Consider the following 56,703-nt stretch of genomic DNA (forward strand, 5'->3'; position numbering starts at 1 on the left):
CACCACCTCTTCCACCAGCGAGCCGCCGCGGCTGGCGGTTGTTGAGGCCACATCGGCCAGCTGGCTGGCCTGACGCGCGCTTTCCGCGTTCAGTTTCACCGTGGCGGTCAGCTGTTCCATGCTGGCTGCCGTCTCTTCCAGCGCAGCCGCCTGCTCTTCGGTACGGGAAGAGAGGTCGTTGTTACCGCTGGAGATTTCCGTCGCGCCGCGCCAGATGTTTTCACTGCCGGAGCGAATCGTGCTGACCGCTTCGCGCAGGCTGTCCTGCATAGCGCTCAGCAGCGGCACCAGTTGCCCCACGCAGTTACGACCGAACGGCTCAATGGGCTGGCTGAGATCGCCCTGGGCAATCTGGCGGAACTGCTGGCGAATGCGAGCCAGCGGTTTGACCAGCATCGCCACCAGGTAACGGTCGGTGAAGAGCAGGATCAGCAGGCCGATAATCGTGGCGACGATAATCACCGTGCGGGTCATGCTTGTCAGACCGTCAACCACCACGCGGGTGCTGTCGAGCGACTTCGCGGCGGCATTGTTGAACTCCTCAGCGGCCGCGCCGAACGCGCGGCTCAGCGGCGGCGTGACGTTGTTGGCCTGCTGGCGATACCCCTCCAGAGCCCCCTGCTTCGCCTGCTGCATTTGCGGCGTTACGCCCTGTTCAAGCAGCGCCTGCCAGGTGCCAATCACCCTGGAAGAGATCTGCTCATCCATCGGGCCTGGGGAGATCGCCTTCATCTCGGCCAGTTTCTTGCCCATGTTATCCAGCGCCTGTTGGGCAGAGGACAGATCCGGCGTGCCGCCTGCGGCTTTGACTTCCATTGCGCGGCTCAGACGGGTCACAAAGCGGAAATATTGATCGTTACCCTGGCTGAGTACCGTCATCTGTTTAACCAGCTGGCGATCGACTTCGTTGCCATCTGAAACGCGAGAAAGGGACCAGGTGCTGTACAAGCCAACACCCGCCCACATTAAACAAAAGATCCCGAGAATCGTCAGCATGACGAAGCGGATCGTGAAATTACGGAGCATATTCATAAGTCTTCCTTGCCGTGAGGGTGAGTTCGCCCAGAGGCGAGTACTACTCTCGTTATCGGCAGGAAAAAGGGAAATTATAACGTTTTGTGATCATTTTTAATTAGCGTGGCTTCACTGGTCACACAGCAGTCGTTAATCATTAGGCCCGAGCTTAGGGATGTCATTTGCGATGTGGTAAGTTCAGATGAAAACGTTGTTTCGAAAAATTCATCAATAAGAAAGGAGACATCATGTCCTGGCACCCTTACCCTGGCCGCTATGAGAGTATGCAATATCGTTATTGCGGTAAAAGTGGCCTGCGCCTGCCCGCGCTGTCGCTGGGACTGTGGCATAGCTTCGGCCACGTCCAGCCTCTTGACGCCCAGCGCGCGCTGCTGCGAAAAGCCTTCGACCTCGGCATCACCCATTTCGATCTCGCCAATAACTATGGCCCGCCGCCGGGCAGCGCGGAGGAGAATTTCGGCCGCCTGCTGCGTGAGGACTTTGCCGCATACCGCGACGAGCTGATTATCTCCACCAAGGCGGGTTACGACATGTGGCCGGGGCCGTACGGTTCGGGCGGTTCACGCAAATATCTGCTCGCCAGCCTCGACCAGAGCCTGCAGCGTCTGGGCGTCGACTACGTGGATATTTTCTACTCCCACCGCGTGGATGAAAACACGCCGATGGAAGAGACAGCCTCCGCGCTGGCCCACGCCGTGCAGAGTGGGAAAGCGCTGTATGTCGGTATTTCCTCCTACTCGACCGATCGCACGCAGAAAATGGCCGAGCTGCTGCGCGAGTGGAAGATCCCGCTGCTGATCCACCAGCCGTCCTATAACCTGCTTAACCGCTGGGTCGATAAGACCGGCTTGCTGGATGCGCTGGAAGCAAACGGTACGGGCTGTATTGCCTTTACCCCGCTGGCGCAGGGGCTGCTGACCGGAAAATACCTGAACGGTATTCCTGAAGGTTCACGCATGCAGCGCGAAGGGAATAAAGCGCGCGGCCTGACGCAGAAGATGCTGACCGACGCCAACCTGAGCAGCCTTCGCCTGCTGAATGAGATGGCGCAGGCGCGCGGACAAACGATGGCGCAGATGGCGCTAAGCTGGCTGCTGAAAGATACGCGCGTGACGTCCGTGCTGATTGGCGCAAGCCGCCCGGAACAGCTGGAAGAGAATGTTCAGGCGCTGGAAAACCTGCGCTTTACGGAGGACGAACTCAAGCGGATTGACCAGCATGTTGCGGATGGGGAGTTGAATCTGTGGCAGGCGTCGTCGGATAAATAGTGCGGTCTGATGCCTTCCCCCCTCACCCTAACCCTCTCCGCAAAGGGGAGAGGGGACTGCTCAGTGCGGCTTTTCTCCCTCTCCCCTTTGGGGAGAGGGAGGGGTGAGGGGTATTAGATGTACTTTACTTCTTACTGATCTTATCCAGATACCCCATCACAAACGCAGACAGCACAAACGTCAGATGGATAATGACGTACCACATCAGTTTGTTATCCGGCACGTTCTTCGCGTCCATAAATACGCGTAGCAGGTGGATAGAAGAGATCGCCACAATCGACGCGGCCACTTTATTCTTCAGCGACGAGGCATCCATTTTGCCCAGCCAGCTGAGCTTCTCTTTACGCTCGTCGATATCGAGCTGGGAGACAAAATTCTCGTAGCCGGAGAACATCACCATCACCAGCAGCCCGCCCACCAGGGTCATATCCACCAGCGACAGCAGTACCAGAATCAAATCCGCTTCGGATATAGAAAAAATGTTCGGCAGAACATGCCAGATTTCCTGAAAGAACTTAATCGTCAGCGCGATAAGTGCCAGCGAGAGGCCAAAATAGACGGGGGCCAGTATCCAGCGAGAGGCGTACATGGCATTTTCAAAAAAGCGTTCCATAAAGTCCTGTTTGCAAAAGAAACCAGCGCCCAGTATATCTCAACGGCGCTGGCTGTTTGCAATAACTCAACGGTACGTCACTCAGACGTTGTCTGGGTTAACCTCGGGACGTGCGTACTCCGGCCAGACAAGCGCCACCAGTTCAGGATAGGCTTCCAGACTGAACTCGCGAAAACACTGGCGCAAATTTAATACGTCCAGATCGGAATAAGAGACCTTCTCGCCGTTAAGGCAGCGCTTTTTAATATTGTCATAATATTTATAGACTGCTGAATTCAGATCGCTACAGCGACGCTGCGCCTCAAACAGTCCGGGCGTATCATTAATTTCCGACATTTTCATGCGCTTAATTGTCGCGTGTAAAAAGTCGATATATTCGTGGTTCACCCGCCAGTACCAGACAGGCGTAACGGAGTTCATCAATACAGAGAAATGGTCTTCCCCTTCCTCTTTTGTCATCAGTTCAGGTTGCGGGGGTTCACTGGTGTCTTTCGACACTTTCGTTTTATTGAACTCCTGCATCAATAAAAGCACACCAGCGGTCAGTAATAGTAATGTGATGACCGTAAAAAAGATGCTGTTCATGGGTAGGCTCCATTTTTTTTGATTTTAAATTTGCCTCATGATATTGTCAACGAATCTCACGCCTTTACCAACCCCACCCTGTTGAAAATAAAGGAAATTAAAAATGCTGCCCGACTATCTCGTCCCGGCTAAGTACCACATTACGCCTGTGGAACAGCAACCGACGGAAGCAGAAAAAGAGGCCAGTTTCACTCAGGGGAAAAGAAAGCTCTCTGATTTCGAGCCCGATATATTAATTGGTGTTTCCCGAACTGGCAAATCCCGAAATATGTTGCTGGAAGAGCACGATCGCCATATAAAAGACCGCTTATTTCGCGCCATAAAAATTGAAGCCTTTGTCCACCTGCTGAATGACCTGCAGGCCGAGGGTGAAATAGATGCCCAGAAACTAAGTCAAATAATGGCCGAGAAAACCGAAGAAATTAATGAAGCGGGCAATGAAATTTGGCTTAATTTAATTACGCGCGAAAAAAACAACCCAATTTTTTATAGCCTGGGGGAAGATTAACGTGAAAGAAGTTAAAAACAACGACGTTTATTTGACTTTAGAAGATAAAAAAAGTGATGAATTTATCTTAAAGCAAAATCTCGACGCGCTGAGAAACACAAAAAATGACGAGATGACGCGTATTACACAAGACCTGGTATCGATCCCGGCGACGCTGGTTCGTCTGAAATGGCAGAATCGCCGTGAAATTTATCCGCTACAGGTCAAAGAAGAAATTTACGGTGCCGTGATGAACGCCGTCATAGAGCAGCGCCCCGAGCTGAAAGAGAAGCTTCTGGGACGTCTTGAGGCCAATTATCAGTATCTGCTTGCCAGAGAAATCGCCACCCTGCGTCTGACGCGCAAGCTGTCCGACGGTGAGTACCGTACCTCAAACGTCACCTGCGTGGCGCTTGATGAGGACGCGCTGGCAACCCCCTCTACCGCACCGACGGATAGCAAAAACGCATAAACCGGCAGGCATAAAAAAAGCCGGCTTTCGCCAGCTTCTTTATCACTTCGAGGCCGCTTTCTCTTCGCCGACCAGTCCAATCTTCAGGTAACCCGCCTGATGCAGCGTGTCCATTACCTTCATCATGGTTTCATAATCAACGGTTTTATCCGCACGGAAGAAGACCGTGGTGTCTTTCTTACCGCCCGTAAGCTGCTCCAGCGCCGGGATGACCGAGTCGGCCGTCACCGGGTCATTCCCGAGGAACATGGATTTATCCGCCTTCACCGACAGGTAGATAGGCTTCTCCGGGCGCGGCTGGGGCTGGCTGGAAGAGGCAGGCAGATTAACCTTCACATCCACCGTCGCCAGCGGCGCGGCCACCATGAAGATAATCAGCAGAACCAGCATGACGTCGATAAACGGCGTCACGTTGATTTCATGCATTTCGCCGTTATCGTCCAGATTTTCGTTTAGACGCATCGCCATACTCTTAACCTGCGCGCAGTTTAGACGCCGCGTGCACCGGCTTAACCGAGCTGGCGTTCAGGTCGAGATCGCGGCTTTGCAGCAGCAGAACCTGCGCGGCAACGTCACCCAGCGTGGCTTTGTAGCTGCCAATCATACGCGCGAAGATGTTGTAGATGACCACCGCCGGAATAGCGGCAACCAGACCGATTGCCGTCGCCAACAGCGCTTCTGCGATACCCGGCGCCACGACCGCCAGGTTGGTGGTTTGGGTCTGCGCGATACCGATAAAGCTGTTCATGATGCCCCAGACCGTTCCGAAAAGACCGATAAACGGTGAGATCGCGCCGATGGTCGCCAGATAACCATTGCCGCGTCCCATGTGTCGGCCAACGGCCGCAACGCGACGCTCCAGGCGGAAACCGGTACGTTCTTTGATGCCTTCGTTATCTTCACTGCCAGCGGAGAGTTCCAGCTCGTTCTGTGCTTCATTCACTAACAGGGTGGTCAGGCTTTTTGCGTGGAAGGATGAGCTCATATCTGCAGCCTGATCCAGAGAGCGGGCTTCTGCCAGCTGCTGCTGTTCCCGCTTAAGGCGGCGCTTCTGAGAAAGCAGCTCGGCGCTCTTGCTGAAGAAGATAGCCCAGGTGACAACGGACGCCAGAATCAGGCCGATCATCACAATCTTAACCACGATGTCAGCATGCTGATACATGCCCCAAACGGAGAGATCCGTCTGCATCAAATTATTACCCACTCTGTATCTCCAGGACGCAAATCACAAAATCTGAGCGTAATAATATCAAAACGTCGTCGAATTGATAGTAGTTCTCATTAGTATTTGCATGGTGCCGTAATTTTCGCTCACTTTCCTTGCGCTTACGCAGTAAAAATTTCTTATGCGAATTTTTGCTAATATTTTCTGCTTATTCGATAAGCCTCGGGGTGCAGTTTTTTCCAATCGTGGTAGTCTGGACGTCCAGACGTATAAAAACAGGGTTAGCGAACATGACAAAGAAGCATCTTGATACCACGCTGGTACAGGCAGGACGCAGCAAAAAATATACGCAGGGATCGGTCAACAGCGTGATTCAACGAGCCTCCTCGCTGGTGTTTGATACCGTTGAGGAGAAAAAAATTGCCACGCGCAACCGCGCGAAAGGCGGGTTGTTTTATGGCCGTCGCGGCACGCTAACCCATTTTTCGCTGCAGGAGGCGATGTGCGAGCTGGAAGGCGGCGCGGGCTGCGCGCTGTTCCCGTGCGGGGCGGCGGCGGTCGCCAACACCATTCTGGCGTTTGTGGAACAGGGCGACCATATCCTGATGACCAACACCGCCTATGAACCCAGCCAGGACTTCTGTACCAAAATCCTCAGCAAGCTCGGCGTAACGACCGGCTGGTTCGACCCGCTGATTGGCGAAGGCATTGCCGAACTTATTCAGCCAAACACGCGCATTGTGTTCCTGGAATCTCCGGGATCGCTCACCATGGAAGTTCACGACGTGCCGGCTATCGTGAAGGCCGTGCGCAGCAAAGCCCCAGAGGCGATCGTGATGATCGACAACACCTGGGCGGCGGGCGTGCTGTTTAAAGCGCTGGAATTCGACATTGATATCTCGATTCAGGCGGCGACGAAATACCTGATTGGCCACTCTGACGGCATGATTGGCACCGCGGTTTCCAACGCGCGCTGCTGGGATCAGCTGCGTGAAAATGCCTACCTGATGGGCCAGATGGTGGATGCAGATACGGCCTACATGACCAGCCGCGGACTCCGCACGCTGGGCGTTCGCCTGCGTCAGCACCATGAAAGCAGCCTGAAGGTGGCCGAATGGCTGGCGCAGCATCCGCAGGTTGAGCGCGTGAATCATCCCGCGCTACCGGGCAGTAAAGGCCACGAATTCTGGCAGCGTGACTTTACGGGCAGCAGCGGTTTGTTCTCATTCGTGCTGAAAAAACGATTGGATAACGACGAGCTGGCGAGCTATCTGGATAATTTTACCCTCTTCAGCATGGCCTACTCCTGGGGCGGTTTTGAATCCCTGATCCTGCCTAATCAGCCGGAACAGGTTGCGGCTCTTCGTCCCGGCGGTGAAGTGGACTTCAGCGGTACCCTGATTCGACTGCATATCGGTTTAGAAAACGTTGACGATCTGATTGCCGATTTAGCAGCAGGGTTCGAGCGTATCGTGTAGAGTGCTGGCTGAAAATGTACTCTCTGGACGCTTTTGTGGACACGGCAATGAGAAAAGTCTGCATGAGTTGCGCCCGGGATCAAACCCGACGGGCGAATAAGGGAGTACAATAGCGCTATATCTGCTGTTCCACAGGAAAGTCCATGGCTGTTATTCAAGATATTATCGCGGCGCTCTGGCAACACGACTTTGCCGCGCTGGCGGATCCTCACGTCGTCGGTATCGTTTACCTCGTGATGTTCGCAACACTGTTTCTGGAAAATGGATTACTGCCAGCCTCGTTTTTACCCGGTGACAGCCTGCTTTTACTTGCCGGGGCATTAATCGGGAAAGGCGTCATGGACTTCACGCCAACGATGGTTATTCTCACCTCTGCAGCCAGCCTGGGCTGCTGGCTGAGCTATCTGCAGGGCCGCTGGCTTGGGAATACCCGCGTCGTAAAAGGCTGGCTGGCGCAGTTACCGCATAAATATCATCAGCGTGCAACCTGCATGTTCGATCGCCACGGCCTGCTGGCCCTGCTGGCGGGGCGGTTCCTCGCGTTTGTTCGCACGCTTCTGCCTACGATGGCGGGCATTTCCGGTCTGTCAAACCGCCGATTCCAGTTCTTCAACTGGCTGAGCGCTCTGCTGTGGGTGGGTGTAGTCACCACGCTCGGCTATGCGCTGAATATGATCCCCTTTGTGAAACACCATGAAGATCAGGTGATGACCTTCCTGATGGTACTGCCGATGTTCCTGCTGGTGGCAGGACTGGTGGGAACCATCGCGGTGGTGATTAAGAAGAAGTACTGCAGCGCGTGATCCCCTCACCCTGACCCTCTCCCCATAGGGGAGAGGAAAAAGCTTAAGCTCCCTGCATGGTTCGGATGCGTGATGCATCTTCTCCCGGCGTGACGCCGAAATAGCGCTTAAACTCCCGACTGAACTGCGACGCGCTTTCGTAACCCACCCGCATTGCCGCCGCGCTGGCCTTCATGCCGTCGTGGATCATCAGCATCCGCGCCTTATGCAGCCGGTAGGTTTTAAGGTACTGCAGCGGCGAGGTGCTGGTCACCGACTTGAAGTTATGATGAAACGCCGAGACGCTCATGTTCGCTTCCGCCGCCAGCTGGTCGACGCTGAGGTTCTCCGTGTACTGGCTTTCAATGCGCTTGAGCACGCGGCTTATCAGGCTGAAGTGGGTCTGTCGGCTCACCAGAGCCAGTAATGCCCCGCCGCCCGGGCCCAGCAGCACATGGTAGAGAATTTCGCGGACGATCTGCTTGCCCAGAATACGCGCGTCCAGCGGCCTTTCCATCACGTCCAGCAGACGTTCAATGGCGCAGAGGATCTCTTCCGACAGCGTCGCCGAGTTAATCCCGCTCGACGCCATAGACGGCTGGAAGAACTCATCTTCGCCAATCTCCATCAGCAGCTCCTGCAGCTGAAGAATATCGACGTTGACGCGAATACCGGCCAGCGGAACGGCCTCTGTCGCGAAGGTTTCACATTCGAAGGGTAAAGGTACCGTCAGGAGCAGATATTCATTGGTGTCGTAGCGGAACACGCGCTCGTTGATATAGCCAATTTTATGGCCCGAGAAGAGAAAAACGATGCCCGGCTGGTACATGACCGGCGTGCGCGTCCCGGGCTGCGTGCCATAAAGCAGGCGAATGTCAGGAAGCAGATCGCTGACACCATTTTCTTTATCTATCAGTCTTTTAATCTGCGCAGTTAGCTGATGGCAGATCGCTTCACGGTTCATATTACGTTACTCCGGGTACGGTTTCCGACGTTGACAGTGTGCGTCGTTTTCCGCGCTTTCTCCAGCGCTCTGTAGAAATGGGCAAGACATCGGCAGGAATGTGCATTGAGAGGATAGCCCCAGACAGACACAATGTGCAGCATCAGGTCGCCCTCTGCGCCACCACGGTTTTTCACCCACTAAAGGGAACGAGCAATGAACAACTTTAATCTTCACACCCCAACCCGCATTCTGTTTGGTAAAGACGCTATCGCCGATCTGCGCGCCCAGATCCCCGCTGACGCCCGCGTACTGATCACCTACGGTGGCGGCAGCGTGAAAAAAACCGGCGTTCTGGATCAGGTTTACAGCGCCCTGAACGGTCTGGACGTGCGAGAGTTCGGCGGCATCGAGCCAAATCCGTCTTACGAAACGCTGATGAACGCGGTGAAAATCGCCCGCGAAGAGAAGATCACCTTCCTGCTGGCCGTCGGCGGCGGCTCCGTGCTGGACGGCACCAAATTCATCGCGGCGGCAGCGCACTACGCTGACGGCATCGATCCGTGGCACATTCTGGAAACTCGCGGCAGCGACATTAAAAGCGCCATCCCGATGGGCTCCGTGCTGACCCTGCCGGCCACCGGCTCTGAATCCAACAAGGGCGCGGTGATCTCCCGCAAAACCACCGGCGACAAACAGGCCTTCATGAACGAACACGTTCAACCTGTGTTCGCGATCCTGGATCCGGTTTACACCTACACCCTGCCTGCGCGTCAGGTGGCGAACGGCGTGGTCGATGCCTTTGTTCACACCGTTGAGCAGTACGTCACGTATCCGGTGAATGCCAAAATTCAGGATCGCTTCGCGGAAGGCATTCTTCTGACGCTCGTCGAAGAAGGTCCGAAAGCGCTGAAAGAGCCGGAAAATTACGACGTGCGTGCCAACGTCATGTGGGCGGCAACGCAGGCGCTGAACGGCCTGATCGGTGCTGGCGTACCGCAGGACTGGGCAACCCACATGCTGGGCCACGAGCTGACGGCGATGCACGGTCTGGATCATGCTCAGACGCTGGCCGTTGTGCTGCCTGCGCTGTGGAATGAAAAACGTGATACCAAACGCGCCAAGCTGCTGCAGTACGCTGAGCGCGTGTGGAACATCACCGAGGGTTCTGACGACGCGCGCATTGATGCCGCCATCGAAGCGACCCGCAGCTTCTTTGAAGGTCTGGGCGTGCCAACGCGTCTGTCCGGCTACGGGCTGGACGGCAGCTCCATCCCTGCCCTGCTGGCGAAACTCGAAGAGCACGGCATGACCCATCTGGGCGAGCACGGCGACATCACCCTGGACGTCAGCCGTCGTATTTACGAGGCGGCACGCTAAGCGTTTTTGTCCCCCCGACTTTCGTTTTTTGACATTTCGTCCAGACTTAATGCACACCCCATCGCCGGAGGAACCCTCCGGCGATGCGCACCTGAAGGAGGAAAAATGGCAAACCAAACCGTAATCAAGCTGCAGGACGGCAACGTGATGCCCCAGCTGGGGCTAGGTGTATGGAAAGCCGGTAACGACGAGGTCGTCTCCGCCATTCATAAAGCCCTGGAAGTCGGCTATCGGTCCATTGATACCGCCGCCGCATATAAAAACGAGGACGGCGTGGGTAAGGCACTGGCCAGCGCCGGCGTCCCCCGCGATGAGTTATTCATCACCACGAAACTGTGGAACGACGATCAAAAACGGCCCCGCGAAGCGCTGGAGGAGAGCCTGGAGAAACTCCAGCTCGATTTCGTCGATCTCTGGCTGATGCACTGGCCGGTTCCGGCTATCGATCACTACGTTGACGCCTGGAAAGGGATGATTGAACTGCAGAAAGAGGGGCTGGTGAAAAGCATCGGCGTCTGTAATTTCCAGGTTCATCACCTGCAGCGGCTGATTGACGAGACTGGCGTTGCGCCAGTGATTAACCAGATCGAGCTGCACCCGCTGATGCAGCAGCGCCAGCTTCATGCCTGGAACGCCACGCATAAAATCCAGACCGAGTCCTGGAGCCCGCTGGCGCAGGGCGGCGAAGGGGTATTCGATCAAAAGATTATCCGTGAGCTGGCGGATAAATACGGTAAAACCCCGGCGCAAATCGTCATTCGCTGGCATCTGGACAACGGCCTGGTGGTCATTCCGAAATCGGTCACGCCGTCGCGCATCGCCGAAAACTTCGACGTCTGGGATTTCCGTCTGGACAAAGAAGAGCTGGGTGAGATTGCGAAGCTGGATAAGGGTAAACGTTTAGGCCCTGACCCTGATCAGTTTGGCGGGTAGTCGCGTAAAAAAGCCGGGTGGCGGCTTCGCCTTACCCGGCCTACGTGTCGACATAAAAACCCCGGCTTGCCGGGGTTTTTTATTTACGCTTTGCGCTTCACGGGCTTCTTCACACTCGAATTACCATTCGAACGCTGATGCACGATTGGCGTATGCTTGGTCAGCGCCGGGCGCGTATTGCGGTTCTGGCGACGCGCTTCGCGCATCTCCTCCAGCGTCGGGGCCGGTACCAGACAGTCGCGGCGCGAGCCGATCAGGTGTTTTTTACCCATCTCTTCCAGCGCCTGACGGATCAGCGGCCAGTTTTTCGGATCGTGGTAACGCAGCAGCGCTTTATGCAGACGACGCTGTTTATCCCCTTTCGGCACCACCACCTCTTCACTCTTGTAGCCAATCTTACTCAGCGGGTTCTTGCCGGTGTAATACATGGTCGTCGAGTTGGCGAGCGGTGACGGATAGAAGTTCTGCACCTGATCCAGACGGAAGCGACGCTGCTTCAGCCACAGCGCCAGGTTCACCATGTCTTCATCGCGCGTGCCCGGGTGGGCGGAGATGAAGTATGGGATCAAATACTGCTCTTTACCCGCCTGCTTTGAATAGGTATCGAACAGCTCTTTAAAGCGATCGTAGCTGCCCATGCCCGGCTTCATCATTTTCGACAGCGGGCCTTCCTCGGTGTGCTCCGGCGCAATCTTCAGATAGCCGCCGACGTGGTGCGTCGCCAGCTCTTTGATGTAGCGCGGATCTTCCACGGCGATGTCGTAACGTACCCCGGACGCGATCAGGATCTTCTTGATGCCCTTCAGGTCGCGCGCGCGGCGGTAGAGGTTGATCGTCGGCTCGTGGTTGGTGTCCATATGCTCGCAAATGCTCGGATAGACGCAGGAGAGGCGACGGCAGGTTTGCTCCGCGCGCGGCGACTTGCAGCGCAGCATGTACATGTTCGCGGTTGGGCCGCCAAGGTCGGAAATCACGCCGGTAAAGCCCGGCACCGAGTCGCGAATAGCTTCGATCTCATTGATGATCGAATCTTCAGAGCGGCTCTGGATAATACGGCCTTCGTGCTCGGTAATGGAGCAGAACGAACAGCCGCCGAAGCAGCCGCGCATGATGTTGATCGAAAAGCGGATCATCTCATACGCCGGGATACGGGCGTTGCCGTACGCCGGGTGCGGAACGCGCTTGTACGGCAGCGCAAAGACGCTGTCCATCTCTTCGGTGGAGAGCGGGATCGCCGGCGGGTTGATCCAGATAAAGCGCTCGCCGTGCTTCTGCATCAGCGCGCGGGCGCAGCCCGGGTTGGTTTCATGGTGCAGAATACGGGACGCGTGTGCGTAAAGCACCTTGTCGGCTTTCACCTTCTCGTAGGAAGGCAGCAGCACGTAGGTCTTTTCCCACGGTTTCGGGCGCGGCGGCTGCACAACGATAGCCTTCGCTTCCGCTTTTTTCGGCTCAACCGGCTTGTTATCGGCACACGGCAGATCTTCGCCGTACGGGTGCGGGATCGGGTCGATTTTGCCCGGCATATCAATGATGCGGGAATCCACCCCGCTCCAGCCCGGCAGCGCCTCTTTCACCATAATGGCGGTATTGCGCACGTCGCGGATGCTGCTCACCGGCTCACCCTGCGACAGACGGTGCGCCACTTCCACCAGCGGACGCTCGCCGTTACCGTAAATCAGCATATCGGCTTTGGAATCCACCAGCACCGAGCGGCGTACGGTATCTGACCAGTAGTCGTAGTGGGCGGTGCGGCGCAGGCTCGCCTCGATGCCGCCCAGGATCACCGGCACGTCTTTCCAGGCTTCTTTACAGCGCTGGGTATAGACCAGGGTTGCGCGGTCGGGGCGTTTGCCCGCCACGTTATCCGGCGTGTAGGCATCGTCATGGCGCAGCTTGCGGTCGGCGGTGTAGCGGTTGATCATCGAATCCATGTTGCCTGCGGTCACGCCGAAGAACAGGTTCGGTTTACCCAGACGCATAAAGTCGTCTTTGCTGTTCCAGTCAGGCTGGGAGATGATCCCCACGCGGAAGCCCTGCGCCTCAAGCATACGGCCACAGATGGCCATGCCGAAGCTCGGATGGTCAACATAGGCATCGCCCGTGACCAGAATGATGTCGCAGCTGTCCCAGCCCAGTTGGTCCATCTCTTCCCGGGACATCGGCAGGAATGGCGCCGGTCCAAAGCAGGCCGCCCAGTACTGGGGCCAGGAGAAGAGGTCACGATCCGGCTGGATCAGGGAAATTGCGATCATAATGCTTCCGAAGAAAAAATAGACAAAAGGAGCGGGATTATACGCTGTTCATCCGCCAGATTTGAAGAAAAGGATGCATGAAGCAGGCAGATATTCGGGGAAGTCGTTAAAATACGGCGCCCTGATAATTTTGAATCATAATATTCACTATATTTTCCGGTGATTTGCCCCGGAACGTGTTATTGCGCGGAGCTCTGTCGTGAAGCCCAACGATTCGTTACATGTATCCCAGCTGCGGGTTGTCCTTCACCTCTGCGGTTTTCTGGTTCTGCTGTACAGCCTTTCCATGCTGCCGCCGATGGTTATCGCCCTGCTGAATAAAGAGCGGACCTACTTTGCCTTTCTGACCACCTTTTTAACCTTTTTTACTCTCGGAGGGTTAACCTGGCGGGCAACCCGTCACGCCGGCATACAGCTGCGCACCCGCGACGGGTTTGTGATTATCGTGCTGTTCTGGCTGCTGTTTTCATTCATTAGCGCCATGCCGCTCTGGATGGATGACGGGCTACGGCTCTCCTTTGCCGACGCGCTCTTTGAAGGGGTTTCCGGGATCACCACCACTGGGGCAACGGTGATCGGGGACGTCAGCGCCCTGCCTAAGTCGTACCTTTATTACCGCGCACAGCTGAATTTCATTGGCGGGTTAGGCGTCATCGTGCTGGCCGTCGCGGTCCTGCCGCTGCTGGGCATTGGTGGCATGAAGCTCTATCAGTCAGAGATGCCGGGGCCGTTCAAGGAGGAGCGTCTGACTCCCCGCCTTGCCGATACCGCGCGCACGCTGTGGGTGACCTACTTCGCGCTGGGCGTGGCCTGCACCCTGGCCTACTGGCTGGCGGGAATGTCATTTTTTGACGCCCTCTGTCACGGGCTGTCGACCGTGTCGCTGGGCGGGTTCTCCACCCGCAGCGAGAGCATTGGGTTTTATGACAGCCACGCGATTGAGCTGGTCGCCGGGGCGTTTTCACTGCTCTCCGCGTTCAACTTCACCCTCTGGTACGTCGCCATTGTCAGACGCACCCTGAAACCGATTCGCCGCAGCCCGGAGGTTAAATTCTTTCTGAGCGCCGCCGCGGTGATTATTGTCATCACCGCCTGGCAGGTCTGGCATGCCGGGATGTACAACGCCACGGATAGCCTGGTGCACGCCTTCTTCCTTGCCAGTTCGATGATGACCGATAACGGCCTTTCGACCGCCGACTATGCCCAATGGCCCGCACACACCATTTTCCTGCTGTTGAGCGCCAGCTTTTTTGGCGGCTGCGTAGGCTCGACCTGCGGCGGGATCAAAGCCCTGCGTTTTCTCATTATGTTCAAGCAGAGTATTCAGGAGATGAATCAGCTGGCGCATCCGAGAGCGCTGCTGAGCATCAAGGTGGGCAAAAGCGTGGTGAATGAACGCGTCCTGCGCTCGGTATGGAGCTTCTTTTTTCTCTACGTCATGATCACGGGCTTTTTTGTCTGGTCGCTCAATCTGATGGACTACGACCTGTTCACCGCATTCGCAACGGTCGCCGCCTGCATCAACAACATGGGGCTGGGGTTTGGCGAGACGGCGTCGACGTTTGGCACGTTAACAGAGGGGGCAAAACTGCTGATGTGCGCGGCGATGATCTTAGGGCGTCTGGAAATTTACCCGGTGCTGATTCTGTTCTCGCGCTTTTTCTGGCGGGCATAAAACATTCCCGGCGAACCGGGAATGTCAGAATTATGGCGCAGGGTTGATCAGCATCTGCCCCACGGAGCCCCTGTCCATCATCTCCAGCGTCTGGCTGTGGAACAGGAACGGGAAGTGCGGCCACGAAGGCTGACCATAGTAGACAAGCAGTTCAACCTGACCGTCCACCCAGACGGTATCTTTCCAGCCGCGGTCTTCCGGGAACGGCATCGCACCGTTGACGTTGCGGATCAGGAATGCCACCCCTTCAATATGGAACGACTGCGGCAAATCTGAACGGACCGTCCAGCGCTCCCAGGTGCCCTGCTGAGCGGTAATGTCGATGCGGTTGACGTCCCACAGCGCGCCGTTGATGCCCGGGTCATCGCCCAGGCTGATATCACGGCTGCGCACCGGCGAGCCGCTCATGATCTCCTGCGGCAGCAGGCGCATTGGCAGGCTATCGGTCACCAGCGGCAGCAGACCGGTCGGGCGCAGGGTCAGCACCAGGGTCGAGACAAGAATGCTCGACGGTTCAAAGAACCCGCGAATGCGGTCCACAATGCTGGCCGCTTCACCGCAGGTGACAGACACTTCATCCCCGTTGGTCATATCAATGAGAACTTCGCGACGTTCTCCCGGCGAGAGCGCCAGCTGTTTGACGGACACCGGGGCCGGTAAAAAGCCCTGGTCGCCGGAGATCACGTGCAGCGGACGGCCATCGCTCATTTGCAGCTGATAGCGGCGCGAGTTGGACGCGTTGAGCAGGCGCAGGCGCACCCAGCCGCGCGAGACCTCGACATACGGGCTTTGCGCGCCGTTGACCAACAGCGTATCGCCGACGAAGCCACCGCTGCCCGGCTCGCTGTATTCCGGCGTACCGAAATTATCCAGACGCTTGTCCTGGATGATAATCGGGAAGTCATCCACGCCGTAGTGGTTCGGGATCGGCAGGGATTTGCTGACCTCATCTTCCACCAGCCACATTCCTGCCAGGCCGTTATAAACCTGCTGCGCCGTGCGGTTAGGGGTGTTGGCGTGATACCACAGGGTTGCCGCACTCTGGCGAATCGGCAGAACAGGCGCCCAGTCGGCGCTGGGTGACATCATGCGCGCCGCGCCGCCAATCAGCGGTCCAGGCACCTGCAGGCCGCTGATGGTCATGGCGACATTTTCAGGGGTACGGTTACTGTAGATGAGCTTAACGTCATCGCCATTCCACACGCGTATGGTCGGCCCAAGGTAACGTCCGTTAATGCCCCAGACCGGCGCGCGCGTCCCCTGGGTGAAGGACCAGTGGCTGCGCTGCAGCGTCAGGAAAAGCGGCTGACCGCGACGAGATTCAATTAATGGCGGAATAGGCAGCGGCTGTTGCTGCCCGGCGGCGCTGGCTGTCAGCGGCATCGCACCCGCACAAAGGGCGATCCCGGAAGCCTGAATAAACTGACGCCGACTGAGTGACATATAAGCTCCATCTGAAACGACTAACAACGCGGGAATTCGTTTTCCCTTCAACGCCGGATTAAATCTTCCCGGCGGCTTCTCTCTCTGCGACTTCTTTGTCGAGCTGCGCAATATGCTGAGCCATCAGCTCACGGCAGTGCGCTGCCAGCTCGCGCACCTGGTCTTTACCGTATTTGCTGGTATCGACGGGTGGCAGCATTTCGACAATCACCAGCCCGTTATTCAGGCGGTTAAGATTAATCTTATTCGAAGTATTGGAAACGCACACAGGAATAATTGGAACACCTGCCGCAATTGCGGCATGAAACGCCCCGGTTTTAAACGGCAGCAGGCCGCGGCCGCGGCTACGCGTCCCTTCCGGGAACATCCAGATTGAAATTTTGCGCTTTTTAAAATGATTCACCACTTCCGCAATGGTGCTGTGCGCTTTTGCACGGTTATTACGGTCGATCAGCAGGTTACCGGTAAGCCAGTAAAGCTGACCAAAAAACGGGATCCATAGCAGGCTTTTTTTGCCCACCGTCACGGTCGGTGGAAGCACGATATTAGAGGCCGTCACCATATCGTAGTTGTTCTGATGGTTGGCGATATAGATGGCGTTACCGAAATTCTCCGCCCCTTCCGGCAGACGTTTTTCAACTTTCAGACCAAACAGCGGCGCAAGACGCCCGAACATATGGCCAAAGGTGGCGACATGCTTCGGATTACGCGGGCTGAACAGGCAATAAATAGAGCCGAAAATACAGACCAGAATGCAGTAGATAACGGTAAGAATAAGACGAACAATATATAGCATAGCGACCTCTGAAGCCCCAACAGCTGACAATTATACTTCACCTGTGGCCAGGTAAGGACTTTATTACGAGCGCGTATTGTTAATCGCAACGCACGAATTAACAACGATTTTACGGGAAATTTTATTGAAATTCCCCCTCCGGACAGAGGGGGATATCACGACATTACTCTTCGCTGTCACCCGCGGTGCTGCGTGCAGGAGAGTCAATCTCCACGCGATCGATACGCTGCAGACCGCGCATCAGCGAGCCGCGGCGACCGCGCTCACCCACCACCTTCTGCAGCTCTTCCGGACGAAGCTTGATTTTGCGCTTGCCGACGTGAATGGTCAGCGTGCTCTGCGGCGGCAGCAGGAAGAGGTGCGCCAGGCCATCTTCGCCTTTCGCGGCCTCCGCCGACGGGATGTTGATGATCTTGTTGCCCTTGCCTTTTGACAGCTCAGGCAGATCGCTGACCGGGAACATCAGCATGCGTCCGGCGGTGGTGATCGCCAGCAGCATGTCGCTTTCGTTCTCGATCACCAGCGGTGCCATCACGTGAGCGTTGTCCGGCAGGCTAATCAGCGCCTTACCGGCACGGTTGCGGGAAACCAGATCGTTGAAGGTACAGATAAAGCCGTAGCCCGCATCAGACGCCAGCAGCAGCTTCTGATCATCGGCTTCCATCAGCATATGGTCAACCGTCGCGCCCGGCGGCAGCGTCAGCTTGCCGGTGAGCGGCTCGCCCTGCCCGCGCGCGGAAGGCAGCGTAATCGGGTCGATGGCGTAGCTGCGGCCGGTGGAGTCGATAAACGCCACCGGCTGGTTGCTCTTGCCTTTCACCGCCGCTTTGAAGCTGTCGCCCGCTTTGTAGCTCAGCCCCGGCGCGTCGATATCGTGGCCTTTGGCGCTGCGCACCCAGCCGCTCTGCGACAGAACAATGGTGACCGGCTCGGACGGCTGCATGTCATGCTCGTTCATCGCCTTCGCTTCTTCACGCTCGTGCAGCGGAGAACGACGGTCGTCGCCGAAGGCGTCTGCATCGGCCTGTAGCTCTTTCTTCAGCAGGGTGTTCATTTTGCGCTCGGACGCGAGGATCGCCTGCAGCTGATCGCGCTCTTTCTCCAGCTCGTTCTGCTCGCCGCGGATTTTCATCTCTTCCAGTTTGGCGAGATGGCGCAGCTTCAGTTCGAGGATCGCTTCGGCCTGGGTTTCGCTAATGCCAAAGCGCGACATCAGCGCCGGCTTAGGCTCGTCCTCGGTACGGATGATCTCAATCACTTCATCGATATTGAGGAACGCCACCAGCAAACCTTCGAGGATATGCAGGCGCTTAAGCACTTTCTCCAGACGATGGTTCAGACGACGACGGACGGTATCGCGGCGGAAGGTCAGCCATTCGGTGAGGATCTCCAGCAGGTTTTTCACCGCCGGGCGTCCGTCGAGGCCAATCATGTTCAGGTTGATGCGGTAGCTTTTTTCCAGATCGGTGGTGGCGAACAGGTGGTTCATCACCTGCTCCATGTCCACGCGGTTGGAGCGCGGCACGATCACCAGACGGGTTGGGTTCTCATGATCCGATTCGTCGCGCAGGTCGTCCACCATCGGCAGCTTTTTATTGCGCATCTGGGAGGCGATCTGCTCCAGCACTTTAGCACCGGAAACCTGATGCGGCAGCGCGGTGATCACCACGGCGCCGTCCTCTTTATTCCACACCGCGCGCATGCGCACGGAGCCGCGACCGTTCTGGTAGATTTTGCGGATTTCCGCGCGTGAGGTGATGATCTCAGCTTCGGTCGGGAAATCTGGCCCCTGCACGATATCCAGCAGCTCGTCGAGCGTCGCTTTCGGCTGCTCGATAAGGGTAATAGCGGCTTTCGCCACTTCACGCAGGTTGTGCGGCGGAATGTCCGTCGCCATACCGACCGCGATACCGGTGGTGCCGTTCAGCAGGATGTTCGGCAGACGCGCGGGCAGCATCTTCGGCTCCTGCATCGTACCGTCGAAGTTTGGCACCCAGTCAACGGTTCCCTGACCCAGCTCGCCCAGCAGCACTTCGGCATATTTAGAGAGACGGGATTCGGTATAACGCATCGCCGCGAAGGATTTCGGATCGTCCGGCGCACCCCAGTTCCCCTGCCCGTCCACCAGCGGGTAGCGGTAAGAGAACGGCTGCGCCATCAGCACCATCGCTTCATAACAGGCGCTGTCGCCGTGCGGATGGTATTTACCCAGTACGTCACCGACGGTACGGGCGGATTTCTTGAACTTGGCGGTGGCGTTCAGCCCCAGTTCGGACATCGCATAGACGATGCGGCGCTGAACGGGCTTCAGGCCATCCCCGATAAACGGCAACGCCCTGTCCATGATGACGTACATGGAGTAGTTCAGGTAGGCGTTTTCCGTGAATTCATGTAGCGCGAGGCGCTCTGCCATATCGCTCATTACGTGTGATTCCTCAACTCAGAAACCGAAGGGTTTCAGGCAATATTGCCGCAGATACTACCTCATCTGATGAATTGAGTCACAAAGAAAAAGGGCCGCACAGGCGGCCCTTTTCGGGTTATTTGTTCAGCTTAATAACCTGCTTCACGTCGATTTCAAACTCGTTCCAGTCTTTATCGACTTTACCCTGCAGTTCAACTTTATCCTGCGGAGTGACGGTCACGCCGTTCCAGCGCTTGTGGTCAATCTCAACTACGACCGTGCCGGACTCATCGCGGAAGGTGTAGCGGTCATCGGACAGGCGCTCGGTAATGTTCCCGCGCAGCTTCACCCAGGCATCGTCCTTCAGGTCTTTCACTTTTGCCGCGGTGGTGAGGTTGGCGTTGTTATCGACAAAACCGCCCTGCTGAGTTTGCGTCTGGGTCTGTGTGGCCGATGGGCCAGTAAAACCGCCCTGAGCAGCAAAGACCGGCGCGGTGGTCATCATCATGATGGCAGCAATTGCAGCGAATTTTTTCATTTTCATCTCTCCCTTTAATGTCGTTTCGCAATCCATTTAACAGGGTAATCCTTAACAACTTCTTAAGGGAAAAATTTATTTATTATTGCTGTACAGCAGGCGCTTACAGAGAGTTTACTGACGGCATCAAGGAGGGAACATGCGTATTTTACTGGTAGAAGACGACAGGTTAATCGGCGACGGTATCAAGGCGGGGTTGAGCAAAATGGGCTTTAGCGTGGACTGGTTTACCGACGGTAAAACCGGCCAGGCCGCGCTCTCCTCTGCACCCTATGATGCCGTGGTGCTGGATCTGACGCTGCCGGAAATTGACGGTCTGGACATTCTGCGCGCGTGGCGCGAAAGCGGGCGCAGCGAGCCGGTATTAATTCTGACGGCGCGGGATGCGCTTAACCAGCGCGTCGAAGGGCTGCGTCTTGGGGCGGATGATTATCTCTGTAAGCCGTTCGCGCTGATCGAAGTGGGTGCCCGCCTCGAAGCGCTGGTCCGCCGCAGCCACGGCCAGGCGCGTAGCGAACTGCGTCACGGGAAGGTCACGCTCGATCCGACCCGTCTCATCGCCACGCTGGACGGTGAGCCGCTGACGCTCAAGCCGAAAGAGTTCGCGCTGCTGGAACTGTTAATGCGTAACGCCGGTCGGGTGCTGCCGCGAAAGCTGATCGAGGAAAAACTCTATACCTGGGACGACGACGTCTCCAGCAACGCCATCGAGGTCCACGTCCATCATTTGCGCCGCAAGCTTGGGAGCGAGTTTATCCGCACCGTGCACGGCATCGGCTACACCCTGGGTAACGCATGAAACTGACGCAACGCCTGAGCCTGAAGCTGCGCCTGACGCTTCTCTTCCTGCTGCTCTCTCTGACGGCCTGGTTTGCCGCCAGCCTGGTCGCCTGGCAGCAGACGACCCACAAGCTCGACAAGCTGTTCGATACCCAGCAGATGCTGTTTGCTAAACGGCTGCTGACGATGGATCTGGACGAGATCAGCGCCCCCGAACGCATGCGCGAGATCCCGAAAAAAGTGAAGCACGGTCGTCTGGACGACGACGCGCTGGCTTTCGCCATTTACGCCGTCGACGGCAAAATGCTCCTCAACGACGGTGAAAACGGACGCGATATTCCGTACCACTATCGCCGCGACGGGTTCGATAACGGGCAGCTACAGGGCGACAACGACGAGTGGCGTTTTTTATGGCTAACCTCACCTGACGGAAAATACCGCGTGGTGGTCGGCCAGGAGTGGGAGTACCGCCAGGAGATGGCGCTTGACGTGGTCAGCTCGCAGCTGACCCCCTGGCTGGTGGCGCTGCCCGTGATGTTGCTGATGCTGATCGTCCTCCTGAGTCGGGAGCTGAAGCCGCTGAAAAAGCTGGCGCAGACCCTGCGCTCCCGCTCGCCGGATGCCACCGATAAACTGCCGACGGAGGGCCTTCCTACGGAAGTGCGCCCCCTGCTCGACGCGCTGAATCATCTCTTCGCGCGCACCCAGGAGATGATGACCCGCGAGCGCCGCTTTACGTCCGATGCCGCCCACGAGCTACGCAGCCCGCTGGCGGCACTGAAGGTGCAAACTGACGTGGCGCAGCTGTATCAGGACGATCCCGAGGCGCAGTCCAAAGCCCTTTCGCAGCTACATGCAGGTATCGACCGCGCCTCCCGGCTGGTGGATCAACTCCTCACGCTGTCGCGCCTGGACTCGCTGGATAACCTTGACGATGTCGAACCGATTCCCCTGGCCGACTTGCTGCAGTCAGCCGTGCTGGATATCTGGCATCCGGCGCAGCAGGCGGGCATTGATCTTCGCCTGAACATCCATGCACCAGAGGTTACACGCACGGGCCAGCAGATCCTCATGAGCCTGCTGGTGCGCAACCTGCTGGATAACGCGATTCGCTACAGTCCGCGCGGCAGCGTGGTGGACGTGACGCTGGACGCGCGTGGCTTTACCGTGCGCGACAACGGCCCAGGCATTTCACCTGACGCGCTGGCGCGCGTCGGCGAGCGCTTTTATCGTCCGCCGGGTCAGGATGCCACGGGCAGCGGGCTGGGGTTATCCATTGTAAAACGCATCGCCACCCTGCACGGGATGCGCGTTTCGCTGAGCAATGCGCCTGAAGGCGGTTTTGAAGTGAAGGTCAGCTGGTAGGGATTATTGCGTTTAACGCAAAAGACTTTGCACATTTTGCTCATTTTACCGCACCGTCCTCGCGCGTAGAATACTGACCAAACTCTCATCATCGAGGACAAATAATGAGCAACATCCTGATTATCAACGGTGCAAAAGAATTTGCGCATTCTAAAGGCCAGCTGAATGACACCCTGACCGAGGTCGCGGACGGTTTCCTGCGCGACGCCGGGCATGATGTTAAGGTCGTGCGCGCGGACAGCAATTATGACGTGAAGGCCGAAGTGCAGAACTTCCTGTGGGCTGACGTGGTGATCTGGCAGATGCCAGGCTGGTGGATGGGCGCGCCGTGGACCGTAAAAAAATACATGGACGACGTGTTCACCGAAGGTCACGGCTCACTGTATGCCAGCGATGGCCGCACCCGCTCTGACGCCTCCAAAAAATACGGCTCGGGCGGCCTGATTCAGGGCAAAAAATATATGCTCTCGCTGACCTGGAACGCCCCGCTGGAAGCCTTCACCGATAAAGATCAGTTCTTCGAAGGCGTGGGCGTCGACGGCGCGTACCTGCCGTTCCACAAGGCTAACCAGTTCCTGGGCATGGATCCGCTGCCGACCTTTATCGTCAACGACGTGATTAAAATGCCTGACGTCCCGAGCTATATCGCAGAATATCGCAAGCATCTCGCGAAAATTTTTGCTTAACTGGTAGCCTGGAATTAAAGGAGTAGTAAACATGCTTACCGTAATCGCAGAAATCCGTACTCGTCCAGGTCAACATCACCGTCAGGCGGTGCTGGATCAGTTCGTGAAAATTATCCCGACCGTACTGAAAGAAGAAGGCTGCCACGGCTACGCGCCGATGGTGGATGCCGCCACTGACGCCAGCTTCCAGGCGACCGCGCCAGACTCAATCATCATGGTTGAGCAGTGGGAAACCGTCGCGCACCTTGAAGCGCACCTGCAGACCCCTCACATGAAAGCGTGGAGTGACGCGGTGAAGGGTGACGTGCTGGAAACCCACATCCGCATTCTGGAGCAAGGGGTTTAAGTTTCCCCTCACCCCGCCCTCTCCCACAGGGAGAGGGCGAACAGATCCAGGCCCGGTGAGCGTCAGCGCTACCGGGTTTTTTATCAGCTTAAAACTCAACTGCTATGCTTATTCTGACTTCATGATTAACAGGAGGATGGAATGGGTCTTTTTAACTTCGTGAAAGAAGCAGGCGAAAAGCTATGGGATAACCTGACCGATCATAAAGGCCAGAGTGACAAAATCACCGAGCATCTCAAAAAACTCAATATTCCCGGTTCAGATAAGGTTCAGGTTAACGTTACCGACGGCAAAGCCAGCGTGACGGGTGACGGGCTGACCCAGGAGCAGAAAGAAAAAATCCAGGTCGCCGTCGGGAACATCGCGGGCGTCAGCGAGGTGGAGAACAACATCACCGCGACCGATGCCAAAGATGAAGCCACCTACTATACGGTGAAATCCGGCGATACCCTGAGCGCTATCTCCAAAACCGTCTACGGCGATGCCAACAAGTACAATAAGATTTTTGAGGCTAACCGCCCGATGCTCTCCAGCCCGGATAAAATCTATCCTGGCCAGACGCTGCGTATTCCTAAGGCGTGATCCGCGAGCCGGGGAAATCAGCTGCTTTTCTTCCCCGGTTTTAACCCACGATGTAACTCGTTGATGCGCTTCATCGACTTGATGGTGCGCTGCGGCTCGGTGGAGGCCACGGATAAAATAATCATCTCCAGACACAGCAGCACCGTGCCGTGGAGCGGAATTTTGCCTTTTTCGCCGCCGCGCGGAACGTGAATCACCACGCTGGCCTCCTTGCTGAAGCGTGAGTCGAGGGCGTTGGTCAGCAGGATGGTTGGAATGCCCAGACGCTTCGCTTCACGCAGCGTTGTTTGCCCCTCCCGGTGCGCGGATTTCTGCGCCATCATCACCAGCACGTCGCCGCGCTGAAGCGCAATCAGCTGCTCGGCAAGCCCTATTCCGGTACGGTTAAGCGGCGTGGCGGGTAACCCCATTCGGCTGAACAGCCTGGCGGTGTACTCGGCCAGAATGCCGGAGGCGCCAATGCCAAATATGGCGACCTGCCTCGCCTGCGCCAGCAGAGAGACGGCCTGGGCCATCGCGTAGCGGTTGTGGGGCTCGGATAACACTTCGCAGGTGTGCTGATGCCCCTCCAGCACGAAATCAATGCTCGCGTTGACGTCGCTGGCGAGCGTATTCACCGTGGTGGACATCTTTTCGCTGGAGGTGACCACCGGACCAAACCACTGCTCCAGCGTTTGCTTGAGATCGCGCAGCCCGGCGAAACCCAGCGCCTGAATGGCGCGGACCACCGTGGCGTCTGAGGTTTTCAACAGCGTCGCGATCTCCATCGCGGTCTGTTCCATCACCGCTTCTCGGTTGTCATGAATATAGCGTGCAACCTGCAGCAGACGCGGCGTCAGCTGATGCGCGCGCGCGCGAAAGCGGTCGCCATAGATATCCACGCGCCCTTTCTCTTTGCGGATCACCGTGACGCCTCCGGCAGCGGACGCCCGGCAATCTGCGACTGCACCTGCGCGGCCATCAGCCCTAACGAGGCGTACGAATTCGAGATGGCCTCTTCACGCGAGATCAGCACGTAATGCCCGGTTCGGCAGGCATTCAGGAACTGACACCAGCCCGGCATGACCGCATCCATCGCCGCCAGCTCGTCCTGCGGTTTACCGCCCGTATCCCCGCGCCAGGTGGCGAAGACGAAATCGGCATCCAGCTCCGGCAGGCGCTCGGCGCTGACGTCGATGCGCCCTCCTTCCGGGATGCTCTCAATCAGCGGCGGGAAGGTGAACCCGGCGTCGCGCAGCACGCGGCCCAGCGAGTGGTAGCTGTGCATGACGTTAATCTTTCCCTGATTCGCCTGAATCACGGACACGGTCACCTTGCGGGTATCAATAGTCGCCTTCAGCGCCTTAATCTGCTCCTGATAGCGCCGCTCCAGAACCTTAAGCCGCGCCTGCGTTCCCGTCAGCTGAGCCAGCTTGCGGTAGATCTCCGGCGCGCCGCCGTCGAGATGATCGATGCTCACCGTCGGGGCAATTTTCGCTAGCTGTTCCACCGGGGTGTTGCGGGTCGGCTCGGTAACGATCAGGTCAGGCTTTGCGGCGGCGATGGCTTCAATGTCGATATCGGCCGTGCCGATAAATTTAATGTCGGAATTATCGAAGTCGACGCCGGTCAACATGCCGCTGGAGCGCAGAAAGTGGCTGCCGTCCGGCCGCGTGCGGCCATGGCTTGCCACCGGCGGCACGCCAAGCTCAATCAGCGGAATGGTGATATCCAGATCGTGTAAAGAGACAATCCGTTTCGGATGAACCGGCACCACCACTTTTCGGTTCAGATCGTCAGTAAACGTCTGCGTCGGCTCCGCCGCCCCCACCGCGAACCCCACCAGCAACAGCATCGAAAACAGTACGCGCATCATAGTCTCCTAAAATCTGTCCCGACGCTGCCAGAGCAGCAGCAGGAAAAACGGTCCGCCAATCAATGAAATCACAATTCCCGCCGGCAGCTGCAGCGGGAGGAATGCCAGACGTCCGACGTTATCCGCCAGCAGCACCAGCAGCGCGCCCAGCACGGCGCTTCCAGTCAGGAGCGCGGTTTGCCCACCGCGCAGCAGCAGGCGCGCCATATGCGGGGCAATAAGCCCCACGAAACCTATACTGCCAACGCACGAGACGCAGGCCGCCGTCAGCACCACCGGGGCGAGAACCCGCAGCAGCGCCAGCCGGGTTATGCGAACGCCAAGGCCCGCTGCGGCCTGATTGCCGAGCAACGCCACGTCCGCAGCCCGTGCGGTAAAAAGCAGCAGCGCAAACGCGGGGGCAGCCCAGAGCGCGGCTAACCCCACCAGCGTCCAGTTTGCCGCATGCAGGCTTCCCGCCAGCCACAGCATCGCCGTCTGCACGTCCCGCACGTCGGCGGTGGTGATAAAGACGCCCATTGCGGCGGCAAACGCCCACGACACGCCGATGCCGATCAGGATGAACCGCGGGCGCGAGATATCGCGCGCCAGGGCGATAACCAGCAGCGCGGTAAGCAGTCCACCGGCCATGCCGACCAGAGGACGCCAGGCCAGGCCCAGCGCCGGGAACTGAAAAATCAGCAGCAGTACCGCCGCGCTACAGCCCTCCTTCACGCCGATAAGCCCGGGATCGGCCAGACCATTGCGGGTGATGGACTGCATTGCCGCCCCCGCCATGCCGAGCATCGCGCCGCACAGCACCGCCATCAGCAGGCGCGGCAGGCGGATATCCATCACGATGTAGCGCGTCTCCGCCGTCAGACTCTCAGGAGAAAACAGCGCGCGCCCGATGGCGGAGGTGGGAACAGGAAGAGATCCGTGCGTCAGGCCAAAGCCCAGCAGGCTTAACGCCACCAGCGCCAAAAGCGTCAGGCACGCCAGCGCCCGCGGGCGAACCAGCGCCGATACACGGCCAATACGGATCGCGCGGAATCCGGCCCGGTTCATTTGAACATCCTCGACGCCATAAAGATGAATACGGGTGCGCCGACCAGGGCCGTCATGATGCCGGTTGCCAGCTCCCAGGGCGTAAACAGCGAGCGGGCGGCGATATCCGCCAGCAGCAGAACCAGCGCGCCGCACAGGGCTGACAGCGGCACCATCACGCGTAAATCGACCGACACCAGACGGCGAATGAGCTGCGGCACGACCAGGCCGATAAAGCCAATCGGCCCGGCAATTGAGACGGCCGCGCCGCAGAGCAGCGCGATGGCCAGCAGGGCGAGCAGGCGGGTTTTCAGCAGCGACACGCCAAGCCCCTGCGCCATTCGGTCTCCCAGCGCAAGCATGTTGAGCGAGGGCGACAGACCGATGGCGAGAACAAAACCGGCTGCTGCGGCCCAAAGGGCGCTCCGGAGCGTCTGCACGTTGATCCCGGCCAGGTCCCCTGCCAGCCAGGTGCGCATGGCGAGCAGCGTCTGTTCATCGAGAATTAACACCGCGGCGGTAATCGACGAGGCAAACGCCGACATCGCCACGCCGCACAGCGTGACCTTCATCGGCGTAAGCCCGGTGCGACCGGACGAGGAGAACATCAGAACCAGCAAAAACAGCGCGGCGGCACCGGCGGCGGCAACGAGCGGGCGACCAAACGGCAGCGACAGCCCAAGCGCGCTGGTAATCACTACCGCCAGCGCGGCCCCGGCGTTGAGCCCCAGAATATGCGGCTCGCCGAGCGGGTTGCGGATCACGGACTGCAGCAGCACGCCCGCCACGCCGAGCGCGGCGCCCGTCACCATCGCGGCGCAGAGGCGCAGCAGTCTTAATTTGATAATGACGTTATGGTCGAAATTGCGCGGATCGAAATGGAAGAATGCCTCCACCACCGTCTGCGGGGCGATGAAGCGTGCGCCGATGCCCAGGTGCAGAATAGCGCCCAGCGCCAGCAGCAGTGCGGAGATCGGAAAGGCCAGAGAGGAGCGCATCATGGCTGAACGGTGCTCTGGCGAAACGGCATAAAGAACGGCTTGCCGGTCAACGGATTTATGGACATATGCACGTCGACATCAAACACCGCTTTGATCAGCTCCGGCGTGCAGGCATCGCCCTCATGCAATACGCCTTCAACTTTCCCCTGGCGTAAAAAGACCAGCGAATCGCCGTAGTTCACGGCGAAATTGAGATCGTGCAGCACCACCACGACGGTACGTCCGTGCTGGCGGGTCAGGGTGTGCAGCAGTTCCAGGATCTCCACCTGATAGCGAAGATCGAGAAACGTCGTGGGCTCGTCAAGCAGGATATACGGCGTTTGCTGCGCAAGCGCCATGGCGATCCAGCAGCGCTGACGCTGGCCGCCGGATAAGCTTTCCACCGGCATATGGGCAAACTCCGCCGTTCCGGTCAGACGCAGGGCCTCTTCCACCGCCAGCTCGTCCTCGTCGCTCCACTGGCGCATAAAGTTTTGCCAGGGAAAACGCCCGCGCGAGACCAGCTCAAAGACGGTTAACCCTTCCGGGAGCAGCGGAGACTGCGGCAGGATACCCAGCTCGCGGGCGACGGCTTTGGTCGGCTGCTCGTGGATCGCCTTGCCGTCGAGAACTGCCGCGCCGCCAAGCGGCTGAAGCAAACGCGCAATGGTGCTCAGCAGCGTGGATTTTCCGCAGCCGTTCGCCCCTACCAGCACCGTCATTTTCTGCTGTGGGATCGCAAGGGAGATATCATCAACGATGATTTTTTTCTGATAGCCCGCAGAGAGGTTCTCCAGAACCAGTCCCGGTTTTTTTGTGTTGTGAGCCACGTGAATGCCAACGTAATAAAGAAGCGCAACAAATATAAATAAAAATCATTCTCTTTTGAGAGTTTGACGCTGCGCCATGTAGTAGTCAAGAGAAGAAACACCCTGATAAAACCAGGGATAAGTCTAAGGGGGAATGAACAAGAAAGGACTTTCAAAAGCATTTAATTCAATAAGTTAATAATTGTCCCGCTGCGCTTATACGCCCGGATAAACGTTGTAGCCGATTTTTGCTTTTTTCCATTTACTACTACATTCGCGCATGATTGAATGATTCTCAATTACATGTCCGATGCCCGCCGTGGCTAACGGACAGACCGTAAAGGGCAATGACTCACACATTTTTCCGCGAAACGTCATTCGCGGGATATTTCGGGATAACAGATGTAATGGCTACGTTCACACCTTCACTCTCTGGGGTAAAAGGGCGCGCGCTCTTTTCACTGCTGTTCATGGCGCCGCTGGTGCAGGCAGCAGATAACACCGCGACTAAAGACGGCGAAACGCTTACCGTCACCGCCGATCCAAATACGACGGCGGAGGCCACGAATGGCTATCAGCCGTTGAATACCTCCACCGCGACGTTAACCAACATGCCGATGCTGGACATCCCGCAGGTGGTCAATACCGTCAGCGACAAAGTGCTGGAGGATCAGCATGCCACCACGCTGGATGAAGCGCTCTATAACGTCAGCAACGTGGTGCAGACCAACACCCTGGGCGGTACGCAGGATGCCTTCGTGCGCCGCGGATTTGGCGCGAACCGCGACGGCTCGATCATGACCAACGGCCTGCGCACCGTGCTGCCGCGCAGCTTTAATGCCGCAACCGAGCGCGTGGAGGTGCTGAAAGGCCCGGCCTCGACCCTATACGGTATTCTCGACCCCGGCGGCCTGATCAACGTCGTCACCAAACGCCCGGAGAAGACCTTCGGCGGCTCACTTTCCGCTACCTCGTCCAGCTTTGGCGGCGGCACCGGACAGGTTGATGTTACCGGCCCGATTGACGGCACGCGTCTGGCGTATCGCCTGACGGGCGAATATCAGGACGAGGATTACTGGCGTAATTTCGGCAACGAACGCAGCACCTTTATCGCCCCGTCGCTGACCTGGTTCGGCGACGATGCCACTGTGACCGTGCTCTATTCGCATCGCGACTATAAAACGCCGTTCGATCGCGGAACGATCTTCGATCTCAACACTAAAAAAGCCGTCGACGTCGATCGTAAAACCCGCTTCGACGAACCGTTTAACGTGACCGACGGCCAGTCCGATCTCGCTCAGCTCAACGCGGAGTATCGCCTCAACAGCCAGTGGACCGCGAAGTTCGACTACAGCTACAGCCAGGATAAATACAGCGATAACCAGGCCCGCGTGATGGCCTACGATTCAAAAACCGGCAACCTGACCCGCCGCGTGGATGCGACCCAGGGCTCGACCCAGCGTATGCACACGACGCGCGCGGATCTACAGGGAAACGTGGACATCGCGGGCTTTTACAATGAGATCCTGACCGGCGTGTCATATGAGAATTACGATCTGCTGCGTACGGACATGATCCGCTGTAAGAACGTTAAGGATTTCAATATTTACAACCCGAGCTACGGCAGCCTCGGCAAGTGCACCACCGTCTCGGCATCCGACAGCGATCAAACCATCAAGCAGGAGAGCTACTCCGCCTACGCGCAGGACGCGCTGTACCTGACCGATAAGTGGATCGCCGTCGCCGGAATGCGCTATCAGTATTACACCCAGTATGCGGGGAAAGGCCGTCCGTTTAACGTGAACACCGACAGCCGCGACGACCAGTGGACGCCGAAGCTGGGTCTTGTTTATAAGCTCACCCCAGCGGTCTCGCTGTTTGCCAACTATTCCCAGACGTTTATGCCGCAGTCGTCCATTGCGAGCTACATCGGCGACCTGCCGCCGGAAACGTCTAACGCGTATGAAATCGGCGCTAAGTTTGACCTGTTCGACGGCATTACTGCCAATATCGCGCTGTTTGATATCCACAAGCGCAACGTGCTGTACACCGAAAGCATTGGTGATGAAACCGTCGCCAAAACCGCGGGCCGCGTGCGCTCCCAGGGCGTGGAGGTGGATCTTGCCGGCTCGCTGACCGAGAACACCAACATTATCGCCAGCTACGGCTATACCGACGCGAAGGTGCTGGAAGACCCGGACTATGCGGGCAAACCGCTGCCAAACGTGCCGCGCCATACCGGCTCCCTGTTCCTGACCTACGACATTCACAATGCGTTTGCCGGGAATACCCTGACGCTGGGCGGCGGCGGGCACGGCGTAAGCCGTCGTTCCGCAACCAACGGCGCGGATTATTATCTGCCGGGCTATTTCGTGGCGGATGCGTTTGCGGCGTACAAAATGAAGCTACAGTATCCGGTGACGCTGCAGGTGAACGTGAAAAATCTGTTTGATAAGAACTACTACACGTCGTCCATTGCGACCAACAACCTGGGCAACCAGATTGGCGATCCACGCGAAGTGCAGTTTACGGTGAAGATGGAGTTTTGACGTAAAAAAGCCCGGTGGCGCTAACGCTTACCAGGCCTACGATCCATTCCCTCTCCCTGTGGGAGAGGGTTAGGGTGAGGGCATCAGGCCTCAATATCCGCCATATCGCCTTTCTCCTGCAGCCAGTTGCGTCGGTCTTCCGAACGTTTCTTGGCAAGGAGCATATCCATCATGGCGTTGGTTTGCTGTTCGTCTTCGTCGCTGATCGTCAGCTGCACCAGACGGCGCGTGTTCGGATCCAGCGTCGTTTCGCGAAGCTGCATCGGGTTCATCTCGCCCAGCCCTTTAAAGCGCTGCACGTTCGGTTTGCCCTTCTTGCGCTTCAGCTGTTCCAGCACGCCCGCTTTCTCTTCTTCCGTCAGCGCGTAGTAAACCTCTTTGCCGAGGTCGATACGGTACAGCGGCGGCAGCGCCACGTGGACGTGACCGTTTTTCACCAGCGTTTTGAAATGCTTCACGAAGAGCGCGCACAGCAGCGTGGCGATGTGCAGACCATCGGAGTCCGCATCCGCGAGGATACAGATCTTGCCGTAGCGCAGCTGGCTCAGATCGTCGCTGTCCGGATCGATGCCGATCGCTACCGAGATATCGTGCACTTCCTGCGAGGCCAGCACTTCATCAGAAGAGACCTCCCAGGTATTCAGGATCTTACCCTTGAGCGGCATGATCGCCTGATATTCACGATCGCGCGCCTGCTTGGCCGATCCGCCCGCCGAATCCCCTTCCACGAGGAACAGCTCGGTACGGTTGAGATCCTGCGCGGTACAGTCCGCAAGCTTGCCCGGCAGCGCAGGGCCGCTGGTCAGCTTTTTACGCACCACTTTCTTCGCGGCACGCAGACGACGCTGGGCGCTGGAAATCGCCATTTCGGCCAGCATCTCTGCCGCCTGCACGTTCTGGTTCAGCCACAGGGTAAACGCATCTTTCACCACGCCGGAGACGAATGCCGCGCACTGACGTGACGACAGGCGCTCTTTGGTCTGGCCGGCAAACTGCGGATCCTGCATCTTCACGGAGAGCACGTAGGCGCAGCGATCCCAGATATCTTCCGCCGACAGCTTCACGCCGCGTGGCAGAATATTGCGGTATTCGCAGAACTCACGCATCGCGTCCAGCAGCCCCTGACGCAGGCCGTTGACGTGGGTACCGCCGAGCATGGTCGGGATCAGGTTAACGTAGCTTTCCGTCAGCAGCTCGCCGCCTTCCGGCAGCCACAGCAGCGCCCAGTCCACGGCTTCGGTATCGCCGCTAAAGTTACCGACAAACGGTTTTTCCGGCAGCGTTGGCAGGCCGTTTACCGCTTCGCACAGGTAGTCGTTCAGACCCTCGGCGTAGCACCAGGTTTGTGCGGTATTGTTAACGTGATCGGTAAAGGTGATTTCCACGCCCGGACACAGCACCGCTTTGGCTTTCAGCAGGTGCGTCAGGCGAGAAACGGAAAAGCGCGGGCTGTCGAAGAAGCTTTCGTCAGGCCAGAAGTGGACGCTTGTGCCGGTGTTGCGTTTGCCGCACGTGCCGACAACCTGCAGATCCTGCACCTTATCGCCGTTTTCAAACGCGATGTTATAGACCTGGCCGTCGCGACGGACGTTCACTTCCACGCGTTTGGACAAGGCGTTCACGACGGAAATGCCCACGCCGTGCAGACCACCGGAGAACTGGTAGTTCTTGTTGGAGAACTTACCGCCCGCGTGCAGACGACAGAGGATCAGCTCAACGGCAGGCACGCCCTCTTCCGGGTGGATATCCACAGGCATGCCGCGCCCGTCGTCGATGACTTCCAGCGACTGATCGGCGTGCAGGATAACGTCGACGCGTTTGGCATGGCCCGCCAGCGCTTCGTCCACACTGTTATCAATAACTTCCTGGCCCAGATGGTTTGGGCGCGTCGTATCGGTGTACATCCCCGGGCGGCGGCGAACCGGCTCAAGCCCGGTGAGGACCTCAATGGCATCAGCGTTATAGGTTTGCGTCATGATTTAAACTAGCAATTCGCATTGATTGTCAGTGGCTGTGCAGTCCAAGAAAATCGACAATCTGGGTGAAATGATTCTCAAAGCCCGTGAAAGCATGGTTTCCGCCCTCTTCTATAGTCTGGCGGCAGGAGGCGTAATACGCCACTGCCTGGCGGTAATCCAGCACTTCATCACCCGTCTGTTGCAGCAGCCAGATGAGATCCGGCGCCTCAAGCGGGTCGACCTGCATAACTTTGAGATCGTAAATATGGCGTGACTCTAGCACATATTGCTGGCCGGTGTAGGGGTTCTCGTTTTCGCCAAGAAAGTCCCGCAGCAGCTCAAATGGCCGTACCGCCGGATTAACCACAACGGCGGGCAGCATAAAGCATTGCGAGAGCCAGGTGGCGTAATATCCCCCCAGGGATGAACCGACCACACCGAAGGTTTCGCCGCCGTGCGCAAGCACGATGGTTTCCAGCATCTCCGCGGCCTCTGCCGGATAAGGCGGCAGCTGCGGGATAATCATCTCAACGTCGGGGTGATGCTCGCTCAGCCACTGGCGAAACTGTGTCGCTTTTGCGGAGCGCGGCGAGCTGTTGAATCCGTGCAGATAAAGGAGCGTAGACATCAATAGCCTTCTGAAGCGGTATCCGGGCGGAATTTTGCACCGGTCAAACGGCAGACTTCCGTGGTCAGCGAGCCGTCAGCATGCAGTTCCAGCCAGCGCCAACCTGGCGCGATGGTATCCAGCGTAAAGTTGGCGCAGTGCGGCTTAAACTGAACACAGGTCGATGGCGTCGCCAGCATGCGGCGTCCGTTCCAGTCGAGATCCTGTTCCTGGTGAATATGCCCACACAGCAGATTTTTCACCCGCGGGAACTTGGCCAGCACGCGATCCAGCGCTGCGGAGTTGCGCAGGCTGTGCTGATCGAGCCAGCTGCAGCCCGCCGGCAGAGGATGATGATGCAGCAACAGCAGCGTGTGGCGTTCAGGTTCAGCAGCCAGTTTGGTCTCAAGCCAGTCGAGCTGAAACTCGCTTAACTCACCGTGCGGGACGCCAAACACCTGGCTGTCCAGCAGCAGGATCTGCCACTGTTCACCCGCAAAAACACATTTCGCCGGCGAAATGCCCGCATCCTGAAGAGAACTGTACATAGCGGGCTGGAAGTCATGGTTTCCTGGCAGCCAGACGCAAGGCACGCTAAAGCTCGCGATGCCTTCAGCAAAATGCTGGTAGGCCGCGGAGGACTGATCCTGCGCCAGATCGCCCGTTGCGACAATCAGATCGCATGCACGGTTTTCAGCGTGAATGGCGCTAAGCACCGCCTGATAACTCTCCCAGGTGTTAACCCCCAGTAGCGTCTCATGCTTTTCGGCAAAAAGGTGGGTATCGGTGATTTGTAATATCCTGACTGGCGCCCCACCAGCAACAGTCAGGTTCAACAGGCTTTCCAAATGGTGTCCTTAGGTAGGTTTATGACGCTAACAAACCGGAATCGCCATTGCTCCATGTGCTAAACAATATCTTAGCCAGTCGGCTAAAAACTGGTTAATTTGATGCTTTTCGTCGCGTTGATGCAACTTTTTATTCGGGTAATCATACCGCGCCTTGAAGCGAAAGATCTGCTGGCTTGAACACACTTCAGCGACCATCGCGTCGTGATAGAGGCGCACCGTCATCGACGGCAGGCTCCAGTAGCTAATGCTGGGTGCCGTTTGCTCAATCTCCACCAGCGTAGTGTAGCGCGTTGATTCTGTTATCGTTAACCGATACTGCGCGTTGCTCACCTGATAGCTTACCGTTTCGCCGGGTGCGTCGTTTCGCGGCAGCAGGCGGCGCAGCTGTGCGAAATTGGTTTCGCACAGGCGCATCATTTCTGGGAAGTCAGGCGTATAGCGCTTCATTTTTTCCACTCGTTTCGTAATGTCTGATAATGCAGCTGTAGCCATTGCAGGGCGATGACAGACGCTGCGTTGTCGATTTTCCCCTCTTCTACCCACTGATAAGCCTGTTCCCGGCTCACCACATGAACCCGAATATCTTCGTTTTCATCTGCCAGACCGTGGATCCCTTCCGCCGTCGTGGCGTCCACTTCGCCCACCATAATGGACAAGCGCTCGCTGGTACCGCCCGGGCTTGCCAGATAGCTCAGCACCGGCTTGGTGCGACCCACCACCAGTCCGGCCTCTTCCAGCGCCTCGCGCCGGGCGACGTCTTCAACCGTTTCGCCTTCTTCGATCATCCCGGCCACCATCTCCAGCAGCCACGGGCTCTCACTGACGTCATAAGCGGCGATGCGGATCTGCTCCACCAGCACAACTTCGTCACGCACTGGGTCAAAGGGTAGCAAGACTGCCGCATGCCCGCGCTCAAAAATTTCGCGTCTGATTTCGCCGCTCATTTCCCCGTTAAACAGGCGATGCCTGAAACGGTAAAGATCCATTGAAAAAAAACCGCTATAAAGCGTTTCTCGTGCAATAATTTCTACATCGTTTTTGGCGAATGTCACGGGCAACTTTTCTGGTTTTTGCATGAGTCGAGTCCTGGTAGCAATGGTGATGAAATTGTGAATTTCAAGGCTGTTTGGCTGCCGTTTGTAAGGCTATATGGTAGATTGGTGCAAATTACCGCCAGATGGCACGTTACGCCAACCTTTTGGTATGGAAGATTCTGTTAGAATCGGCAATTATTTTTTAATTAGATCAGCGCTAATACTGCTTCACAACAAGGAATGCAAATGAAGAAATTGCTCCCCATCCTTATCGGCCTGAGCCTGACGGGCTTCAGTGCAATGAGCCAGGCGGAAAACCTGTTACAGGTCTACCAGCAGGCACGTCTGGGCAACCCTGATTTACGTAAATCAGCGGCCGATCGTGATGCTGCGTTTGAAAAGATTAACGAAGCGCGTAGCCCCTTGCTGCCACAGTTAGGTTTAGGTGCAGATTATACCTACAGCAACGGTTTCCGCGACGCTAACGGCGTAAACTCCAATGCTACCAGCGCCTCACTGCAATTGACACAGACGCTGTTTGATATGTCCAAATGGCGCGCCCTGACCCTGCAGGAAAAGAGTGCGGGTATTCAGGATGTGACCTATCAGACCGACCAGCAGACGCTGATCCTGAACACTGCCACGGCGTACTTCAACGTGCTGAGCGCGATTGACGCACTCTCCTACACCGAAGCGCAGAAACAGGCCATTTACCGTCAGTTAGATCAAACCACCCAGCGCTTCAACGTGGGCCTGGTCGCGATCACCGACGTGCAGAACGCCCGTTCACAGTACGACACCGTGCTGGCTAACGAAGTGACCGCGCGTAACAACCTCGACAACGCGCTGGAATCCCTGCGTCAGGTCACCGGGAATTACTATCCTGAGCTGGCGTCGCTGAACGTGGACAGCTTCAAAACGGATAAACCGCAGGCCGTTAACGCCCTGCTGAAAGAGGCGGAAAACCGCAACCTGAGTTTGCTGCAGGCGCGTCTGAGCCAGGACCTGGCCCGCGAGCAAATTCGTCAGGCGCAGGACGGCCATCTGCCAACCCTGAGCCTGAGCGCGTCTACCGGTGTCTCTGATACGACCTACAGCGGCTCTAAAACCAATACGTCCCAGTATGACGACAGCAATATGGGCCAGAACAAGGTGGGCCTGAGCTTCTCCCTGCCGCTGTATCAGGGCGGTCAGGTCAACTCCCAGGTGAAACAGGCGCAGTACAACTTTGTTGGCGCGAGCGAGCAGCTGGAAAGCGCCCACCGCAACGTGGTGCAGACCGTGCGTTCCTCCTTCAACAACGTGAACGCCTCAATCAGCAGCATCAACGCCTATAAACAGGCCGTTGTGTCTGCACAGAGCTCCCTGGACGCGATGGAAGCAGGTTACTCGGTCGGTACACGTACTATTGTGGACGTGCTCGATGCTACCACCACGCTGTACAACGCGAAACAGCAGCTCTCCAGCGCGCGTTACCAGTACCTGATTAACCAGCTGAACATCAAACAGGCTCTGGGTACGCTGAACGAGCAAGACCTGCAGATGCTGAACAGCGCGTTGGGCAAACCGGTCTCCACCTCTCCGGACAGCGTTGCACCGGAGAATCCGGAGCAGGTTGCCGCGGTTGATAACTTCAACGCTAACAGCAACACCCCTGCGGCACAGCCGGCCGCTGCGCGTACCACTACATCCGCCAGCAAAGGCAATAATCCGTTCCGTAACTAAGAGTGTCATCAGGTCCACTGCGGCCTGATGCCCTCGCCCCGCCCTCTCCCACAGGGAGAGGGCGCATCTGAATCACATCCGAACGTAAGCCAACGTAAAGATCCCCCTGATTCCGCCCCTCTTCGCTTCATTTTCAACCACTCATCCTCTATCCTGAGCGTTATTACCACTGGGTCCTGGAAGACAAAGATGAAACGGACAAAATCTATAAATCACGCTTCGTTCCGTAAGAGCTGGAACGCGCGTCACCTCACCCCTGTTGCGCTGGCGGTCACGGCTGTCTTTATGCTGGCAGGCTGTGAGAAAAATGACGAAACGGTTTCGCTGTATCAAAACGCGGACGACTGCTCTGCCGCCACTGGTAAAGCGGCCGAATGTAAAACGGCCTACACCAGCGCGCTGAAAGAAGCGGAACGTACCGCGCCGAAATATGCCTCACGCGAAGACTGCGTGGCGGAGTTTGGTGAAGGTCAGTGCCAGCAGGCACCGGCTCAGGCCGGCACCGCACCTGAAAATCAGGCTCAGGCGCAGTCCAGCGGCAGCTTCTGGATGCCGCTGATGGCAGGCTACATGATGGGTCGCCTGATGGGCGGCGGTGCGGGCTACCAGCAGCAGCCGCTGTTTAGCTCGAAAAACCCGGCCAGCCCGGCTTACGGTCAATATACCGATGCCAGCGGCAAAGGCTACGGCGCAGCGACCCCCGGCCGCACCGTGACCGTACCGAAAACGGCGATGGCGCCGAAGCCTGCGACGACCAGCACCATCACCCGCGGCGGGTTTGGTGAATCTGTGGCGAAGCAGACCAGCATGCAGCGTAGTGCGACAGGCACCTCCTCTACTCGCTCAATGGGCGGCTGATCATGGAACGAGTCAGTATCACCGAGCGCCCGGACTGGCGCGAAAAAGCCACCGAGTACGGTTTTAACTTCCACACCATGTACGGCGAGCCGTACTGGTGTGAAGACGCCTATTACAAGCTCACGCTGGCCCAGGTGGAAAAACTGGAAGAGGTGACGGCCGAGCTGCACCAGATGTGCCTGAAGGTCGTGGAAAAGGTCATCGACAGCGACGAGCTGATGGCAAAGTTCCGCATTCCGAAGCACACCTGGGGCTTTGTGCGCCAGTCGTGGAAAACGAATCAACCTTCGCTTTACTCTCGCCTGGATCTGGCGTGGGACGGCAAAGGCGAGCCTAAGCTGCTGGAAAACAACGCCGATACGCCAACCTCTCTGTATGAAGCGGCGTTCTTCCAGTGGATCTGGCTGGAAGATCAGGCCAATGCCGGAAACCTGCCGGAAGGCAGCGACCAGTTTAACAGCCTGCAGGAAAAGCTGATTGAGCGTTTTGCCGAACTGCGCGAACAGCATGGCTTTAACCTGCTCCATCTCGCCTGCTGCCGCGACACGGAAGAAGACCGTGGCACGGTTCAGTATCTTCAGGACTGCGCCGCCGAAGCGGAAGTGGCGACCGAGTTCCTCTATATCGAGGATATCGGCCTGGGTGAAAAGGGTCAGTTTACGGATATGCAGGACCAGGTGATCAGCAACCTGTTCAAGCTATACCCGTGGGAATACATGCTGCGCGAGATGTTTTCCACCAAGCTGGAAGATGCTGGCGTGCGCTGGCTGGAGCCGGCCTGGAAGAGCATCATCTCTAACAAAGCCCTGCTGCCGATGCTCTGGGAGATGTTCCCCAACCACCCGAACCTGCTGCCAGCCTATTTTGCGGAAGATGATTACCCGCAAATGGAGAAATACGTCGTTAAGCCGATCTTCTCCCGCGAAGGGGCAAACGTCTCGATTATCGAAAACGGCAAGACGCTGGAAGCGGTTGAAGGGCCATACGGCGAAGAAGGGATGATCGTCCAGGAGTTCTGGCAGCTGCCGAAATTTGGCGATAGCTATACCCTGATTGGCAGCTGGCTCATTAACGATCTGCCGGCCGGGATTGGCATTCGCGAAGATCGCGCGCTGATCACGCAGGATCTGTCACGGTTTTATCCGCACATTTTTGTCGAATAGGCCGCAGCCTGATGCCCTCACCCCGCCCCTCTCCCACAGGGAGAGGGTGCAAACACTAAAAACGGCAACCTTAGGTTGCCGTTTTGCTTTTATTATCCCACCTGCACCGACAGCATACTCAAACTCCCCATCTCGATACCGTCGACCGGGATCGTCACCGGTTCCTGACCATCCCACGCGCCAAGAACGTACAGCAGCGGCAGGAAGTGTTCCGGCGTCGGGTTAGAGAGCGAACCGCCTTCGTGATCCAGATAGTTCACCAGCGGGTGCTCCTCAGCCGGGCCTTGCCAGGTCAGGTTCGCTTTGACGTAGTCGTTAAAAGAGGTTGCCCACGGGTACGTCGTGTTCTCACCGTGCCAGCGTGCGGTACGCAGGTTATGCACCACGTTGCCGCTCGCCACCAGCATGATGCCTTCATCACGCAGGGTTGCCAGCTTACGCCCCATCTCCAGATGCCAGGCCGCCGGTTTAGTACTGTCGATGCTCAACTGCACCATCGGGATATCCGCGTCAGGATACATTTTAATCAGCACGCCCCAGGAGCCATGGTCAAAGCCCCAGGCTTCTTTATCCAGCGTCACAGGGACAGGCGCCAGCAACTCTACCAGCTTTTGCGCCAGCGCAGGCGAGCCGGGGGCCGGATAATGCGTGTCGTACAGCGCCTGTGGGAAGCCGCCAAAATCATGAATGGTTTTTGGCGCTTCCATGGCGGTCACGCCTGTCCCACGGGTAAACCAGTGCGCAGACACCACCACGATCGCTTTCGGACGCGGCAACGTCTCGCCCAGATGACGCCAGGCGCGGGTATAGACGTTGTCTTCCAGAACGTTCATTGGGCTACCGTGGCCTAAAAACAGGGCTGGCATACGGGAAGAAGTCATGGTGATATCCTTACAGAAGGTGTCAATTTAATGGTGCTACATTACGCGCAATCCGGCAAAGATGAACGCAGATAAGCGTGAAGATCATCATCAGGAAATTTGAATGTAAGGAATGTGTAAAGCCGGGTTTTCACCCTCGCTTTGCCAGAAATGGATCATTTATATTAATGAGAATGATTATCAAAAGGAGCAATGCATGTCAGTCCCCTTGATCCTGACCATACTGGCGGGCGCCGCGACCTTCATCGGTGCGATCCTCGGCGTGCTCGGCCAAAAGCCCTCTAACCGAGTACTGGCCTTTTCACTGGGCTTTGCTGCCGGGATCATGCTGCTCATCTCCCTGATGGAGATGCTGCCTGCCGCGTTGGGCACTGAAGGCATGTCTCCGCTGCTGGGCTACGGCATGTTTGTCTTTGGCCTGCTGGGATACTTTGCCCTCGATCGGATGCTACCACACGCGCATCCGCAGGATTTAATGCAGAAAAACGTGACGCCCATGCCGCGCAATATCAAGCGTACCGCCGTGCTGTTAACGCTTGGCATCAGCCTGCACAACTTCCCGGAAGGGGTCGCTACCTACGTGACGGCCAGCAGCAATCTTGAGATGGGCTTTGGCATCGCGCTGGCGGTCGCCTTACACAATATTCCTGAAGGACTGGCCGTCGCCGGACCCGTGTATGCCGCAACGGGATCGAAACGCACCGCGGTGTTCTGGGCGGGCATTTCCGGGATGGCCGAAATCCTTGGCGGCGTACTGGCCTGGCTGATCCTTGGTAGCCTGGTCTCTCCGGTAGTGATGGCGGCGATCATGGCAGCGGTAGCCGGGATCATGGTTGCGCTTTCGGTGGATGAACTGATGCCGCTGGCGAAGGAGATCGATCCAAACAACAACCCCAGCTATGGCGTGCTGTGCGGAATGTCGGTGATGGGATTAAGTCTGGTTCTGCTGCAGAGCGCAGGAATCGGGTAAAAAAACGCCGGGACTTCCCGGCGTTTTTATTTTCAGCTAGCTTTGCGCTCGTGCGCCTGGCGATACTCAACCAGATCTTCAATCGTGACCACCGGCATGTTGTGCAGGCGGGCAAAGGTGATGCACTCCGGCGCGCGCGCCATGGTGCCATCATCGTTGGTCAGTTCGCACAGCACGCCAGCAGGTTTGAAGCCAGCCAGCGTCACCAGGTCGATCGTCGCTTCGGTGTGACCACCGCGGGTCAACACGCCGCCCGCCTGTGCACGCAGTGGGAAGACGTGGCCAGGACGGTGCAGATCGGATGGTTTGGCACCATCAGCAATCGCTGCACGTACGGTGGTCAGACGGTCAGCCGCAGACACACCGGTGGTCACGCCATGCGCCGCTTCAATGGTCACGGTAAAACCGGTACCAAAGGCGCTGGTGTTGTTTTCGACCATCATCGGCAGATCGAGCTGCTTACGACGATCTTCATTAATACACAGGCATACGATGCCGCTGCCGTGACGGATGGTCAGCGCCATCTGTTCAACGGTCATGTTTTCGGCGGCGAAAATCATGTCGCCTTCGTTTTCACGGTTTTCATCGTCAAGCACCATCACACCGCGGCCTTCGCGCAGTGCATCCAGTGCATGTTCAACACGTTGAGTTGAAGTGCCAAAAGAGGAAAGTAGCGTCTGATTCATGGTAAAAAAACCTCATTAACATTATGGTTACCAGAATCAGGGCAGTCTTAGGAGCGCCGTATAAGCGGCAAAAAGATAACGTGAGCGGGCCCATGCCCGACTTGATCGTTACTCTCTCCCATCCGGACTCTAACCGTCGGCCCCGGAATTACACCGGATCTGCTGACCTTTGAGTTTTCACCCAAAGCGCTCGCGGGCTTTCAGCGTCACGCTGATTTACCGCCGGTGGGGAATTTCGCCCCGCCCTGAGAATAAGCGAGATAACTATAACGCTATTGATTATCCTGGGCAATGCATAAGCATCAAACAATTTTGTTTACCCCGGGCATGACGCGCTACAATGGACACTAACACTTTTCCATCAAGGGAAACGCCAATGATTGACCCGAAAAAAATTGAGCAGATCGCGCGTCAGGTTCACGAGTCTATGCCAAAAGGCATTCGTGAATTTGGTGATGACGTAGAAAAGAAAATCCGCCAGACGCTGCAGGCGCAGTTGGTTCGCCTTGATTTAGTCAGCCGCGAAGAGTTTGACGTGCAGACCCAGGTTCTGCTGCGCACCCGCGAGAAGCTGGCGCTGCTGGAACAGCGTCTGACCGAGCTGGAAAACCGCAATGCGCCGGAAGAAGTGAAGCCGGCACCGGCTATTCCACCGGTGGACGACCAGGAGTAAGTGCTGGTTGTATCGCCCGGTGGCACTTCGCTTACCGGGCATACATATACGCGTAGGTCGGGTAAGGCGCAGCCGCCACCCGACATAAAAAAACGGGCCAGCTGGCCCGTTTTTTTACTGACTGTCCTTCTGGATCTTCTTGATGATGTTGGTGGTTGAACACCCGTCCTCAAAGTTGAGCACCATCACCTCGCCGCCGTTCGCCCAGACCTCTTCGCTACCCGCGATTTGCTCCGGCTTGTAATCCCCGCCCTTGACCAACAGATCCGGCAGAATACCTGCAATCAGGCGCTGCGGGGTATCTTCTTCAAACGACACCACCCAGTCCACCGCTTCCAGCGCGCCGAGCACAATCATGCGCTGCTCGAGCGGGTTCACCGGACGCGTTTCGCCCTTCAGGCGCTTCGTCGATGCATCGCTGTTAACCGCCACAATCAGGCGATCGCCCAGCTTGCGCGCGTTCGCCAGATACGAAACGTGACCCGCGTGCAGAATGTCGAACACGCCGTTAGTCATCACCACTTTTTCACCACGCTTGCGCGCGGCGGCGACGGCCACCTTGAGCTCGTCTTCGGTCATGACGCCAAAACCGGTATCCGCACGACCGCGCACCGCGTTTTCCAGCTCGATTGGCGAAACGGTTGAGGTACCGAGTTTACCGACGACCACGCCCGCCGCGGCGTTAGCGAAGTAGCACGCCTCTTCCAGCGAGTTTCCTGCTGCCAGCGTCGCCGCCAGCACGCCGATCACCGTATCACCGGCACCGGTCACGTCGTACACCTCCTGCGCCTGGGTTGGCATATGCAGCGGCGCTTTGCCCGGCTGCAGCAGCGTCATCCCCTGCTCGGAACGGGTGACCAGCAGCGCGGACAGCTCAAAGTCAGTAATGATCTTCATGCCGCGCTCAACCAGCTCTTCCTCGGTTTTGCACTTGCCCGCCACAGCTTCAAACTCGGAGAGGTTTGGCGTCAGCAGGGTTGCGCCGCGATAGCGCTCAAAATCGGTCCCTTTCGGGTCGATCAGCACCGGCACGCTGGCTTTACGCGCCAGCTGAATCATCGTTTGCACGCTCGCCAGCGCGCCTTTGGCGTAGTCGGACAGCACCAGCGCGCCGATATTGCCCAGCGCCTGGTTGATACGCTCGTGCAGCGGCTCGGGATCAACGCCTTCGAATCCTTCTTCAAAGTCGAGGCGGATCAGCTGCTGGTTGCGCGACAGCACGCGCAGCTTGGTGATGGTCGGGTGGGTCGGAACAGAGACGAAGTCGCACTTCACGTTCACGTCCGCCAGCGACTTGCTCAGCGCACGCGCCGCATCGTCGATGCCGGTCAGGCCCACCAGACGCGACTGCGCGCCCAGAGAGGCAATGTTCATCGCCACGTTTGCCGCGCCGCCGGGACGCTCTTCAATGGTGTCGACCTTAACCACCGGTACCGGTGCTTCCGGAGAGATGCGGCTGGTAGGCCCATACCAGTAGCGATCCAGCATCACATCCCCAACAACCATTACCCCAGCACGTTCAAACTCTGGCAGTGTTACTTTCATTCCTGACTCCAGAAAGATTCACAATTTGCGCGCGATAATATCACACTTGATTTGTTACGCACGGTTCCACCAGCCACTTCTGCCAGCTGGCCGTTACCTGAGCACGTTCATGAGCAAAACAGTCCAGCGCCACGTGCCCCGGCTGCTCCTGCAGCGCCAGGTGATGAAGCTCATCGCGAAGCGTCGTGTAGGCGCGGGTTAAAGCCTGCGCCTCCTGCTCGTCCATGATGTCATTTTGCGCCAGCAGCTCCAGAATGCGCACGTTATCGGACCAGCGCGTCAGCTTCGGCTTGTCGTGGGCGTGCAGCAGCACCAGATACTGGGTGATGAACTCAATATCGGTAATCCCGCCCTCGTCGGCTTTAATATCAAAGCGATCGCGGTGTTTATTGCCGAGATGCGCGCGCATTTTCTCACGCATTTCCCGCACTTCTGTTTGTAATGTGGCGCCCTCTCGCACCGTCGTCATAACGTCCTTACGGATGACGTCAAACTGCGTTTTGAGCTGCGGATCGCCATACACCACGCGAGCGCGCACCAGCGCCTGATGCTCCCACGTCCAGGCTTCATTCTTCTGGTAATCGGCGAAGGATTCCGTTGAGGTCACCAGCATGCCCGCCGCGCCGGACGGACGCAGACGAGCATCGACTTCATACAAAATGCCCGACGAGGTGCGGGTGCTGAACAGGTGCATAATGCGCTGCGCCAGGCGAAGGTAGAACTGGCGCCCGTCAATTTCACGCTCGCCGTCGGTCATTACGTCAACCGGGCAGTCGTGCAGGAAGATTAAATCCAGATCGGAGCTATAGCCCAGCTCCCAGCCGCCAAGCTTGCCGTACCCCACGACCGCGAATCCGCGTCCTTCACGTTCGGCCAGGTGTTTCGGCTGGCCGTAGCGCGCCACCATCTGCACCCACGCCTGATGCACCACCGCGTCGATGATCGCCTCTGCCAGCCAGGTTAAGTGATCGCTCACTTTCATCACCGGCAGCGTTCCGGCGATGTCCGCCGCCGCCACGCGCAGCATCTGCGCCTGCTTAAACTGGCGCAGCGCCTCCAGCTGTTGCTCTTCGTCCTCTTCCGGCACGCGCAGCAGATACTGACGCAGCTCGTCCCGGTAAGCATCCGTCGCCGTTGGCTGATACAGCGTGTTCGGATCGAGCAGCTCATCCAGCAGCAGCGGGTAACGCGCCAGCTTGTTGGCCACCATCGGCGACGCGGCGCAGAGCGTAATCAGGTGCTTCAGCGCCCCCGGAAACTCGCTCAGGAGCTCCAGATAGGTGGTACGCGTGATAATCCCGCTCAGCAGCGGCATCATGCGCGACAGCGGCACCGGCGCGTCCGCCCGCGAGCAGACCTCGCTCAGCAGGTGCGGCATCAGGTGATCCAGCACCTGACGGCCGCGCGGGCCGATGGCGCGTTTGTTCAGCTCAAGACGGAAATCAGCGATCAGCGCCACCACGCGGTGGCGCGCGTCGTCGGTTAAGTGCGTCAGCACCGGCGTGGTGTCATCTTCCTGGAGCGCGTCCTGCCACAGCTCGCGCCAGTGTTCGGAAAGCGCATCGTCCGGTGATTCACTTTCGTCATCACCGATCAGCTCGTTGAAGATGCGGCGCACGCCTGCCATATGGGCATCCAGCCGTTCGGTTAACGCGGCCCAGTCGTCCACGCGCATGCCCCAGGCCAGGCGCGCCCGGTTAAGGTCATCGCCCGGCAGGGTCTGGGTCTGTTCGTCATTGATGCTTTGCAGCAGGTTTTCCAGACGGCGCAGAAACAGATAGGCCTCGCGCAGGGTTTGCGCATCGCCGTCCGGCAGCAGGTGCAGCTGCTCGATGGCGCTCAGCGTCGGCAGCAGCGAGCGGGACTGCAGGGACGGCTCACGGCCGCCGCGAATAAGCTGGAAGACCTGGACGATAAATTCAATTTCGCGAATACCGCCCGCGCCGAGCTTGATGTTGTCCTTCAGACCACGACGGCGCACCTCACGGGCGATCATCCCTTTCATATTGCGCAGGGACTGGATGACGCTGAAGTCGATATAGCGACGGAACACGAACGGGCGCAGCATGGCGCGCAGCTCGTTGGCGTAGGCGTCATCGCTGTCGCCCATGATCCGCGCTTTGACCATCGCATAACGCTCCCAGTCGCGCCCCTGCTCCTGGTAGTAATCCTCCAGCGCGGCAAAGCTCAGCACCAGCGGCCCGCTGTCGCCGAACGGACGCAGGCGCATGTCCACGCGGTAGACAAAACCATCCTGCGTCGGCTGATCCAGCGCCTTAATCAGACGCTGGCCGAGGCGGGTAAAGAACTGGGCGTTGTCGAGCTCGCGACGGCCGCCGCGCGTGGAGCCGTTCTCGGGCCAGGCAAAAATCAGGTCGATGTCGGAGGAGAAGTTCAGCTCGCAGCCGCCCAGCTTGCCCATCCCCAGAATCAGCAGCGGCTGAGGGACCCCTTCCTCGCTGCACGGCGTGCCCCACTCTTTACAGCAGGCGGCGTAGAGCCAGTCGCGCGCGGCGACAATCAGCGTTTGCGCCAGCTCGCTTAGCTGCTGCAGCGTGCTCTCTTCGCTCACCAGCTCCAGCGCCTGAGCCCAGGCAATGCGCACCATCACCCGACGGCGGAACTGGCGCAGGACGCGCATCAGCGTCGCTTCATCCGCAACGTCTTCGAGCGCGGTTTGCAGCCAGCCGGCATACTGCCGCCACTCGTCCGCCTGCGGCGGTGCGTTCTCAAGCTCCGCCAGCCAGTCCGGGTTGGCGGTGATACTTTCCTGCACAAAATCACTGAAGGCGAGCACGCTCTTCGCCTGCTCGCTTAACGATGACGCCGGTAATGACTCAGGCAGACGTTCGCAAACGCTCTGCCACTGCTGCTGTAACGGTGAAGAAAGCGGCATTATAGGGGTTCCTTGCCAGAGTTAACGTTTTCCGCTGTGCAGCCAGAACGGCTCCTGCGAAATGGCCTCGTTACGGAAATGCTCAATCTCAATATGCTGGCGGGTCTCAATGGCATGCTTCAGCCCCTGCCAGTTTTCCAGCCAGGCCTGGGTTTTAACTCCGTCATAAGCGCCGGAAAGCAGCAGCATGCTGTCGATGTTGCGCGACAGACGAGGAAGCTGATCGCCATACCGATCGCCGAGCGGATACGCAAAGGTGCTCTTCAGCTCGGCGGCATGACGGGAAAGATGAATATCCGCGAAACGCTTAAAGTTTTCCGCGATTTTGGTCTCGGCTTTCGCATCCAGGAAGGCGCGCCAGCCGCGCGTCACCAGAAACTCGGTCAGCGCCAGTTTTGCCGTCGCGGCTTGCGGGCTGTAGATTGCCGTTTGCGCCGATACGTCGGAGAGCATCAGCGTTTCGGTTTGCGTCAGCAGGTCACGTAAGTGAGCGCTCGCTTTGCGAGGAACAATACCGCCGAACAGCGTCAGGGTATGGCGCACCAGGGCAATCGCCGCCAGCACGTGGGATTTCGCGTTTTTCACATTTCGCACCCACAGCTCTTCATGGTATTGCCACTGAGAAAGCGCCAGCTCCAGCGCGGCTTCCAGCCCCTGTTCAACGCTGGCTTTTGGCGCAACGTGCAAAATGGTCGTCTCTTTCAGCACGCGCGGCGCATTTCCGGCGGCCAGATGGTAACCCCGCGCAGCTTTACTCAGGCTTCCCTGACGCAGTCCGGACTGGTTCACCAGCCTGCGCGCCAGCTTCAGCACGTCATTTGCGTCCCCTTCCAGCAGCTCAAGCTCGAGTTCGCAAATCGGCTCCTGGAACTCACCCGCCTTCACGTCCCCCAGATCGAGGGCGATTTCGATGCGGCTTTTGCCTTCCGCCACCAGCCATTTCTCGCGCCAGAAATCGGTGCTGAACAGCGGCTGCACCTGTTCCGCCAGCGTGGAAGGCAGCTCGCCATCCGGCCAGACTTCCGCCGGGAAACGTTCCAGCTCAAGTTCCGGCTTGCTGATGTCGATATTGTATTCCGGGCGCTGATGTAAACCGCCGACCACGCGGCCGGCAATTTTCATCGTCATCTCGTAGCGCCCGCTCGCGCCGCGGATGCGCAGCCCCATATCATGGCGGCGCAGCCAGCTGTCTGGCGTTTCATAATAGATATTAAGCAGTTGTACCGGTGCATGGTGTTCGCCGGAAAGCGTATGCAGATGCTGGCGGAGTGCGTCAACGCTGTCTTTTTCGACGATAAACTTTAATTCGATTTCTTGTGCCATAGCCTTGTACTTTTGCGGGCGTCACTGACGCGTCAATGAGGGCGAACTTCCTCGCCATTTGTTTGTCAGTACATAGTATTTTGCGCCAAATTGCCATGCAATGAGCAATTTGTCGGGCGTAAATGTATAGAGTCGTGACACAGATGATTCTGATTGCTGACGAATGCTTTGCGTAGAGACACTGTTGCCACTACTATCGTTCCACTATTTATGAAAATAACGACTAATGATGCTTAAATTACGCCTGATTGGACTTACTTTACTCGCTTTTAGCGCCGCAACCGCAGTGCACGCTGAAGAGAAGCGTTACGTTTCTGACGAACTGAACACCTGGGTACGCAGTGGCCCCGGAGATAATTATCGCCTCGTGGGCACGGTGAATGCCGGCGAGGAAGTCACCCTGTTACAGACCAACGCGGACACCAACTATGGCCAGGTTCGCGACAGTACCGGCCGTACGTCCTGGATCCCGCTGAAAGAGCTGAGCACCGTGCCAAGCCTGCGCACCCGCGTGCCGGATCTGGAAAACCAGGTGAAGACCCTGACCGATAAGCTGAACAACATCGACGGCACCTGGAACCAGCGCACCGCTGAAATGCAGCAGAAAGTGGCGCAAAGCGACGGTGTGATTAACGGTCTGAAAGAAGAGAACCAGAAACTGAAAAACGAGCTGATTGTCGCGCAGAAGAAGGTGAATGCCGCTAATCTGCAGCTCGACGACAAACAGCGCACCATCATCATGCAGTGGTTTATGTATGGCGGCGGCGTGCTGGGCGTGGGTCTGGTGCTGGGTCTGGTGCTGCCGCATCTGATCCCAAGCCGCAAGCGTAAAGACCGCTGGATGAACTAATTCGTCTTCTCTGCCAGACTTACGTATCATTCTGGAAAAGAGAAAACGGGAGAGTTGGGCGTGAAGAGTTATCTTGTCGGTGGTGCGGTACGTGATGCGTTGTTAGGTCTGCCGGTCAAAGATAAAGACTGGGTGGTGGTTGGCGCCACCCCTGAAGAGATGCTCGACGCGGGCTACCAGCAGGTAGGCCGCGATTTTCCCGTGTTCCTGCACCCGAAAAGCCGTGAAGAGTATGCCCTGGCGCGTACCGAGCGGAAATCGGGCTCGGGCTATACGGGCTTCACCTGCTATGCCGCGCCGGACGTCACGCTGGAGCAAGATCTCCTGCGCCGCGATCTCACCATCAACGCGCTGGCGCAGGACGAAGACGGGCAGATCGTAGACGCCTATGGCGGTCAGGACGATCTGCGCAACCGCCTTTTGCGTCACGTCTCCCCGGCGTTTTCAGAAGATCCGCTCCGCGTGCTCCGCGTGGCGCGCTTTGCCGCGCGTTACGCCCATCTCAGTTTCCGTATTGCCGATGAAACAATGGCGCTGATGACCGCCATGACCGAGGCGGGCGAGCTTGAACACCTGACGCCAGAGCGCGTCTGGAAAGAGACGGAAAATGCCCTCACCACGCGCAACCCGCAGGTCTTTTTCCAGGTCCTGCGCGACTGCGGCGCGCTGAAGGTGCTGTTCCCGGAAATAGACGCGCTGTTCGGCGTGCCTGCTCCGGCGAAATGGCACCCGGAAATTGATACCGGCGTACACACGCTGATGACGTTGAGCATGGCCGCCATGCTCAGCCCTGACGTGGACGTGCGCTTTTCCACCCTGTGCCACGATCTCGGCAAAGGCCTAACGCCAAAAGAATTCTGGCCTCGCCACCACGGGCACGGCCCGGCAGGGGTGAAGCTGGTCGAGGGGCTGTGCCAGCGTCTGCGCGTGCCGAACGAGATCCGCGATCTGGCGAAACTGGTGGCCGAGTTCCACGATCTGATCCACACCTTCCCGATCCTGAAACCGGCCACCATCGTTAAGCTTTTCGATAACATCGACGCCTGGCGCAAACCCCAGCGCGTAGAGCAAATTGCGCTCACCAGCGAAGCTGACGTGCGCGGTCGTACCGGTTTTGAAGCGTGCGATTATCCGCAGGGACGTTTACTTCGTAAAGCCTGGGACGTAGCGAAAGCGGTGCCCACGAAGGACGTTGTCGAAGCAGGATTCAAAGGACCGGAAATTCGCGAAGAGCTCACGAAACGGCGAATTCAGGCGGTGTCGGACTGGAAGGAAAAGCATTGCCCTCAGCCGAAAGACTGAGGGCCATCGGTCAGAAGAAGACCACGTACACCGCAGCCGCCACGATAAAGCGATAGATCGCGAATGGAATAAACGAGATACGCTTAATCAGCTGCAGGAAGGTTTTAATGGCAATCAGCGCCACGATAAAGGCGGTGATGAAGCCAACGGCGAACATCGGAATGTCGCCAGCCGTCAGGAAGTGATAGCTCTTATAGACGTCGAGTACGGTGGCGCCCATCATCATCGGCACCGCCAGCAGGAACGAGAACTCTGACGCGGCGTAACGGCTTACGCCCATCAGCATCCCGCCGGAGATGGTAGCGCCTGAACGCGAGAAGCCCGGCCACAGCGCCAGACACTGGAAGCAGCCAATGATAAACGCCTGACGGTACGTCATGTCGTCCAGACCTTCCGCGCGCGGCGTTTTTGGCTTCAGCACTTCCGCGGCGATCAGCAGTAAGCCCCCCACCACCAGCGCGTACATCACGTTAATCGGGTTAAACAGAGATTTGATGGCGTCGTGGAACACCAGGCCCAGCACCACCGCAGGGATCATCCCGAGCAGAATATGGATCAGTGACAGACGACCTTTACCGGCCCCCTCGTGCTGAGGCGGACGGCCAAAATGGATGCCGATCAGGCCAAACAGGCGACGCCAGAACATCACGACCACCGCCAGAATAGACCCCAGCTGGATCACCACTTCAAACGTTTTTGCGGTATCGCCTTCAAAGCCCAGCAGATGGCCAACGATAATCATATGGCCCGTACTGGAGACCGGCAAAAACTCCGTCAATCCTTCGACCACACCCAGTATTGCCGCCACCAGCAGCGAGTGCATATCGCTCATCTATAAACCCCTAAAAAGATATAAAAAAACGGCGTCCCATACGGACAACCGATAAGATACAGTCTTGAGACCGGTATAACCTAAAATGGTTTAGCTATTATGACGTTAAATCTTTCCTTTCAGATTTGTGCCACGCTCAATGATGACGCCAACATTGGCGGCGCGCGCCACCGCTCCCGGCTTGCTCAGCTTGATGCGCACCCACGGTGAGTTGAATTTTTTCAACAGCAATTCTGCGACTTCTTCCGCCACCCGTTCGACCAGCGCAAAACGCTGCCCTTCAACGTGGGCGATGACCGTTTCACTGATATCGGCATAGCTCAGACAGTCGTTCACGTCATCGCTTTTTGCCGATTTGCGGTTATCCCATCCCATTTCGATATCGAACACCAGTTTCTGCTCGATGGTCTGTTCCCAGTCGTAAACACCAATTGTGGTGATTACCGAAAGTTGCTCTATAAATACAATATCCATCACGACCTGCCTGCTTTTTGGCTAAACCGGATACCACTTCCGGCGAATTATGCGTATTATCCACAGATGCTGAGAATACAGATACATTTTCAAAACGGAACAGCGTTATGAGTGCAATCGCGCCTGGAATGATCCTCCTCGCCTATCTTTGCGGCTCAATCTCCAGCGCCATTCTGGTCTGCCGCATTGCCGGGTTACCTGACCCGCGTGAAAATGGTTCCGGGAATCCGGGGGCGACCAACGTACTACGAATTGGCGGCAAGGGAGCAGCCGTAGCGGTTTTGATTTTTGATGTTCTGAAAGGGATGCTGCCCGTCTGGGGCGCCTATGCGCTGGGCGTTACGCCGTTCTGGCTGGGGCTCATTGCTATTGCTGCCTGCGTCGGCCACATCTGGCCCGTATTCTTCGGCTTTAAAGGCGGTAAAGGCGTTGCGACCGCCTTTGGTGCCATTGCACCTATCGGCTGGGATCTCACCGGCGTAATGGCCGGGACGTGGCTTCTGACCATTCTTCTGAGCGGCTATTCGTCGCTGGGCGCAATCGTCAGCGCGCTGATCGCCCCGTTCTACGTCTGGTGGTTCAAACCCCAGTTCACCTTCCCGGTGTCGATGCTCTCCTGTCTTATCCTGCTGCGCCATCACGACAATATTCAGCGCCTGTGGCGTCGTCAGGAGACCAAAATCTGGACGAAGCTCAAGAGAAAGAAAAAAGACGCTCCAAAGGGTTAGTTATGCCTTATAGCCAAATGTGATTTTGGTCACCTTCTGCCTGTGGTAACTGTTAGGGACACAACACAACCACATAAGAAGAAAATGGCTGAAATCACAGAATCAACTCCCCTTTCAACGGCAGGTATTCCCCCTGATGGCGACATCCAGTGGGTGCGCAGCGCTTCGGATGTATCACGCCTCGTTAATGACGGTTCTCAGGGCCGAACAAACGCCCGTATCGTGGTCGGTATCGCTTTGGGCGGCATTTTCCTCGATGCCTACGATCTGGGCGCGCTGGCGTTTGGCATTAAAGACATCACCCGCGAATTTAGCCTGACGCCCGCCGGTACCGGTATGGTGGCTTCGGCCATTACCTTTGGTGCCATCGTCGGGGCGCTGCTTGGCGGCTATCTCACGGATAAAATCGGGCGCTACCGCGTTTTTATGGCTGATATGGTGTTCTTCGTGGTGGCAGCGATCGCCTGTGCGCTGGCTCCGAACGAATATGTGCTCGCGGGCGCCCGCTTTGTGATGGGGCTGGGGGTCGGGATCGACCTTCCCGTGGCGATGGCGTTTTTAAGCGAGTTCGCCAGGCTAAAAGGGCCCGGAAATAAGGCTTCCAGCGTCGCGATGTGGTGCCCCACCTGGTATGCCGCCATCAGCGTCTCCTACCTGCTGGTGCTTTTCTTCTACGCCGTGCTGCCGGAGAGCCACAGCGACTGGCTGTGGCGTTTGATTCTCGGCTTTGGCGCGGTGCCCGCGCTGGTGATTATCGCCATCCGCAGCCGCTATATGAGCGAATCTCCGGTCTGGGCGGCTAATCAGGGCAACCTGAAAGAGGCGGCGTCGATTTTACGCCAGTCGTATAACATCAATGCCCACGTGCCGCAGGACGCGCTCGGCCAGCCCGCACCCGTCGTGAATAAAGCGAAATGGTCAAACTATCTGAACCTGTTCCGCGGCATCTACTTACGCCGCACGACGCTCGCCACGCTGCTTTCCGTCGTCTCGTCGTTTGCCTATAACGCCGTGGCGTTTGGCCTGCCGGTGATCATCTCCAGCTTCTTTGTCCAGTCGATGCTCACCACCATTCTCATTTCTCTGGCGCTTAACCTGCTGTTTGCCTTCGTCGGCGGACTGCTGGCGGTACGCTACGTGCCGCGCTTCGGCGCCTGGCGGATGTCGCTTGCGGGTTATGCCTGCCAGCTTGTGGCGCTACTGGGTCTGGCGCTGATTGGCAGACCAGACGGTGCCTCTGAAGGGGTGCTCGCCGTGGCGATGCTGGCGCTATTCCTGTTCGGTCAGGGCTTCGGCCCGGGCGCGCATACCATGACGTTTGCCTCGCTGAGCTACCCAACCTCGCTGCGCGGCGTGGGCGTGGGCCTCAACCAGACGCTGATGCGCAGCAGCTCGACGCTATCGCTGTTTCTGTTCCCGCTGCTGGTCGCCTCGCTGGATACCGCCGTGTTCTGGGTGATTGCGCTGGCGCCGTTTATCGGCCTGGCGTCGCTGCTGGCAATCCGCTGGGAGCCGTCGGGGTATGATGTGGATGCAGAGGACTACCGGTAACGACACATTACTTCGGTGGGTTCAACCCACCGAAGGGTTATTACAAATCGTCGAGCAGCGTTCGGGAGAGTTTTTTTAGCGTCTCAAGCTCATCGTCATTCATCCTCATGCTGCAGCGAATCTGATCCGGCAATGCCATCACCCGTTTCTTCAGGTCTTTGGCCTTGTCGGTCAGTACAACATTTTTCATCCTTTCATCACCCACAACCGCGATACGGTTGAGGAATCCTTTTGCCTCAAGCTTTTGTACAAGCGGGGTCAATGTGCCCGAATCAAAAAACGTCTTATCGCTGAGATCGCGAAGTGGGATGTTGTCTTTCTCATAAAGCGCCATCAAAACAACGAATTGCGGATAGGTCAGATCCATCTCTTGCAGTAAGGGGCGATACTGGCGAACAAACGCGTTGGTGACCGAGTACAGCGAGAAGCAAAGTAAATCGTCTAGCGTTTTGTTTTCTTTCATTTTTCTATCAACTCCAAATCGGTTGCCTAAAAAAATTATAAATAATGTTTGACTAAAAGTATCTTGCGCGCAAGTATTACACCAACAACTAAGTAGCGCACTATTTAGTTATCTCATCCAATCAAATACGCTTAAAGAGGCACTACCATGAAAACACTAACCGCCATCCTGGTTTCTTCCGTCTTCGCGTCAGCCGCGGCATCCGCTCAAACCACCAATACCCCAACCCCGACCGCAGGCGTACAGGCATTTCTTAATGTTTTGAATTCCGGCAAGGGTAAGCCAATGGAACAGATGACCCCGCAGGAGGCCCGCCAGGTACTGATTGGCGCGCAGCAAGGCGCAAAACTGCCGCCCGCTCAGGTTTCTGAAAAAACGATCCAGGTAAATGGCCAGGCGATCAAACTGAAAATAGTGAAACCTGAAAACGCCAGCGGTACGCTCCCCGCCTTTATGTTCTTTCACGGCGGCGGTTGGGTGCTGGGTGACTTCCCTACCCACGAACGCTTAATCCGTGATCTTGTTCGCGCTTCGGGTGCCGCTGCGGTTTACGTCGATTACACCCCGTCACCTGAGGCCCATTTCCCGGTAGCAATTAATCAGGCCTATGAAGCGACAAAATGGGTAGCCGAGCACGGTCAGGAAATTGGCGTGGACGGTAGCCGTCTGGGTCTGGTGGGTAACAGCGTCGGCGGCAACATGGTGGCTTCGGTGGCGCTGCAGGCCAAACAGTTCAATGGGCCAAAGATTCGCTACAACGTCATGCTCTGGCCGGTTACCGATGCGAACTTTGATACTGCCTCGTATAACCAGTTCGAAAATGGATATTTCCTGTCGAAAAACATGATGAAATGGTTCTGGGATAACTACACCACCAGCGCTGCCGATCGCAACAATATCCTTGCCTCTCCGCTTCGCGCCAGCACCGCGCAGCTGAAAGGCTTCCCCGAGACGCTGATCCAGACGGCTGAGCTGGACGTTCTGCGGGATGAAGGTGAAGCATTCGGGCGTAAACTGGATGCGGCTGGCGTCCCGGTGACCGTCACGCGCTATAACGGCATGATCCACGACTACGGCCTGCTTAACCCGCTGAGCCAGGAGCCAACGGTTAAAGTTGCCCTTGAGCAGGCAGGTGCAGCGTTGCATGAACACCTGAAGTAGGATCGTCATTCTTAATACAGAGCACGGCCCCGGCCGTGCTTTTTTATTTCTCCTGCCTTGCCTGGCCATCCATAAGCGACTCATATGACAGGCTTCATTTCCGCCAGGGCATACTGAAACGTATCCCGATGGTGTGGAAATGGATGCAGCATGTTAGCAGCTCAGGTCACTGATAATACGTATAAAGGCTGGCAGGCGTCGCTTGCCCTGCAGTTTTGTCACACCCCTGAGAAAACCCTCCTGTACTCCGCCCACCACGTCGGGCCGCTCACCGTTCAACGTCCGTTTTACCCCGAAGGCGAAACCTGCCACCTTTACCTGCTGCACCCGCCAGGCGGGATTGTGGGCGGCGATACGCTGGACATTTCCGTTCGGCTGGACGCCAAAAGCCACTCGCTCATCACCATGCCCGGGGCCAGCAAGTTCTATCGCAGCAGCGGCCCGCAGGCCCGTCTGAACCAGCATTTTTACCTCGATGAAAATTCCACGCTGGAGTGGCTGCCGCAGGACACCATTATCTTCCCCGGCGCGAATGCCGCGCTGCGTTCCGTCTTCCACCTGAAGGCCTCCAGCACGCTGCTGGCGTGGGAGCTGTACTGCCTGGGCCGCCCGGTGATCGGTGAGACATTCAGCCACGGCACGCTGGAGAGCCGCCTGGAGGTGTGGGTAGATGACGAGCCGCGCCTGATTGAGCGTCAGCATCTTAGCGACGGCGATCTCACGCCCGTCGCCGGACGTCCGTGGCTCGGCACGCTGCTGTTCTATCCGGCCAAAGAAGAACATCTCGACGCGGTGCGCGAACGGCTCGCACCGCTGGAGAATTACGCAGGTGCAACGCTCACTGACGATCTGCTGTCGGTGCGTTTTCTCTCCGACGACAACCTGATTTGCCAGCGGGTGATGCGCGACATCTGGCAGTCGCTTCGCCCGCTTCTCACCACC

General features: G+C 57.4%; 54 protein-coding genes and 1 riboswitch (2 of these 55 only partly in view). Of the genes, 25 read left to right on the forward strand and 29 right to left on the reverse strand.

Annotated elements, in window-relative coordinates:
- Positions 1–1,032, reverse strand: the 5' portion of a protein-coding gene (locus ACOTZC_RS10640) for a methyl-accepting chemotaxis protein (RefSeq protein WP_421635760.1). The gene continues 516 nt to the left of window position 1, outside the view; 1,032 of the gene's 1,548 nt are visible here — the first part of the coding sequence; the start codon lies at positions 1,030–1,032; the stop codon falls past the left edge of the window.
- Between the two features lie 230 nt (positions 1,033–1,262).
- Here ACOTZC_RS10640 and ACOTZC_RS10645 point away from each other — a divergent pair, with 230 nt between their 5' ends.
- A complete protein-coding gene (locus ACOTZC_RS10645; RefSeq protein ID WP_045356042.1) occupies positions 1,263–2,303 on the forward strand; it encodes an aldo/keto reductase in 1,041 nt (346 codons plus the stop codon).
- A 124-nt stretch (positions 2,304–2,427) separates the two neighbouring features.
- On the opposite strand, the gene ACOTZC_RS10650 is transcribed toward ACOTZC_RS10645, so the two are convergent.
- Together ACOTZC_RS10650 and ACOTZC_RS10655 are read right to left on the reverse strand one after the other, a co-directional pair.
- Positions 2,428–2,916 (reverse strand): TIGR00645 family protein, encoded by a 489-nt coding sequence (locus ACOTZC_RS10650; protein WP_248162689.1) that lies wholly within the window; start codon positions 2,914–2,916, stop codon positions 2,428–2,430.
- 81 nt (positions 2,917–2,997) lie between these two features.
- The gene (locus ACOTZC_RS10655; RefSeq protein ID WP_023309170.1) at positions 2,998–3,501 is read right to left on the reverse strand and encodes an ESA_00282 family adhesion-associated protein; all 504 of its coding nucleotides are present in this window, start codon (positions 3,499–3,501) and stop codon (positions 2,998–3,000) included.
- Between the two features lie 103 nt (positions 3,502–3,604).
- Between ACOTZC_RS10655 and ACOTZC_RS10660 the strand changes: the two genes are divergently transcribed.
- Positions 3,605–4,009, forward strand: coding sequence for a hypothetical protein (locus ACOTZC_RS10660; RefSeq protein ID WP_023309171.1), 405 nt, complete (start codon positions 3,605–3,607; stop codon positions 4,007–4,009).
- A 1-nt stretch (position 4,010) separates the two neighbouring features.
- Positions 4,011–4,460, forward strand: a complete 450-nt coding sequence (locus ACOTZC_RS10665; protein ID WP_248162687.1) for a cytoplasmic protein — start codon at positions 4,011–4,013, stop codon at positions 4,458–4,460.
- Positions 4,461–4,502: 42 nt separating this feature from the next.
- Here the strand turns inward: ACOTZC_RS10665 and exbD are convergent, their stop codons facing one another.
- Both exbD and exbB read right to left on the reverse strand, forming a co-directional pair.
- Complete coding sequence (gene exbD, locus ACOTZC_RS10670; protein WP_023309173.1) at positions 4,503–4,928, reverse strand: TonB system transport protein ExbD; 426 nt, start codon at positions 4,926–4,928, stop codon at positions 4,503–4,505.
- A gap of 4 nt (positions 4,929–4,932) precedes the next feature.
- Positions 4,933–5,664 carry a tol-pal system-associated acyl-CoA thioesterase gene (gene exbB / locus ACOTZC_RS10675; protein WP_248162686.1) on the reverse strand — a complete coding sequence of 244 codons (732 nt, stop codon included), beginning with the start codon at positions 5,662–5,664 and terminating at the stop codon, positions 4,933–4,935.
- A 251-nt stretch (positions 5,665–5,915) separates the two neighbouring features.
- Between exbB and metC the strand changes: the two genes are divergently transcribed.
- Together metC and yghB are read left to right on the forward strand one after the other, a co-directional pair.
- Entirely contained in the window at positions 5,916–7,103 is a 1,188-nt protein-coding gene (metC, locus tag ACOTZC_RS10680) for a cystathionine beta-lyase (protein WP_047173597.1), read from the forward strand.
- Between the two features lie 143 nt (positions 7,104–7,246).
- The gene (gene yghB / locus ACOTZC_RS10685) at positions 7,247–7,906 is read left to right on the forward strand and encodes a DedA family general envelope maintenance protein YghB (RefSeq protein WP_023309176.1); all 660 of its coding nucleotides are present in this window, start codon (positions 7,247–7,249) and stop codon (positions 7,904–7,906) included.
- 43 nt (positions 7,907–7,949) lie between these two features.
- On the opposite strand, the gene ACOTZC_RS10690 is transcribed toward yghB, so the two are convergent.
- A complete protein-coding gene (locus ACOTZC_RS10690) occupies positions 7,950–8,849 on the reverse strand; it encodes an AraC family transcriptional regulator (protein WP_023309177.1) in 900 nt (299 codons plus the stop codon).
- A gap of 195 nt (positions 8,850–9,044) precedes the next feature.
- Here ACOTZC_RS10690 and yqhD point away from each other — a divergent pair, with 195 nt between their 5' ends.
- Together yqhD and dkgA are read left to right on the forward strand one after the other, a co-directional pair.
- Positions 9,045–10,208 carry an alcohol dehydrogenase gene (gene yqhD / locus ACOTZC_RS10695; RefSeq protein ID WP_223604718.1) on the forward strand — a complete coding sequence of 388 codons (1,164 nt, stop codon included), beginning with the start codon at positions 9,045–9,047 and terminating at the stop codon, positions 10,206–10,208.
- 105 nt (positions 10,209–10,313) lie between these two features.
- Complete coding sequence (dkgA, locus tag ACOTZC_RS10700) at positions 10,314–11,141, forward strand: 2,5-didehydrogluconate reductase DkgA (RefSeq protein ID WP_023309179.1); 828 nt, start codon at positions 10,314–10,316, stop codon at positions 11,139–11,141.
- Positions 11,142–11,224: 83 nt separating this feature from the next.
- Here dkgA and ACOTZC_RS10705 read toward each other — a convergent pair whose 3' ends face one another.
- Positions 11,225–13,396 carry a YgiQ family radical SAM protein gene (locus ACOTZC_RS10705; RefSeq protein ID WP_421635761.1) on the reverse strand — a complete coding sequence of 724 codons (2,172 nt, stop codon included), beginning with the start codon at positions 13,394–13,396 and terminating at the stop codon, positions 11,225–11,227.
- Positions 13,397–13,595: 199 nt separating this feature from the next.
- Here ACOTZC_RS10705 and ACOTZC_RS10710 point away from each other — a divergent pair, with 199 nt between their 5' ends.
- Positions 13,596–15,071 (forward strand): TrkH family potassium uptake protein, encoded by a 1,476-nt coding sequence (locus ACOTZC_RS10710; protein ID WP_126303092.1) that lies wholly within the window; start codon positions 13,596–13,598, stop codon positions 15,069–15,071.
- A gap of 30 nt (positions 15,072–15,101) precedes the next feature.
- On the opposite strand, the gene ftsP is transcribed toward ACOTZC_RS10710, so the two are convergent.
- From ftsP to ACOTZC_RS10730, 4 genes are all read right to left on the reverse strand, one after another.
- Positions 15,102–16,514 carry a cell division protein FtsP gene (gene ftsP / locus ACOTZC_RS10715; protein ID WP_045404004.1) on the reverse strand — a complete coding sequence of 471 codons (1,413 nt, stop codon included), beginning with the start codon at positions 16,512–16,514 and terminating at the stop codon, positions 15,102–15,104.
- Positions 16,515–16,572: 58 nt separating this feature from the next.
- Positions 16,573–17,310 carry a 1-acylglycerol-3-phosphate O-acyltransferase gene (plsC, locus tag ACOTZC_RS10720; protein ID WP_045404006.1) on the reverse strand — a complete coding sequence of 246 codons (738 nt, stop codon included), beginning with the start codon at positions 17,308–17,310 and terminating at the stop codon, positions 16,573–16,575.
- 163 nt (positions 17,311–17,473) lie between these two features.
- Positions 17,474–19,732, reverse strand: coding sequence for a DNA topoisomerase IV subunit A (gene parC / locus ACOTZC_RS10725; protein WP_029740706.1), 2,259 nt, complete (start codon positions 19,730–19,732; stop codon positions 17,474–17,476).
- Positions 19,733–19,850: 118 nt separating this feature from the next.
- On the reverse strand, positions 19,851–20,252 hold the full coding sequence (locus ACOTZC_RS10730) for a YgiW/YdeI family stress tolerance OB fold protein (protein ID WP_023309189.1): 402 nt from the start codon (positions 20,250–20,252) through the stop codon (positions 19,851–19,853).
- A gap of 139 nt (positions 20,253–20,391) precedes the next feature.
- Here ACOTZC_RS10730 and qseB point away from each other — a divergent pair, with 139 nt between their 5' ends.
- From qseB to lysM, 5 genes are all read left to right on the forward strand, one after another.
- Positions 20,392–21,051, forward strand: coding sequence for a quorum sensing response regulator transcription factor QseB (gene qseB / locus ACOTZC_RS10735; RefSeq protein ID WP_045356056.1), 660 nt, complete (start codon positions 20,392–20,394; stop codon positions 21,049–21,051).
- Positions 21,048–22,397, forward strand: a complete 1,350-nt coding sequence (qseC, locus tag ACOTZC_RS10740; RefSeq protein WP_047173601.1) for a quorum sensing histidine kinase QseC — start codon at positions 21,048–21,050, stop codon at positions 22,395–22,397. The genes qseB and qseC overlap by 4 nt, the downstream gene beginning before the upstream one ends.
- A 104-nt stretch (positions 22,398–22,501) precedes the next feature.
- Positions 22,502–23,083 carry an NAD(P)H-dependent oxidoreductase gene (locus ACOTZC_RS10745; RefSeq protein WP_023309192.1) on the forward strand — a complete coding sequence of 194 codons (582 nt, stop codon included), beginning with the start codon at positions 22,502–22,504 and terminating at the stop codon, positions 23,081–23,083.
- A gap of 31 nt (positions 23,084–23,114) precedes the next feature.
- Positions 23,115–23,429, forward strand: a complete 315-nt coding sequence (locus tag ACOTZC_RS10750) for a putative quinol monooxygenase (RefSeq protein ID WP_023309193.1) — start codon at positions 23,115–23,117, stop codon at positions 23,427–23,429.
- Between the two features lie 141 nt (positions 23,430–23,570).
- Entirely contained in the window at positions 23,571–24,011 is a 441-nt protein-coding gene (lysM, locus tag ACOTZC_RS10755; RefSeq protein ID WP_023309194.1) for a peptidoglycan-binding protein LysM, read from the forward strand.
- A 17-nt stretch (positions 24,012–24,028) separates the two neighbouring features.
- Here lysM and ACOTZC_RS10760 read toward each other — a convergent pair whose 3' ends face one another.
- From ACOTZC_RS10760 to ACOTZC_RS10780, 5 genes are read right to left on the reverse strand one after another with little or no spacing between them, the layout of a single operon-like run.
- On the reverse strand, positions 24,029–24,916 hold the full coding sequence (locus tag ACOTZC_RS10760; RefSeq protein WP_047173604.1) for a MurR/RpiR family transcriptional regulator: 888 nt from the start codon (positions 24,914–24,916) through the stop codon (positions 24,029–24,031).
- Complete coding sequence (locus ACOTZC_RS10765) at positions 24,913–25,863, reverse strand: iron-siderophore ABC transporter substrate-binding protein (RefSeq protein WP_047173605.1); 951 nt, start codon at positions 25,861–25,863, stop codon at positions 24,913–24,915. The genes ACOTZC_RS10760 and ACOTZC_RS10765 overlap by 4 nt, the downstream gene beginning before the upstream one ends.
- Before the next feature lie 9 nt (positions 25,864–25,872).
- A complete protein-coding gene (locus ACOTZC_RS10770; protein ID WP_045404020.1) occupies positions 25,873–26,913 on the reverse strand; it encodes a FecCD family ABC transporter permease in 1,041 nt (346 codons plus the stop codon).
- On the reverse strand, positions 26,910–27,893 hold the full coding sequence (locus ACOTZC_RS10775) for a FecCD family ABC transporter permease (protein ID WP_163354169.1): 984 nt from the start codon (positions 27,891–27,893) through the stop codon (positions 26,910–26,912). The genes ACOTZC_RS10770 and ACOTZC_RS10775 overlap by 4 nt, the downstream gene beginning before the upstream one ends.
- Positions 27,890–28,702 carry an ABC transporter ATP-binding protein gene (locus ACOTZC_RS10780; RefSeq protein WP_029740700.1) on the reverse strand — a complete coding sequence of 271 codons (813 nt, stop codon included), beginning with the start codon at positions 28,700–28,702 and terminating at the stop codon, positions 27,890–27,892. The genes ACOTZC_RS10775 and ACOTZC_RS10780 overlap by 4 nt, the downstream gene beginning before the upstream one ends.
- A 386-nt stretch (positions 28,703–29,088) precedes the next feature.
- Between ACOTZC_RS10780 and ACOTZC_RS10785 the strand changes: the two genes are divergently transcribed.
- Positions 29,089–31,230: a TonB-dependent siderophore receptor gene (locus tag ACOTZC_RS10785; RefSeq protein WP_421635762.1), complete on the forward strand. Its 2,142-nt coding sequence runs from the start codon at positions 29,089–29,091 to the stop codon at positions 31,228–31,230.
- Positions 31,231–31,313: 83 nt separating this feature from the next.
- Here ACOTZC_RS10785 and parE read toward each other — a convergent pair whose 3' ends face one another.
- Genes parE through nudF form a run of 5 tightly spaced genes read right to left on the reverse strand, consistent with a single transcriptional unit; the run spans position 31,314 to position 35,722 of the window.
- On the reverse strand, positions 31,314–33,206 hold the full coding sequence (gene parE / locus ACOTZC_RS10790) for a DNA topoisomerase IV subunit B (protein ID WP_421635763.1): 1,893 nt from the start codon (positions 33,204–33,206) through the stop codon (positions 31,314–31,316).
- A 28-nt stretch (positions 33,207–33,234) separates the two neighbouring features.
- On the reverse strand, positions 33,235–33,816 hold the full coding sequence (gene yqiA, locus ACOTZC_RS10795) for an esterase YqiA (protein WP_023616244.1): 582 nt from the start codon (positions 33,814–33,816) through the stop codon (positions 33,235–33,237).
- Positions 33,816–34,643, reverse strand: coding sequence for a 3',5'-cyclic-AMP phosphodiesterase (gene cpdA / locus ACOTZC_RS10800; protein ID WP_023309202.1), 828 nt, complete (start codon positions 34,641–34,643; stop codon positions 33,816–33,818). The genes yqiA and cpdA overlap by 1 nt, the downstream gene beginning before the upstream one ends.
- Positions 34,644–34,670: 27 nt before the next feature.
- The gene (locus tag ACOTZC_RS10805) at positions 34,671–35,093 is read right to left on the reverse strand and encodes a DUF1249 family protein (protein WP_003862516.1); all 423 of its coding nucleotides are present in this window, start codon (positions 35,091–35,093) and stop codon (positions 34,671–34,673) included.
- On the reverse strand, positions 35,090–35,722 hold the full coding sequence (gene nudF / locus ACOTZC_RS10810; protein WP_008502974.1) for an ADP-ribose diphosphatase: 633 nt from the start codon (positions 35,720–35,722) through the stop codon (positions 35,090–35,092). The genes ACOTZC_RS10805 and nudF overlap by 4 nt, the downstream gene beginning before the upstream one ends.
- Positions 35,723–35,926: 204 nt before the next feature.
- Here nudF and tolC point away from each other — a divergent pair, with 204 nt between their 5' ends.
- The 3 genes from tolC to ACOTZC_RS10825 all read left to right on the forward strand — a co-directional run bounded on the left by tolC (position 35,927) and on the right by ACOTZC_RS10825 (position 39,426).
- Positions 35,927–37,405 (forward strand): outer membrane channel protein TolC, encoded by a 1,479-nt coding sequence (gene tolC, locus ACOTZC_RS10815; RefSeq protein WP_032659905.1) that lies wholly within the window; start codon positions 35,927–35,929, stop codon positions 37,403–37,405.
- Between the two features lie 189 nt (positions 37,406–37,594).
- On the forward strand, positions 37,595–38,263 hold the full coding sequence (locus ACOTZC_RS10820) for a DUF1190 family protein (RefSeq protein WP_023309204.1): 669 nt from the start codon (positions 37,595–37,597) through the stop codon (positions 38,261–38,263).
- A gap of 2 nt (positions 38,264–38,265) precedes the next feature.
- A complete protein-coding gene (locus ACOTZC_RS10825; RefSeq protein ID WP_023309205.1) occupies positions 38,266–39,426 on the forward strand; it encodes a glutathionylspermidine synthase family protein in 1,161 nt (386 codons plus the stop codon).
- Between the two features lie 92 nt (positions 39,427–39,518).
- Here the strand turns inward: ACOTZC_RS10825 and ygiD are convergent, their stop codons facing one another.
- Complete coding sequence (gene ygiD, locus ACOTZC_RS10830) at positions 39,519–40,307, reverse strand: 4,5-DOPA dioxygenase extradiol (protein ID WP_421635764.1); 789 nt, start codon at positions 40,305–40,307, stop codon at positions 39,519–39,521.
- Between the two features lie 196 nt (positions 40,308–40,503).
- Here ygiD and zupT point away from each other — a divergent pair, with 196 nt between their 5' ends.
- A complete protein-coding gene (zupT, locus tag ACOTZC_RS10835; protein ID WP_045404035.1) occupies positions 40,504–41,277 on the forward strand; it encodes a zinc transporter ZupT in 774 nt (257 codons plus the stop codon).
- Between the two features lie 32 nt (positions 41,278–41,309).
- Here the strand turns inward: zupT and ribB are convergent, their stop codons facing one another.
- Positions 41,310–41,963, reverse strand: a complete 654-nt coding sequence (gene ribB, locus ACOTZC_RS10840) for a 3,4-dihydroxy-2-butanone-4-phosphate synthase (RefSeq protein ID WP_023309208.1) — start codon at positions 41,961–41,963, stop codon at positions 41,310–41,312.
- 106 nt (positions 41,964–42,069) lie between these two features.
- A riboswitch (FMN riboswitch) is annotated at positions 42,070–42,220 on the reverse strand.
- A gap of 119 nt (positions 42,221–42,339) precedes the next feature.
- Between ribB and ubiK the strand changes: the two genes are divergently transcribed.
- Positions 42,340–42,636: a ubiquinone biosynthesis accessory factor UbiK gene (gene ubiK, locus ACOTZC_RS10845; RefSeq protein WP_014071796.1), complete on the forward strand. Its 297-nt coding sequence runs from the start codon at positions 42,340–42,342 to the stop codon at positions 42,634–42,636.
- A gap of 114 nt (positions 42,637–42,750) precedes the next feature.
- On the opposite strand, the gene hldE is transcribed toward ubiK, so the two are convergent.
- Genes hldE through ACOTZC_RS10860 form a run of 3 tightly spaced genes read right to left on the reverse strand, consistent with a single transcriptional unit; the run spans position 42,751 to position 48,400 of the window.
- On the reverse strand, positions 42,751–44,181 hold the full coding sequence (gene hldE / locus ACOTZC_RS10850; protein ID WP_248169600.1) for a bifunctional D-glycero-beta-D-manno-heptose-7-phosphate kinase/D-glycero-beta-D-manno-heptose 1-phosphate adenylyltransferase HldE: 1,431 nt from the start codon (positions 44,179–44,181) through the stop codon (positions 42,751–42,753).
- 40 nt (positions 44,182–44,221) lie between these two features.
- Positions 44,222–47,077 (reverse strand): bifunctional [glutamate--ammonia ligase]-adenylyl-L-tyrosine phosphorylase/[glutamate--ammonia-ligase] adenylyltransferase, encoded by a 2,856-nt coding sequence (glnE, locus tag ACOTZC_RS10855; protein WP_421635765.1) that lies wholly within the window; start codon positions 47,075–47,077, stop codon positions 44,222–44,224.
- Between the two features lie 21 nt (positions 47,078–47,098).
- Positions 47,099–48,400: an inorganic triphosphatase gene (locus tag ACOTZC_RS10860; protein ID WP_023309211.1), complete on the reverse strand. Its 1,302-nt coding sequence runs from the start codon at positions 48,398–48,400 to the stop codon at positions 47,099–47,101.
- Positions 48,401–48,629: 229 nt separating this feature from the next.
- Between ACOTZC_RS10860 and ACOTZC_RS10865 the strand changes: the two genes are divergently transcribed.
- Together ACOTZC_RS10865 and ACOTZC_RS10870 are read left to right on the forward strand one after the other, a co-directional pair.
- A complete protein-coding gene (locus ACOTZC_RS10865; protein ID WP_024906484.1) occupies positions 48,630–49,250 on the forward strand; it encodes a TIGR04211 family SH3 domain-containing protein in 621 nt (206 codons plus the stop codon).
- A 60-nt stretch (positions 49,251–49,310) separates the two neighbouring features.
- A complete protein-coding gene (locus ACOTZC_RS10870) occupies positions 49,311–50,552 on the forward strand; it encodes a multifunctional CCA addition/repair protein (protein WP_023309213.1) in 1,242 nt (413 codons plus the stop codon).
- Positions 50,553–50,562: 10 nt separating this feature from the next.
- On the opposite strand, the gene bacA is transcribed toward ACOTZC_RS10870, so the two are convergent.
- Together bacA and folB are read right to left on the reverse strand one after the other, a co-directional pair.
- Positions 50,563–51,384: an undecaprenyl-diphosphate phosphatase gene (gene bacA, locus ACOTZC_RS10875; RefSeq protein WP_029740687.1), complete on the reverse strand. Its 822-nt coding sequence runs from the start codon at positions 51,382–51,384 to the stop codon at positions 50,563–50,565.
- A 105-nt stretch (positions 51,385–51,489) separates the two neighbouring features.
- On the reverse strand, positions 51,490–51,858 hold the full coding sequence (folB, locus tag ACOTZC_RS10880) for a bifunctional dihydroneopterin aldolase/7,8-dihydroneopterin epimerase (RefSeq protein WP_023309215.1): 369 nt from the start codon (positions 51,856–51,858) through the stop codon (positions 51,490–51,492).
- A gap of 107 nt (positions 51,859–51,965) precedes the next feature.
- Here folB and plsY point away from each other — a divergent pair, with 107 nt between their 5' ends.
- Positions 51,966–52,586: a glycerol-3-phosphate 1-O-acyltransferase PlsY gene (plsY, locus tag ACOTZC_RS10885; protein ID WP_023309216.1), complete on the forward strand. Its 621-nt coding sequence runs from the start codon at positions 51,966–51,968 to the stop codon at positions 52,584–52,586.
- An 84-nt stretch (positions 52,587–52,670) separates the two neighbouring features.
- Complete coding sequence (locus ACOTZC_RS10890; protein WP_064791141.1) at positions 52,671–54,137, forward strand: MFS transporter; 1,467 nt, start codon at positions 52,671–52,673, stop codon at positions 54,135–54,137.
- A 40-nt stretch (positions 54,138–54,177) separates the two neighbouring features.
- Here the strand turns inward: ACOTZC_RS10890 and ACOTZC_RS10895 are convergent, their stop codons facing one another.
- Positions 54,178–54,600, reverse strand: coding sequence for a MarR family winged helix-turn-helix transcriptional regulator (locus tag ACOTZC_RS10895; protein ID WP_045356087.1), 423 nt, complete (start codon positions 54,598–54,600; stop codon positions 54,178–54,180).
- Between the two features lie 147 nt (positions 54,601–54,747).
- Between ACOTZC_RS10895 and ACOTZC_RS10900 the strand changes: the two genes are divergently transcribed.
- Both ACOTZC_RS10900 and ACOTZC_RS10905 read left to right on the forward strand, forming a co-directional pair.
- Entirely contained in the window at positions 54,748–55,761 is a 1,014-nt protein-coding gene (locus ACOTZC_RS10900; RefSeq protein WP_045404053.1) for an alpha/beta hydrolase, read from the forward strand.
- 150 nt (positions 55,762–55,911) lie between these two features.
- A protein-coding gene (locus ACOTZC_RS10905; RefSeq protein WP_045404055.1) for an urease accessory protein UreD crosses the window boundary here: on the forward strand, positions 55,912–56,703 show its 5' portion. Its footprint extends 36 nt past the window's final position; 792 of the gene's 828 nt are visible here — the first part of the coding sequence; the start codon lies at positions 55,912–55,914; its stop codon lies off the right edge, out of view.

The sequence above is a fragment of the Enterobacter cloacae complex sp. SHL009 genome (assembly GCF_049237205.1).
Taxonomy (GTDB): Bacteria; Pseudomonadota; Gammaproteobacteria; order Enterobacterales; family Enterobacteriaceae; genus Enterobacter; species Enterobacter cloacae_M.

Coding starts and splice junctions, on each gene's coding strand:
- ACOTZC_RS10860 (WP_023309211.1), bottom strand. CDS start 48,400: ATGGCACAAGAAATCGAATTAAAGTTTATCGTCGAAAAAGACAGCGTT.
- ACOTZC_RS10645 (WP_045356042.1), top strand. CDS start 1,263: ATGTCCTGGCACCCTTACCCTGGCCGCTATGAGAGTATGCAATATCGT.
- ACOTZC_RS10690 (WP_023309177.1), bottom strand. CDS start 8,849: ATGAACCGTGAAGCGATCTGCCATCAGCTAACTGCGCAGATTAAAAGA.
- dkgA (WP_023309179.1), top strand. CDS start 10,314: ATGGCAAACCAAACCGTAATCAAGCTGCAGGACGGCAACGTGATGCCC.
- ACOTZC_RS10805 (WP_003862516.1), bottom strand. CDS start 35,093: ATGAAGCGCTATACGCCTGACTTCCCAGAAATGATGCGCCTGTGCGAA.
- exbD (WP_023309173.1), bottom strand. CDS start 4,928: ATGGCGATGCGTCTAAACGAAAATCTGGACGATAACGGCGAAATGCAT.
- ACOTZC_RS10895 (WP_045356087.1), bottom strand. CDS start 54,600: ATGAAAGAAAACAAAACGCTAGACGATTTACTTTGCTTCTCGCTGTAC.
- ACOTZC_RS10900 (WP_045404053.1), top strand. CDS start 54,748: ATGAAAACACTAACCGCCATCCTGGTTTCTTCCGTCTTCGCGTCAGCC.
- parE (WP_421635763.1), bottom strand. CDS start 33,206: ATGACGCAAACCTATAACGCTGATGCCATTGAGGTCCTCACCGGGCTT.
- parC (WP_029740706.1), bottom strand. CDS start 19,732: ATGAGCGATATGGCAGAGCGCCTCGCGCTACATGAATTCACGGAAAAC.
- metC (WP_047173597.1), top strand. CDS start 5,916: ATGACAAAGAAGCATCTTGATACCACGCTGGTACAGGCAGGACGCAGC.
- ACOTZC_RS10730 (WP_023309189.1), bottom strand. CDS start 20,252: ATGAAAAAATTCGCTGCAATTGCTGCCATCATGATGATGACCACCGCG.
- hldE (WP_248169600.1), bottom strand. CDS start 44,181: ATGAAAGTAACACTGCCAGAGTTTGAACGTGCTGGGGTAATGGTTGTT.
- lysM (WP_023309194.1), top strand. CDS start 23,571: ATGGGTCTTTTTAACTTCGTGAAAGAAGCAGGCGAAAAGCTATGGGAT.
- yqhD (WP_223604718.1), top strand. CDS start 9,045: ATGAACAACTTTAATCTTCACACCCCAACCCGCATTCTGTTTGGTAAA.
- ACOTZC_RS10890 (WP_064791141.1), top strand. CDS start 52,671: ATGGCTGAAATCACAGAATCAACTCCCCTTTCAACGGCAGGTATTCCC.
- yghB (WP_023309176.1), top strand. CDS start 7,247: ATGGCTGTTATTCAAGATATTATCGCGGCGCTCTGGCAACACGACTTT.
- ribB (WP_023309208.1), bottom strand. CDS start 41,963: ATGAATCAGACGCTACTTTCCTCTTTTGGCACTTCAACTCAACGTGTT.
- ubiK (WP_014071796.1), top strand. CDS start 42,340: ATGATTGACCCGAAAAAAATTGAGCAGATCGCGCGTCAGGTTCACGAG.
- ACOTZC_RS10785 (WP_421635762.1), top strand. CDS start 29,089: ATGGCTACGTTCACACCTTCACTCTCTGGGGTAAAAGGGCGCGCGCTC.
- ygiD (WP_421635764.1), bottom strand. CDS start 40,307: ATGACTTCTTCCCGTATGCCAGCCCTGTTTTTAGGCCACGGTAGCCCA.
- ACOTZC_RS10650 (WP_248162689.1), bottom strand. CDS start 2,916: ATGGAACGCTTTTTTGAAAATGCCATGTACGCCTCTCGCTGGATACTG.
- ACOTZC_RS10820 (WP_023309204.1), top strand. CDS start 37,595: ATGAAACGGACAAAATCTATAAATCACGCTTCGTTCCGTAAGAGCTGG.
- glnE (WP_421635765.1), bottom strand. CDS start 47,077: ATGCCGCTTTCTTCACCGTTACAGCAGCAGTGGCAGAGCGTTTGCGAA.
- ACOTZC_RS10770 (WP_045404020.1), bottom strand. CDS start 26,913: ATGAACCGGGCCGGATTCCGCGCGATCCGTATTGGCCGTGTATCGGCG.
- ACOTZC_RS10750 (WP_023309193.1), top strand. CDS start 23,115: ATGCTTACCGTAATCGCAGAAATCCGTACTCGTCCAGGTCAACATCAC.
- ACOTZC_RS10865 (WP_024906484.1), top strand. CDS start 48,630: ATGCTTAAATTACGCCTGATTGGACTTACTTTACTCGCTTTTAGCGCC.
- tolC (WP_032659905.1), top strand. CDS start 35,927: ATGAAGAAATTGCTCCCCATCCTTATCGGCCTGAGCCTGACGGGCTTC.
- ACOTZC_RS10745 (WP_023309192.1), top strand. CDS start 22,502: ATGAGCAACATCCTGATTATCAACGGTGCAAAAGAATTTGCGCATTCT.
- ACOTZC_RS10660 (WP_023309171.1), top strand. CDS start 3,605: ATGCTGCCCGACTATCTCGTCCCGGCTAAGTACCACATTACGCCTGTG.
- bacA (WP_029740687.1), bottom strand. CDS start 51,384: ATGAGCGATATGCACTCGCTGCTGGTGGCGGCAATACTGGGTGTGGTC.
- ACOTZC_RS10775 (WP_163354169.1), bottom strand. CDS start 27,893: ATGATGCGCTCCTCTCTGGCCTTTCCGATCTCCGCACTGCTGCTGGCG.
- qseB (WP_045356056.1), top strand. CDS start 20,392: ATGCGTATTTTACTGGTAGAAGACGACAGGTTAATCGGCGACGGTATC.
- nudF (WP_008502974.1), bottom strand. CDS start 35,722: ATGCAAAAACCAGAAAAGTTGCCCGTGACATTCGCCAAAAACGATGTA.
- ACOTZC_RS10825 (WP_023309205.1), top strand. CDS start 38,266: ATGGAACGAGTCAGTATCACCGAGCGCCCGGACTGGCGCGAAAAAGCC.
- plsC (WP_045404006.1), bottom strand. CDS start 17,310: ATGCTATATATTGTTCGTCTTATTCTTACCGTTATCTACTGCATTCTG.
- plsY (WP_023309216.1), top strand. CDS start 51,966: ATGAGTGCAATCGCGCCTGGAATGATCCTCCTCGCCTATCTTTGCGGC.
- yqiA (WP_023616244.1), bottom strand. CDS start 33,816: ATGTCTACGCTCCTTTATCTGCACGGATTCAACAGCTCGCCGCGCTCC.
- ACOTZC_RS10705 (WP_421635761.1), bottom strand. CDS start 13,396: ATGATCGCAATTTCCCTGATCCAGCCGGATCGTGACCTCTTCTCCTGG.
- ACOTZC_RS10655 (WP_023309170.1), bottom strand. CDS start 3,501: ATGAACAGCATCTTTTTTACGGTCATCACATTACTATTACTGACCGCT.
- folB (WP_023309215.1), bottom strand. CDS start 51,858: ATGGATATTGTATTTATAGAGCAACTTTCGGTAATCACCACAATTGGT.
- ACOTZC_RS10765 (WP_047173605.1), bottom strand. CDS start 25,863: ATGCGCGTACTGTTTTCGATGCTGTTGCTGGTGGGGTTCGCGGTGGGG.
- ftsP (WP_045404004.1), bottom strand. CDS start 16,514: ATGTCACTCAGTCGGCGTCAGTTTATTCAGGCTTCCGGGATCGCCCTT.
- zupT (WP_045404035.1), top strand. CDS start 40,504: ATGTCAGTCCCCTTGATCCTGACCATACTGGCGGGCGCCGCGACCTTC.
- qseC (WP_047173601.1), top strand. CDS start 21,048: ATGAAACTGACGCAACGCCTGAGCCTGAAGCTGCGCCTGACGCTTCTC.